Here is a 56549-nt window from a genome sequence, read left to right on the forward strand (position 1 = left end):
GGACGTCGTGGCCGGACTCGGTCAGCCGCCGCAGCAGCTCGCAGGCCTTGTAGGCGGCGATGCCGCCGCTCACGCCCAGGACGACCCTCGGCTTCGTCACCACTGTCACTCCCCGCGACTCCCCGTGCTCCGATGCGTACGACTCCATGAGACACCACAGGCCCGGCGGTCGTGCCGCCGGGCCTGGGATGACGAACGTGACGCGCTTACTGAGCCGGACCCTCGATGGCCTCGGACGTCAGCAGGCCCGCGTTGATCTCGCGCAGGGCGATCGAGAGCGGCTTCTCGTGGACGTGGGTGTCGACGAGGGGGCCCACGTACTCCAGCAGGCCCTCACCGAGCTGCGAGTAGTACGCGTTGATCTGACGCGCGCGCTTGGCCGCGTAGATCACGAGGCTGTACTTCGAGTCCGTGGCCTCGAGCAGCTCGTCGATCGGCGGGTTGATGATGCCCTCGGGCGCGGTGATGGAAGAGGACACGCTCTACCTTCCGAAGATGGATAAAAGATCAGACTACGTGCATCAACGTTAGCAGCTCGCGCGCCACGTCCTCGACGGAGGTGTTGACGAGGGTGGTGTCGAACTCCGCCTCGGCGGCCAGTTCGACCTTGGCGGCGGCCAGTCGGCGCTCGATGACCTCGGGCGACTCGGTGCCGCGGCCGGTCAGCCGGCGGACCAGCTCCTCCCAGCTCGGCGGAGCGAGGAAGACCAGCTGGGAGTCGGTCATGGACTCCTTGACCTGGCGGGCGCCCTGGAGGTCGATCTCCAGGAGGACGGGCTCGCCGGCCTCCAGGCGGTCGAGGACCGCACGGCGGGGGGTGCCGTAGCGGTTGCCCGCGAACTCGGCCCATTCGAGGAGCTCACCGTTGGCGACCAGCTTGTCGAACTCGTCGTCCGTGACGAAGAAGTACTGGACGCCGTGCTGCTCGCCCGGGCGGGGCTTCCGTGTCGTGGCCGACACCGAGAGCCAGACCTCGGGGTGGACCTTGCGCATATGAGCGACGACCGTGCTCTTGCCGACCCCGGAGGGGCCGGAGAGCACGGTCAGTCGCGGACGTGCCTCTGCTGCCATGCAGCGATTATTCCAGTGGTTCGCCCCCGCTCGCGCAGCAAGGACGCCCGGTGCCGGAAATGTACCGAAAGGTCAGGCGCCGGTGCTGCCGAACTCGCGCTCCAGGGAGGCGATCTGGTTGGAGCCGAGACCTCGGACACGGCGGCTCTCGGAGATGCCGAGCCGCTCCATGATCTGCTTGGCGCGGACCTTGCCCACGCCCGGCAGGGACTCAAGGAGCGCGGAGACCTTCATCTTGCCGATGACGTCGTTCTCCTGGCCCTGCTTGATGACCTCGTGGAGGGAGGCGCCGGAGTGCTTGAGTCGATTCTTGACCTCGGCCCGCTCCCGGCGAGCCGCGGCGGCCTTTTCGAGCGCGGCTGCGCGCTGTTCAGGGGTAAGGGGCGGAAGAGCCACGCCTACGTCACCTCGGATGTCGAACTGTCGGATACGGACCGGTGAGGAACCTAGTCGCCCCCACACCAGTGGAGCAACGATCAACGCAGTGCCCGTTGAACGCCCGCTCTGCTCCGGAGACTAGCGGCCGAGACCGCTCCAGTCAGCGAGAACAGCGGAAAAGTCCTGGTCAGCATCGACCGACCAGGACTTTCCAGGCATAACGACCGGGTTTTGAGCCAACTTTTCGTCCAGGAGTGAGACGGACCACCCCGGCGCCGCCGATCCGCTCCGACCTGCGGAATTGCCTCGGGACCCGGATCAGGCGCCGACGGCGGCCCGGATCTCGTCCGCGTACCGCTCGGCGGAGGCGCGCAGCGCGGCGGCGTCGGGACCGTGCCGCAGGACGCCCCGGCTGACGTTCGGGACGACGTTGCGGACGGCGGCGCCGAAGACGGCCGGGAGATCCGCGGGAGTGGCTCCCTGCGCGCCGATGCCCGGGGCGAGGAGGGGGCCGTTGATGTCCAGGTCGACGGAGGACAGGTCGCCCAGGGTCGCGCCGACGACCGCGCCGAAGGAACCCATCGGGGTCTCCCCCGCGTTCTCCTCCGCCAGGTGGGCGAGCATCGTCGCGCCGATCGTCCGGCCGTCCTCGCGCACGGCCCGCTGGACCTCGGCCCCCTCCGGGTTGGAGGTGAGGGCCAGGACGAAGAGTCCGGCGCCGGACTCGCGGGCCAGGTCCACGGCCGGCTTCAGGGAGCCGTAGCCGAGGTACGGGGAGACCGTGAGCGCGTCGGAGAAGAGGGGCGCGTCCTTGCGCAGGAAGGTCTCCGCGTAGGCGGCCATGGTGGAGCCGATGTCCCCGCGCTTGGCGTCCATGACGACCAGGCCGCCGGCTTCCCGCAGGTCCGCGACGGCCCGTTCCAGGACGGCGATGCCGCGCGAGCCGAAGCGCTCGAAGAAGGCGCACTGGGGCTTGAAGACGGCCACGGTGCCGGCCAGGGCCTCCACCACGGTGAAGGTGAAGCGCTCCAGACCCGCCACGTCGTCCGCGAGGCCCCAGGAGTCCAGCAGGGCGGCGTGCGGGTCGATGCCGACGCAGAGGGGGCCGCGCTCGTCCATGGCGGCGCGCAGACGGGTACCGAACGAGAGGGTCATGCGGTGGCCTTTCGGGTGTCGGCGCCGACGGCCTCGGCGAGGGTGGCGTACGGGGAGGCGGCGAGGCGCGCGGCGAGGCCCTTGTGGATCGCGCGGGCGTAGAAGGGGCCCTCGTAGATGAAGGCGCTGTAGCCCTGGATCAGCGTGGCACCGGCGAGGATGCGCTGCCAGGCGTCCTCGGCGTTCTCGATGCCGCCGACGCCGACGAGGACCATCCGGTCGCCCACGCGGGCGTACAGGCGGCGCAGGACCTCCAGGGAGCGGGCCTTCACCGGGGCGCCGGAGAGGCCGCCGGTCTCCTGGACGAGGGCCGGGTCCGACGTCAGGCCGAGGCCCTCACGGGCGATGGTGGTGTTGGTGGCGATGATGCCGTCGAGGCCGAGTTCCAGGGCCAGGTCGGCGACGGCGTCCACGTCCTCGTCGGCGAGGTCGGGGGCGATCTTGACGAGGAGCGGGACCCGGCGGTCGGTGACCGTGCGGTCGGCCGCCTCGCGCACCGCGGTGAGCAGGGGGCGCAGGGATTCGGTGGCCTGGAGGTTGCGCAGGCCGGGGGTGTTCGGGGAGGAGACGTTGACGACGAGGTAGTCGGCGTGGCGGGCCAGCCGCTCGGCGGACTTCACGTAGTCGGCGGTGGCCTCCGTCTCGGGCACGACCTTGGTCTTGCCGATGTTGACGCCGACGACGGTCCGGAAGACGGGCCGGCGGGCGGCGAGGCGGGCGGCGACGGCGGCCGAGCCGTCGTTGTTGAAGCCCATGCGGTTGATCAGGGCGCGGTCCTGGACGAGCCGGAACAGGCGCTTGCGGGGGTTGCCGGGCTGGGGCTCGCCGGTGACCGTGCCGATCTCGACGTGGTCGAAGCCGAGCATGGCCATGCCGTCGATGGCGACGGCGTTCTTGTCGAAGCCGGCGGCGAGGCCGAAGGGGCCGTGCATGCGCAGCCCCAGGGCCTCGGTGCGCAGCTCCTTGTACCGGGGGGCGAGCGCGGCGGCGGCGAAGGTGCGCAGCACCGGGGTGCGGGCGGCGAGCCGGATCCAGCGGAAGGCCAGGTGGTGGGCCTTCTCGGGGTCCATGCGCTTGAAGACGAGGTCGAAGAAGAACTTGTACATGGGGTCGCTCCAGGTCATGACGAGGGGGACACCGCAGGTCTGCCGGTGTCCCCCTCCTCGTACGGGCTGCTAGTCGCGGGCCGCGGTCAGGTGCTCCGCGTGCTCCTGGAGCGAGCGGACGCCCACGTCACCGTGGTTGAGGGCGTCGATGCCCTGGACGGCCGCGGCGAGCGCCTGGACCGTGGTGAGGCACGGGACGCCGCGCGAGACCGCCGCGGTACGGATCTCGTAGCCGTCGAGGCGGCCGCCGGTGCCGTACGGGGTGTTGACGATCAGGTCGACCTGGCCGTCGTGGATGAGCTGGACGATGGTCTTCTCACCGCCCGGGCCCTCGCCCTCGCTGAGCTTGCGCACGACGGTGGCGTTGATGCCGTTGCGCTTGAGGACCTCGGCGGTGCCGGAGGTGGCGAGCAGCTCGAAGCCGTGGGCGACGAGCTCGCGGGCCGGGAAGATCATCGAGCGCTTGTCGCGGTTGGCGACGGAGATGAACGCGCGGCCCTTGGTGGGCAGCGGGCCGTAGGCGCCGGCCTGCGACTTGGCGTAGGCCGTGCCGAAGACCGCGTCGATGCCCATGACCTCGCCGGTGGAGCGCATCTCCGGGCCGAGGACGGTGTCGACGCCGCGGCCGTGCACGTCGCGGAAGCGCGACCACGGCATCACGGCCTCCTTGACGGAGATCGGCGCGTCGAGCGGCAGGGTGCCGCCGTCGCCGTTCCTCGGCAGCAGGCCCTCGGCGCGCAGCTCGGCGATGGTGGCGCCCAGCGAGATGCGGGCGGCGGCCTTCGCGAGCGGCACGGCGGTGGCCTTCGAGGTGAAGGGCACGGTCCGGGAGGCGCGCGGGTTGGCCTCCAGGACGTACAGGATGTCGCCGGCCATGGCGAACTGGATGTTGATCAGACCGCGGACGCCGACGCCCTTGGCGATGGCCTCGGTGGAGGCGCGCAGGCGCTTGATGTCGTGGCCGCCGAGGGTGATCGGGGGCAGGGCGCAGGCCGAGTCGCCGGAGTGGATGCCGGCCTCTTCGATGTGCTCCATGACGCCGCCGAGGTAGAGCTCCTCGCCGTCGTAGAGCGCGTCGACGTCGATCTCGATGGCGTCGTCGAGGAAGCGGTCCACCAGGACCGGCCGGGTGGGGCTGATCTCGGTGGACTCCGCGATGTACGACTCCAGACGGGCCTCGTCGTACACGATCTCCATGCCGCGCCCGCCGAGCACGTACGAGGGACGCACGAGCACGGGGTAGCCGATCTCGTCGGCGATGGCCTTGGCGCCGGCGAAGGTGGTCGCGGTGCCGTGCTTGGGGGCGGGCAGGCCGGCCTCGGCGAGGACCCGGCCGAAGGCGCCGCGGTCCTCGGCGGCGTGGATGGCCTCCGGGGAGGTGCCGACGACGGGGACGCCGTTGTCCTTGAGGGCCTGCGAGAGGCCGAGCGGGGTCTGGCCGCCGAGCTGGACGACGACGCCGGCGATCGGGCCCGCGAGGGACTCGGCGTGGACGATCTCCAGGACGTCCTCCAGGGTGAGCGGCTCGAAGTAGAGCCGGTCGGAGGTGTCGTAGTCGGTGGAGACGGTCTCGGGGTTGCAGTTGACCATCACGGTCTCGTAGCCCGCGTCGCTCAGGGCGAAGGAGGCGTGGACGCAGGAGTAGTCGAACTCGATGCCCTGGCCGATGCGGTTCGGGCCGGAGCCGAGGATGATCACGGCGGGCTTCTCGCGCGGCGCGACCTCGCTCTCCTCGTCGTAGGACGAGTAGAAGTACGGGGTCTTCGCGGCGAACTCGGCGGCGCAGGTGTCGACCGTCTTGTAGACCGGGCGGACGCCGAGGGCGTGCCGGACCTCACGGACGACGTCCTCGCGCAGGCCGCGGATCTCCGCGATCTGGGCGTCGGAGAAGCCGTGGCGCTTGGCCTCGGAGAGCAGCTCGGGGCCGAGCTTCTCGGCGGCGGCCAGCTCGTCGGCGATCTCCTTGATGAGGAACAGCTGGTCGACGAACCACGGGTCGATCTTCGTGGCCTCGAAGACCTCCTCGGGCGTGGCGCCGGCCCGGATGGCCTGCATCACCGTGTTGATGCGGCCGTCGGTCGGCCGGACCGCGTCGCGCAGCAGCTCGGCCTTGTCGCCGGGCTCGCCGGTGAAGGCGAACTGGGAGCCCTTCTTCTCCAGGGAGCGCAGGGCCTTCTGGAGCGCCTCGGTGAAGTTGCGGCCGATCGCCATGGCCTCGCCGACCGACTTCATGGTCGTGGTCAGCGTGGAGTCGGCGGAGGGGAACTTCTCGAAGGCGAAGCGGGGAGCCTTGACGACGACGTAGTCGAGGGTGGGCTCGAACGACGCCGGGGTCTTCTCCGTGATGTCGTTCGGGATCTCGTCCAGCGTGTAGCCGACGGCCAGCTTGGCGGCGATCTTGGCGATCGGGAAGCCGGTGGCCTTGGAGGCGAGCGCGGAGGAGCGGGAGACGCGCGGGTTCATCTCGATGACGATGATCCGGCCGTCGGCGGGGTTGACCGCGAACTGGATGTTGCAGCCGCCGGTGTCGACGCCGACCTCGCGGATGATCGCGATGCCGATGTCACGCAGCCGCTGGTACTCGCGGTCGGTGAGGGTCATCGCCGGGGCGACGGTGATGGAGTCGCCGGTGTGGACGCCCATCGGGTCGAAGTTCTCGATGGAGCAGACGACCACGACGTTGTCGTTCTTGTCGCGCATCAGCTCCAGCTCGTACTCCTTCCAGCCGAGGATGGACTCCTCCAGGAGCACCTCGGTGGTCGGGGAGAGCGTGAGGCCCTGGCCGGCGATGCGGCGCAGCTCCTCCTCGTCGTGGGCGAAGCCGGAGCCGGCGCCGCCCATGGTGAAGGAGGGGCGGACGACGACGGGGTAGCCGCCGAGGGTCTCGACGCCCTTGAGGACGTCGTCCATGGAGTGGCAGATGACCGAGCGGGCGGATTCGCCGTAACCGATCTTGGCCTTGACGGCCTCGACGACGCCCTTGAAGAGGTCGCGGTCCTCGCCCTTGTGGATGGCCTCCACGTTGGCGCCGATGAGCTCGACGCCGTACTTCTCCAGGACGCCCTGCTCGTGCATGGAGATCGCGGTGTTGAGCGCGGTCTGGCCGCCGAGGGTCGGCAGGAGGGCGTCGGGGCGCTCCTTGGCGATGATCTTCTCGACGAACTCGGGGGTGATCGGCTCGACGTAGGTGGCGTCGGCGATCTCCGGGTCGGTCATGATCGTCGCCGGGTTGGAGTTGACCAGGATGACCCGCAGGCCCTCGGCCTTGAGGACGCGGCACGCCTGGGTGCCGGAGTAGTCGAACTCGGCGGCCTGGCCGATGACGATCGGGCCGGAGCCGATGACCAGGACGGACTGGATATCGGTGCGCTTAGGCACGCTCGGCCTCCATCAGGGATACGAAGCGGTCGAAGAGGTACGCGGCGTCGTGCGGGCCGGCGGCCGCCTCAGGGTGGTACTGGACGGAGAAGGCGGGCCGGTCGAGCAGCCGCAGGCCTTCCACGACGTTGTCGTTCAGGCACACGTGGGAGACCTCGGCGCGCCCGAAGGGGGTGTCGGAGACCGTGTCGAGGGGCGCGTCGACGGCGAAGCCGTGGTTGTGCGCGGTGACCTCGACCTTGCCGGTGGTGCGGTCCTGGACGGGCTGGTTGATGCCCCGGTGGCCGTACTTCAGCTTGTAGGTGCCGAAGCCGAGCGCGCGGCCGAGGATCTGGTTGCCGAAGCAGATGCCGAAGAGGGGGGTCTCTCGGCGCAGGACCTCCTGCATGAGGGCGACGGGGCCGTCGGCGGTCGCCGGGTCGCCGGGGCCGTTGGAGAAGAACACGCCGTCGGGCTCCACGGCGTAGACGTCCTCGGCGGTGGCGGTGGCGGGCAGCACGTGGACCTCGATGCCGCGCTCGGCCATCCGGTGCGGGGTCATGCCCTTGATGCCGAGGTCGACGGCGGCGACGGTGAACTTCTTCTCACCGATCGCGGGGACGACGTACGCCTCCTTGGTGGCGACCTCGGCGGAGAGGTCGGCGCCCTTCATCTGGGGCTGTGCCTGGACCTGGGCGAGCAGTTCCCCGTCGCCGCGCACGGCGTCGCCGGAGAAGATGCCGACGCGCATGGCGCCGCGCTCGCGCAGGTGGCGGGTGAGGGCGCGGGTGTCCACGCCGGAGATGCCGACGACGCCCTGGCGCTCCAGCTCCTCGTCGAGGGTGCGGGTGGCGCGCCAGTTGGAGGGGACGCGGGCGGGGTCGCGGACGACGTAGCCCGAGACCCAGATGCGGCCGGACTCGGGGTCCTCGTCGTTGACGCCGGTGTTGCCGACGTGCGGGGCGGTCATGACCACGACCTGGCGGTGGTACGACGGGTCGGTGAGGGTCTCCTGGTAGCCGGACATGCCGGTGGAGAACACGGCCTCGCCGAAGGTCTCCCCCACGGCCCCGTAGGCGCGGCCGCGGAAGATGCGGCCGTCCTCCAGGACGAGTACGGCGGGAACCCTGGTTCCCCTGGTGGAGGTCGTCATCGTGCGATGCCTTCCGTCGTGCTTACGGGGTTCATGGAGTTGAGGGCCTCGACCCAGGCGGTGTGCTCGGCCGCCCGGTCGGAGCGGAAACCGGAGTCGAGCAGCTTCCCGCCGTGCTCCCAGGTGACGATCAGGAGCCCGCCCTCGGCGAGGACCTTGCCGGCGATGCCCTTGTCGAGGCGGGCCTCGCGCAGGGCGGCGGCGGGGATGAGGAAGTCGGACGCCCCGGGGCGCACGACCGAGATCCCGGCGTCGGTGAGCGTGAGCTCGGCCCGGCTGCGGGTGCCCAGTCCGTGGGCCACGATCCGGTCGAGCCACTGTCCGGCGGTCGTGGAGCCGTGGTAGCGCCCGCTGAGGGTCAGTGTCGCCTCGCCGGGGCTCTCCGGCAGCGCGGGGAGCGGCGGCAGGTCCGACTGGAGGCTGCCGCGCCACTTCCATCCCTGGCGCATGAGCCAGTAGACGAAGGCGATGAAGAGCAGCAGTCCGGCGACCCAGCCGAGCCGCGCGGCCCAGTCGGTCACCTCCGCCGACTTCTGTTCGGCGGTCTCCGCAGTCTGTGCGGCGAGGGTGATGAGTGGTGTCACGCCAGCTTCCCGTCCACGAGCGTTGCCCGGCCCCGCAGGAAGGTGTGGGTGACGCGTCCCGGCAGCTCGCGGCCCTCGTAGGGGGTGTTGCGGCTGCGGGAGGCGAAGCCCGCGGGGTCCACGACACCACGGTATGCCGGATCGACCAGCGTGAGGTTCGCGGGCTCACCAGCCGAGACGGGCCGGCCGTGGCCGCGGGCCCGGCCGATGCGGGCGGGGGCGAAGGACATGCGGTCGGCGACGCCCGCCCAGTCGAGCAGACCGGTCTCCACCATCGTCCGCTGGACGACGGAGAGGGCGGTCTCCAGGCCGACCATGCCCATGGCGGCGGCGGCCCACTCGCAGTCCTTGTCCTCGTGCGGGTGCGGGGCGTGGTCGGTGGCGACGATGTCGATGGTGCCGTCGGCGAGGGCCTCGCGCAGGGCGAGCACGTCACGCTCGGTGCGCAGCGGCGGGTTGACCTTGTAGACCGGGTTGTACGTGCGGACCAGCTCGTCCGTGAGGAGGAGGTGGTGCGGGGTGACCTCGGCGGTGACGTCGATGCCGCGGGACTTGGCCCAGCGGACGATCTCGACGGAGCCGGCGGTGGAGAGGTGGCAGATGTGGACGCGGGAGCCGACGTGCTCGGCGAGGAGGACGTCGCGCGCGATGATCGACTCCTCGGCGACGGCCGGCCAGCCGCCGAGACCGAGCTCGGCGGAGACGATGCCCTCGTTCATCTGGGCGCCCTCGGTGAGGCGCGGCTCCTGGGCGTGCTGGGCGACGACGCCGCCGAAGGCCTTCACGTACTCCAGGGCGCGGCGCATGATGACCGCGTCGTCGACGCACTTGCCGTCGTCGGAGAAGACGGTGACGCCGGCGGCGGAGTCGTGCATGGCGCCGAGCTCGGCGAGCTTCTTGCCCTCCAGGCCGACGGTGACGGCGCCGATGGGCTGCACGTCGCAGTAGCCGGACTGCCGGCCGAGGCGCCAGACCTGCTCGACGACGCCGGCGGTGTCGGCGACGGGGAAGGTGTTGGCCATGGCGAAGACGGCGGTGTAGCCGCCGGAGGCCGCGGCGCGGGTGCCGGTGAGGACGGTCTCGGAGTCCTCGCGGCCGGGCTCGCGCAGGTGGGTGTGGAGGTCGACCAGGCCGGGCAGCAGGATCCGGCCGGCGGCCTCGATCACCTCGGCGCCCTCGGCGGACAGGCCGGTGCCCACGGCCTCGATGGTCTCGCCGTCGATCAGGACGTCCTGCGGCTCACCGCCCAGGATCTGCGCACCGCGGATCAGGATCTTGCTCATGGTCACTTGCTCTCCTCGGTACGGGCGGGGGTGGTGGGGGCGGGCTCGGAGCCACCGAGCAGCAGGTAGAGGACGGCCATGCGGATGGAGACGCCGTTGGCGACCTGCTCGACGACCGTGCAGCGGTCGGAGTCGGCGACCTCGGCGGTGATCTCCATGCCGCGGACCATGGGACCGGGGTGCATGACGACGGCGTGCTCGGGCATCTTCGCCATGCGGTCGCCGTCGAGGCCGTAGCGGCGCGAGTACTCGCGCTCGGTGGGGAAGAAGGCGGCGTTCATCCGCTCGCGCTGCACCCGGAGCATCATGACCGCGTCGGACTTGGGCAGCACGCTGTCGAGGTCGTAGCTGATCTCGCAGGGCCAGGTCTCGACGCCGACGGGGACGAGGGTGGGCGGGGCCACCAGGGTGACCTCGGCGCCGAGGGTGTGCAGCAGGTCGACGTTGGAGCGGGCGACGCGGCTGTGCAGGATGTCGCCGACCAGGGTGATGCGCTTGCCGGCGAGGTCCCGGCCGAGGCCCGCGTCGCGGCCGACGAGGCGGCGGCGCATGGTGAAGGCGTCCAGGAGGGCCTGGGTGGGGTGCTGGTGGGTGCCGTCGCCCGCGTTGATGACGGGGGCGTCGATCCAGCCGGAGGTGGCGAGCCGGTAGGGGGCGCCGGAGGCGCTGTGCCGGATGACGACGGCGTCGACCCCCATGGCCTCCAGGGTCTGCGCGGTGTCCTTCAGGGACTCGCCCTTGGAGACGCTGGACCCCTTGGCGGCGAAGTTGATCACGTCGGCGGAGAGGCGCTTCTCGGCGGCCTCGAAGGAGATCCGGGTCCGCGTGGAGTCCTCGAAGAAGAGGTTGCAGATCGTCCGGCCGCGCAGGGTCGGCAGCTTCTTGATCGGCCGGTCGCCCACCCGGGCCATCTCCTCGGCGGTGTCGAGGATGAGGACGGCGTCGTCGCGGGTGAGGTCGGCGGCCGAGATGAGGTGACGCATCATCGGGGGTGTCTCTCCGGTGTCGGGAGGTATGAGGGCATGCCGGGGCGCAGGGATGGGCCCCGGCCCCGTGGGGAAGCCGGTCCGGTTCAGGAGGCGGGCTGCGAACCGAGCAGCACGGTGTCGCGGCCGTCCTCCTCGGAGAGCTGCACCTTGACCGTCTCCCGCAGCGACGTGGGGAGGTTCTTGCCGACGTAGTCGGCGCGGATCGGGAGTTCGCGGTGGCCGCGGTCGACGAGGACCGCGAGCTGGACGGCGCGCGGGCGGCCGATGTCGCCGAGGGCGTCGAGCGCGGCGCGGATGGTGCGCCCCGAGAAGAGGACGTCGTCGACGAGGACGACGAGACGGCCGTCGACGCCCTCGCCGGGGATCTCGGTGCGGCCGATGGCGCGGGCGGGCTTCATCCGCAGGTCGTCCCGGTACATGGTGATGTCGAGGGAGCCGACCGGGATCTTGGTGCCGGTGATCGATTCGAGCTTGTCGGCGAGCCGCCGGGCGAGGAAGACGCCGCGGGTGGGAATGCCGAGGAGCACCACGTCGTCGGCGCCCTTGGCGCGCTCGACGATCTCGTGGGCGATACGGGTCAGGACCCGCGCGATGTCGGGGGCCTCGAGAACGGGCCGTGCCGCACCGGTCTGCTGCTGTGCGTCCATGTGAAACGGACCTCCTTCTCCGCCTCACGGGACGGACCTTAAAGGACGTCGGAATTGCGCCGTCCACTCTACCAGGGCCGAACGGTCCCCCTGTCCACGCCCCAGGCGCCACACCGGGCACCGTCCCTCGCGGGGGGTCGGTACGGACCATTCGGCTTGACGGGAAAGAGTAACGCTGCGTAACCTCACAGTGAGTTACCAGCCGCGCGGCGCAGCCGCATGTCGTCACAGCGTCCGGGAGCGTTATGTCCAGCGAATACGCAAAGCAGCTCGGGGCCAAACTCCGCGCCATCCGCACCCAGCAGGGTCTTTCGCTCCACGGGGTGGAGGAGAAGTCCCAGGGCCGCTGGAAGGCCGTCGTGGTCGGCTCGTACGAGCGTGGCGACCGCGCGGTGACCGTGCAGCGTCTGGCGGAGCTGGCGGACTTCTACGGGGTGCCGGTGCAGGAGCTGCTGCCGGGCACGACCCCCGGCGGTGCCGCCGAGCCCCCGCCGAAGCTGGTCCTGGACCTGGAGCGGCTCGCGCACGTCCCCGCGGAGAAGGCCGGCCCGCTCCAGCGCTACGCGGCGACGATCCAGTCGCAGCGCGGCGACTACAACGGCAAGGTGCTGTCGATCCGCCAGGACGACCTGCGCACCCTGGCCGTCATCTACGACCAGTCCCCCTCGGTCCTCACCGACCAGCTGATCAGCTGGGGCGTGCTGGACGCGGACGCGCGCCGCGCGGTCGCCCACGAGGACAACTGACCGCGGCGAGGCCGCGGCCGTCCAGCAGAAACGTGCCGCCGGGCCCGTGGGCGTCGATCGACGTCCACGGGCCCGGCGCTTTTCGTCCGTCCGTTCCCGTCCCCTCACCCGGACGGCGGTACGCGAAGGGGCCCGCAGCACAGGATGCTGCGGGCCCCTTCGCGTACGTTCCGGAGACGACCTAGGCGTCGTCCCGGCGCAGGCGCGGCTTCAAGTCCTTGAAACGCGCGAGGAGGCCGTTGACGAAGGTCGGCGACTCGTCCGTGGAGAACTCCTTGGCGAGCTGCACCGCCTCGTCGATCGCGACCGCGTCCGGCGTGCCGTCCTCCCAGAGGAGCTCGTACGCGCCGAGGCGCACGATGTTCCGGTCGGCGACCGGCATCCGGTCGAGGTCCCAGTCCACCGCGTAGGTCGCGATCAGCTCGTCGATCCGGTCGATGTGCTGGGCGTATCCCTCGACCAGCTGCATGGTGAAGTCGTTCACCGGCGGCTGGCGGTCGTCGGCCCGGTGGTGCCGGACCTGGTCCGCGAGGACTTCCTGCACGGAGGCGCCGCGCTGGTCGGCCTCGAACAGGATCTGGAAGGCCCGCCTGCGGGCCTTGCTCCGGGCGGCCACGGTTAGCTGTTCACCCGGCCGAGGTAGTCACTGGTGCGGGTGTCGACCTTGATCTTCTCACCGGTGGTGATGAAGAGGGGGACCTGGATCTGGTGACCGGTCTCCAGGGTGGCGGGCTTGGTGCCACCGGTGGAGCGGTCGCCCTGGACGCCCGGCTCGGTCTCGGCGACGGTCAGCTCGACCGCGGCCGGCAGCTCGACGTAGAGCACCTCGCCCTCGTGCTGGGCGACCTGGGCGGTGAAGCCCTCGATCAGGAAGTTGGCGGCGTCGCCGACGGCCTTGCGGTCGACCATCAGCTGGTCGTAGGTCTCCATGTCCATGAAGACGAAGTACTCGCCGTCCATGTAGGAGAACTGCATCTCGCGGCGGTCGATGGTGGCCGTGTCGACCTTCACGCCCGCGTTGAAGGTCTTGTCGACGACCTTGCCGGACAGCACGTTCTTGAGCTTGGTGCGCACGAAGGCCGGGCCCTTGCCGGGCTTGACGTGCTGGAACTCGACGACGGACCAGAGCTGGCCGCCTTCGAGCTTGAGCACCATGCCGTTCTTGAGGTCGTTCGTGGAAGCCACGGTTGCGGAATCTCCTGGACTGACGTGGACCCCGGAGGCGTACGCGCCCTACAGCGCGAGCAGCTCCTTGGTCGTGATGGTGAGTAGCTCGGGTCCGCCGTCCGCCTCCTGGCGCACGACGAGCGTGTCATCGATCCGGACTCCGCCCCGGCCCGGGAGGTGGACCCCCGGTTCGACGGTGACCGGCACACAAGCGTCCAGTTTACCCATGGCCGACGGGGACAATTGCGGGTCCTCGTCGATTTCGAGCCCCACACCGTGCCCGGTGAGGGGAACGGCGGTCTCGGCATGGCCCGCCGCGTCCAGGATCTGCCGGGCGGCGCGGTCCACGTCGCGGTATCCGGCGCCGGGGGCGAGGGACTCCCGGCCCGCCCGCTGAGCGGCGAAGACCAGCTCGTACAGCTCGATCTGCCAGTCCGCGGGGGTGGTCCCGATGACGAAGGTGCGGCCGATCTCGCAGCGGTAGCCGCGGTAGTCGGCGCCGAGGCAGACGGAGAGGAAGTCGCCCTCCTCGACGCGCCGGTCGGTGGGCCGGTGGCCCCGGCGGCCGGAGTGCGGGCCCGCCGCGACGGAGGTGGGGAAGGCGGCCCCGTCGGCGCCGTGGTCGACGAGCCGCCGCTCCAGCTCCAGGGCGAGGTGGCGCTCGGTCCTGCCGACCAGGATCGATTCGAGGAGTTCGCCGAGGGCCTGGTCGGCGATCTCGGCGGCGATCCTGAGGCAGGCGATCTCGTCCTCGTCCTTGACGATCCTGAGCTGTTCGACGGCGCAGGCGAGGTCGGTCAGCGGCAGACGCGGGGTGACGGAGCCCATCGCCCGGTGGCGGGCGACGGTGAGGTCGTGCTCCTCGACGGCGAGCGCGTCGGCTCCGGCCCGGCGGGCGAGGTCCACGGCGAGGACCGCCGGGTCGCCGCCACCGGCGGGGAGGACCTGCTGGCGCAGGTGTTCGTCGAGGCGTCCGTCCGCCGGTTCGGCGCCGGGCGCGGTGGGGCGGAGCAGGACGTCCGTGCCGGGCTCCGGCCCGACGAGGAGCACGGCTCCGGGGGGCGCGGCGCCCGTGAGATAGCGGACGTTGGCGGGGCGGGAGACCAGGGCCGCCGGGCTGCCCGCGGCCGCGCTCCGGTCGCGCAGCCGTACACGGCGGTCCGCATACACCTCTGACATGTTTTCGAGCGTACGAGCCCCGGCGCGCTCCGGCCTGTTCTGCGCGGCCGACCGGGGCGGGGCCGCCCCGGACCCACCCCGGGGCGGACGCCGGTCACCAGGCGGGCGGGCTCGCTATCGCACGGGCGAGGACCTCGTCGAGGACGCGGGCCGTGGTCTCCACGTCGTACGTGGAGTTGTCGATGATCGGCAGGCCCGAGCCGTACCAGCCGGCCATCCGGCCGTGGATGGCGGCGACCTCCTCGTCCGAGAGGCGCCGGTTGCCGCTGCGCTCGGCGTTGCGCTCCAGGACGATCTCCAGGCCGGGCAGGAGGACCACGGGCAGCAGTCCGGGGCCGACGTGCCGCTTCCAGCCGCCGAGGCCGACGACGGGGCGGTCGGGGAAGACGGCGTCGTCGAGGATGCAGGAGATGCCGTTGGCGAGGAAGTTCCGGGCGGCGAAACCGCAGGTGCGGCGGGCGAGCCGGTACTGCGCCTCGGAGTTCTCGTTCCATCCGGACTGCGGGTCGGCGAATCCGGAGCAGACCCATTCGCGGACGTCGTCCAGGCTGATGTGCGCGGTCGGCACCCGCCGTCGCTGGGCCCAGTGGCGGGCCACGGTCGTCTTGCCCGCGCCCGCCGGGCCGATCAGCAGGACGGCGAGGGTCGCGGTACCGGTACCGCCCCCGGGTTCGGCGGGCGGCGCGAGGGGCGCGACGGGCGGCAGCGGGACGTGGCCGGTGGGCTCGGCCCGGTGCGGCGACGCGGAGGGAGGCGCGGCCGGCGGCTGCGGTACGGCCCCGGGGACGCCCCAGACCGGTGCGCCCTGAGGCGCCGGCGGCGCGGCCGGGTGAGGCGCCCCGGGGGCACCGGCCTGGACGGCGCGGTGCACGCCGAGGCGGGAGCCGGGACGGGCGGGGGCCGAGGGCGGCGGCGGGGGGACGGGAGGCCGGCCGTCCAAGGACCCACCGGGCCCGTTCACGGGGTCGGGTGCCCGGCCCGACCGCTCGGGCGGTGGCAGCGGGCCCCCCACTGCGTGCTGCATCCGGTGGCACTCCGTCCCGTACGACTGCTGTTCTTCGGTGTCCCGGCGTTCGCGCGGGGACGGCGGAACGTTACCGCCCCGGCCCCCCGCGAGGGGAACGGCCGGGTCCCGCCCGGAGTGCCCGGCTCCGCGCCCGGTCCCACGAGCGCCGTGCCGGACACGGTCGGTCCCGCACCCTCCGCGGCGCGGGGTTCGCGTCCCCCCACCTCTTTGCCCGGACCCGCCCCCTCCATCCCTCAGGCGGACAGTTCCTCGGCGAGGGCCCGCAGCGCGAGCCGGTAGGAGCCGACCCCGAAGCCCGCGACGGTGCCGGTGGCGACGGCCGCGACGACCGAGGTGTGGCGGAACTCCTCGCGGGCGTACGGGTTGGAGATGTGGACCTCGATCAGGGGCGCGGTGCGCTGGGCGGCGGCGTCGCGCATGCCGTACGAGTAGTGCGTGAACGCCCCCGGGTTGAGGACGACCGGGATCGAGCCGTCCGCCGCCTCGTGGAGCCAGCGGATCATCTCGCCCTCGTCGTTCGTCTCCCGGACCTCGACGTCGAAGCCCAGCTCCGCGCCGAGGTTCCGGCAGGACTCGACCAGCCCCTTGTAGGAGGTGGCGCCGTAGATGTCCGGCTCCCGCGAGCCGAGCCGGCCCAGGTTCGGGCCGTTCAGGACGAGGACGCGCCGGCGTCCCGGCTCGCTCACGCGGACACCTCGCCGTACGCCGCGACGAGGACGGCCGGGTCGGGTCCTTCGAGGACGGACGGCTTGCCGAGCCCGTCGAGCACGATGAAGCGCAGCAGGTCCCCGCGGGACTTCTTGTCCACCTTCATGGTCTCCAGGAGCTTGGGCCACTGGTCGCCGCGGTAGGTGAGCGGCAGGCCGACGGACTCCAGGACGCTGCGGTGCCGGTCGGCGGTGGCGTCGTCCAGGCGTCCGGCGAGCCGGCCGAGCTCGGCGGCGAAGACCATGCCCACGGAGACGGCGGCGCCGTGGCGCCACTTGTACCGTTCGTTCTTCTCGATGGCGTGGGCGAGGGTGTGGCCGTAGTTGAGGATCTCGCGGCGGCCGGACTCCTTGAGGTCGCCCGAGACGACCTCCGCCTTGACCTTGACGGAGCGGACGATCAGCTCCGCCGTGTGCGGTCCCGCGGGGGTCCGGGCGGCCTGCGGGTCCTGCTCGATCAGGTCCAGGATCACCGGGTCGGCGATGAAACCGGCCTTGATGATCTCGGCGAGCCCGCTGACGTAGTCGTGGACCGGCAGCGAGTCGAGGGCGGCCAGGTCGCACAGCACACCGGCCGGCGGGTGGAAGGAGCCGACGAGGTTCTTGCCCTCGGCGGTGTTGATGCCGGTCTTGCCGCCGACCGCCGCGTCGACCATGCCGAGGACCGTGGTCGGTACGGCGACCCAGCGCACGCCCCGCAGCCAGGTCGCGGCGACGAAGCCGGCCAGGTCGGTGGTGGCGCCGCCGCCGACGCCCACGATGACGTCGGTGCGGGTGAAGCCGGTCTGGCCGAGCGCCTTCCAGCAGTAGGCGGCGACCTCGGCGGTCTTCGCCTCCTCGGCGTTGGGCACCTGGATGGCGACGGCCTCGTACCCCTGGTCGGCGAGGTCCTGGCGGAGCGCCTCGCCGGTCTCGGCCAGGGCCTCCGGGTGGATCACGGCGACCCGCCTGGCCCGGTCCCCGATGAGGGTGGGGAGCTCGCCGAGCAGCTGCCGGCCGACCAGCACCTCGTACGGGTCGGTGCCCGCGCTGCCCGCGACGTGGATGCGGGTGACGTCCTGCTCCGTGGTCATGCGTCCTTCTTCAGTTCCAGTGCCGAGAGGACCGCGTCCGCGACCTCCTCGGGGGTCCGCTCGTCGGTGGCGACGACGACCCGGGCGACTTCGGTGTACAGGTGGCGGCGGGCCTCCATCAGCTCGCGCCACTGTCGGCGCGGGTTGACGGCGAGCAGCGGCCGGGCGGTGTTGAGCCCCACCCGGCGTACGGCCTCCTCGACGTCCATGGAGAGGTACGCGACGGGCAGCCCGGCCAGCAGGGCCCGGGTCCCGGCGTCCAGGACCGCGCCACCGCCGAGGGCGAGGACGCCCTCGTGCTCGGCGAGCGCCGCGGCGACGGCGGCCCGCTCCAGGGCGCGGAAGTGTTCCTCGCCGTCCTCGACGAAGATGTCGGAGATCTCCCGGCCCTCGGCGGCGACGATGTCGGCGTCGGTGTCCCGGTAGGGCGCGCCGAGCCGTTCGGCGAGGAGCGCGCCCACCGTGGACTTGCCGGAGCCCATGGGCCCGACGAGGACGACCAGCGGCCCGCCGGTCACCGGATGTGCAGGTGGTCGAGGTACGACCGGACGTTGCGGCGGGTCTCGGGGACCGAGTCGCCGCCGAACTTCTCCAGCACGGCGTCGGCGAGGACCAGGGCGACCATGGCCTCGGCGACGATGCCCGCGGCCGGGACGGCGCAGACGTCGGAGCGCTGGTGGTGGGCGGCGGCGGCCTCGCCGGTGGCGACGTCGACGGTGGCGAGGGCGCGGGGGACGGTCGCGATGGGCTTCATCGCGGCGCGCACGCGCAGCAGCTCGCCGGTGGACAGGCCGCCCTCGGTGCCGCCGGAGCGGCCGGAGGTGCGCCGGATGCCCTCGTCGGTCCGCACGATCTCGTCGTGGGCCTTCGATCCGGGTACGCGGGCGAGGTCGAAGCCGTCGCCGACCTCGACGCCCTTGATGGCCTGGATGCCCATGAGCGCGGCGGCGAGCCGGGCGTCGAGGCGGCGGTCCCAGTGGACGTGGGAACCGAGGCCGACGGGGACGCCGTAGGCCAGGACCTCGACGACGCCGCCGAGGGTGTCGCCGTCCTTGTGGGCCTGGTCGATCTCCGCGACCATCGCCTTGCTCGCGTCGGCGTCGAGGCAGCGGACCGGGTCGGCGTCGAGCTTCTCGACGTCGGCGGGGGTCGGGTACACGCCGTAGGGGGCCTTGGCGGCGGCCAGCTCCACGACGTGGCTGACGATCTCGATGCCGGCGGCCTCCTTGAGGAAGGAGCGGGCGACGGCGCCGAGGGCGACGCGGGCGGCGGTCTCCCGGGCGCTGGCGCGCTCCAGGATCGGCCGGGCCTCGTCGAAGCCGTACTTCTGCATGCCGGCGAGGTCGGCGTGGCCGGGGCGGGGGCGGGTGAGCGGCGCGTTGCGGCCGGTCTCCTTGAGCTCCGACGGGTCGACCGGGTCGGCCGACATGACCTTCTCCCACTTGGGCCACTCGGTGTTGCCGACCATGACGGCGATCGGGGAGCCGAGGGAGAGGCCGTGCCGGACGCCGCCGAGGAAGGTGATCTCGTCCTGCTCGAACTTCATCCGGGCGCCGCGCCCATATCCGAGGCGCCGCCGCGCGAGGTGGTCGGCCACCAGCTCAGTGGTGACCGGGACACCGGCGGGAAGACCCTCAAGGGTCGCGACCAGCGCGGGTCCGTGGGATTCCCCAGCGGTCAGCCAACGCAACCTGCTCAACGATGCTCCTCATGCTCGCGCCTGGGCACTGCGACGGCGCGGCCGGGTGCGCGGCCCTGGCCCGCCACCTCAGATCCTCCCACGTCCGGGGCGTCCCCTTGGTCCCGGTCCAGCTGTCGGACGCGCGTCTCAGCTTCCGGTTCGGCCGGGGCGGGGTCGACCGAGCCGGCCGAACGGGCCCTGCGGGACCGCACGGCTCCGTAGGCGAGGGCCCCGCAGCCGAGGGCGAGGACGGTCCAGCGCGCCCAGGCCGGAACGTCGCTGAAGAACCCCACGTACAGAAAACGCGCCAGATCGAGGCCCGCGTCCCACTTCGACGCCAGCACCATGTCCTCGCCCATGTCCCCTGTGTCCCCCCAAGTCCTTCGCTTTCGTGCCGCCGCCCGTCAGCGGGCGGCCAGTGCCCGCTCCCCCGCCGCGCGCATCGCGGCGAGCGGCGCGCGCGGGACGCCCGTCATCTGTTCGACCTGGAGGACCGCCTGGTGGACCAGGAGGTCGAGGCCGCCGACCACCTTGCCGCCGCGCTCGGTCCAAGCGGCGGCCAGCGGTGTCGGCCACGGGTCGTACAGGACGTCGAAAAGGGTGCCCACCCGGTCGGGCACCTCCCCGGCGAGGGCGTTGGTGGTGCCGGCCGGGGTGGTCGCGACGACCAGCGGCGCGGTGAAGGCCTCGGCCGCGCGTTCCCAGTCGGCCGTACGGACCTCCACGCCGAGGCGCTCGCCCCAGCCGCGCATCTCCTCGGCGCGGGCCTCGCTCCGTACGTAGGCCGTGACGGGGCCCGCGCAGACGCGGGCCAGCGCGGCGAGGGCGGAGGAGGCGGTGGCGCCGGCGCCGAGGACGGCCGCCGACTCCACCTTCTCGACGCCCCGCTCGCGCAGGGCGGCGATCATGCCGGGGATGTCTGTGTTGTCACCGACCGTGCGCCCGTCCGCACGGAACACCACCGTGTTGACCGCCTCCACGGAGGCCGCCGTGTCGCTGATCCCGTCCAGGAGCGGGATGATCGCCCGCTTGAGCGGCATGGTCAGCGAGAGGCCGGCCCAGGTGTCGTCGAGCTCGGCGACGAAGCCGGGCAGTGCCGCCTCGTCCACCTCGAAGCGGTCGTAGGACCAGTCCCCCAGGCCGAGCGCCTCGTACGCGGCCCGGTGGAGGACCGGGGAGAGCGAGTGGGCGATCGGCGAACCGAGGACGGCCGCGCGGCGGCGCGTCTCACTGGTTCGTGCTGGCATTGAACTTGTCCTTCAGGATCAGGAATTCGGCGTGCGTCTTGGCGAACTCGGTCTTGTTCATGCCGTCCGTGGCCACGAAGTAGATCCAGCCGTCCTTCGTGGGGTCGAGCATGGCGGCGAGTGCCTCGTTGCCCGGGTTGCCGATGGGGCCGGGCGGCAGACCCTTGTGCTTGTAGGTGTTGTACGGGTCGGTGTTGGTGTTGGCTTCCTTCTCCGAGATCTTGATCTCGGACTGGCCCTTGAGGTAGTTCAGCGTGGAGTCGAACTGGAGGAGCTGGTAGGTCTCCCGGTTGTCGGGCTGGAGGCGGTTGTAGACGACCTCGGCCATCTTGCGGAAGTCGTCGTGCGTCTTGCCCTCGGCCTGCACGAGGCTCGCGACGGTCACCAGGTCCCACGGACTCTTCATGCCGAGCTCCCGGGACTTCGTCTCCAGGTCGAGCTTGGCGTACTCCTGGTTGGCGCGGCTCACCATCTTGCGGAGCGCGTCCTCGGGCTTGCTGCTCTTCGCGACCGGGTAGCTGGCCGGGAAGAGGAAGCCTTCCAGGGGGTCCTTGACGTTCTGGTGCCCCTTGGCCCAGTCGGGCAGGCCGAGCGAGTCCGCCTTGGTGAGGGCGATCTCCCTGGTGGTGCCCGGTTCGAGGTCGAGGCGCTGGTCCAGCCGCTCGTACACCCAGGCGTTGCGCTTGCCCTCGGGAATGATCAGGTTGGCCTGGCTGGCCGCGTTGAGCATGAGGTCGACCGCGCTCTCGGCGGACATCTCCTTCTTCAGCGTGTAGACGCCGGCCTGGATGGTGAGGCCTTTGGGGTGGCGCTGCTGCGCCGAGACGAAGGCGTCGACGCTCTTGACCACACCCTCCTTCTTGAGGATGTTGCCGATGTCGTAGCCGCCGGCGCCCTTGGGGATCTCGACCTGGACCTCGCCGGTGCCCGAGCCCGTGTAATCGGGGGCCTCGCCGAACTGGCCCTGCCAGAACTGGTAGCCGAAGTAGCCGATGCCGCCGACGCCGCCGACGAGGACCGCCGCGACGACCAGGCAGGCGAAGCCGTTCTTGCCCTTGCGCTTCTTGGCCTTGTTGCGGCGCTCACGGTCGTCGCCGCGCGAGCCGCGACCGCCACGGCCCGCGCTTTCGGTCGCGTGGGCCTCGTCGGGGTCGTCGTCCTCGCCGGTGAAGAAGGGGTGACGTTCCTCCTCCGGTCCGGAGTGACGATCGTCCTCCGCCTCCCGGCCGTGCTCCCGCGTCGGCGGTTCCTGCCGCCGACCGGGGGGCTGCGGGGGCGGGTAGGCCTCGGGGGTGCCGTAGAGGTCGGGGTCCTGGCCGCCGTACGGGTCGGCCGGGGGCGCGGTGTACGGCATGGCGGCCTGGCCGGTCTCCCAGGTGCCGTCGTACTGGCGTCCGGGGTCCCCGGGCGTGTCGTAACCGCCGCCCGGGTATCCCGGCTGCTCGTACTGCCGCTGGTCGTCGTAACCCTGCGGCGCGTACTGTTCGTGCTGCGCCTGCTGGTGCAAGTGGTGCTGCTGCTGATGCGCGTGGGACTGCTGCTCGTCCACCGGCTGGTGCTGGTGTTGCTGCTGGTACGGGTCCGGCGCGTAGCCCTGCCCGCCGTCCGGCTGCGCGTACGGATCCTGGTACCCCTGCTGCGGGTAGCCCTGGTCCCCGTGGCCGTACTGCGTCGACTGCTGCGGGTGCGGGTGGTACTGCTGCTGGCCCTCCCACCCCTGGTCCCCGTACAAGGGGTCCGTGGGGTGCCACGGTTCGGAGCCGGGGCTCCGGCCATACTCAGTCATCGATCCCCAAAACAGCCGCGAGGCTTCCGGACGATCCGCCTCTACGTAGTGCGGCAGCTGTTCGAACACCGCCGCATCGCGCGGAACGTTACCGTATCGCGATCAGATGACCACTTCGACGCCCTCACCGGGCGGATTACCTGATACCCGTTCGGACTCAAGAGCGTTCTGCAGGATGATCACAGCGGCGGCCTGGTCGATGACGGAGCGCCCCTTCTTCGCCTTCACTCCGGAGGCGCGCAGTCCGTGGGTCGCGCTCACCGTCGTCATCCGCTCGTCCACCAGCCGGACCGGCACCGGGGCGATGCCCTTGGCCATCTCGCGGGCGAAGGCACGGACCTTGGCCGCGGCCGGGCCCTCCCGCCCGCTGAGCGAGCGGGGCAGGCCCACGACGACCTCGATCGGTTCGTACTCCTCGACGAGCCGGCGGAGCCGCCGGTGGGCGGCCGGGACGTCACGTCCCGGCACGGTCTCCACCGGCGTGGCCAGGACCCCGTCGGGGTCGCACGAGGCGACCCCGATCCGGGCGTCCCCGACGTCGACGGCGAGTCGTCGTCCTCGTCGCATCAGGCCGTTTCCACCACGAGGCGCTCGACGGCGGCGATGGCCTCGCCGACGGCCTCCGGGTTCTGGCCGCCGCCCTGGGCGACGTCCGGCTTGCCGCCGCCACCGCCGCCGAGGGTCTTGGCGGCCGTGCGGACCAGCTCGCCGGCCTTGAGACCGCGCTCGCGGGCGGCCTCGTTGGTGGCGATGACCGTGAGCGGCTTGCCGTTCGCCGTGGTGAAGAGGGCCACGACGGCCGGCCGGTCGGAGGAGATGCGGCCGCGGACGTCCAGGACCAGCTTGCGCAGGTCGTCGGCGCCGGTGCCGTCCGGCACCTGGCCGGTGACCAGGGCGACGCCGCGGATGTCCTTGGCGGACTCGACCAGGCCGGCGGCGGCCTGGAGGACCTTCTCCGCGCGGAACTTCTCGATCTCCTTCTCGGCGTCCTTCAGCTTGCCGAGCATGGTGGAGATCTTCTCCGGCAGCTCCTCGGGGCGGCCCTTGACCAGCTCCTGGAGCTGGGCGACGACCGTGTGCTCCTTGGCGAGGAAGTTGTACGCGTCGACGCCGACGAGGGCCTCGATGCGGCGCACGCCGGAGCCGATGGAGGACTCGCCGAGGAGCTTCACCAGGCCCAGCTGGGCGGTGTTGTGGACGTGCGTACCGCCGCACAGCTCCTTGGAGAAGTCCCCGATGGTGACGACGCGGACCTTCTCGCCGTACTTCTCGCCGAACTCGGCGATGGCGCCCTGGCGCTTGGCCTCGTCGATCGGCATGACCTCGGCGTGCACGTCCAGCTCGCGGGCGAGCACCTCGTTGATCTTCTGCTCGACGTCCATGAGGACCGTGCCGGGGACGGCGTTCGGGGAACCGAAGTCGAAGCGGAAGCGGCCGGGCTGGTTCTCGGAACCGGCCTGGGCGGCCGTCGGGCCGAGGGCGTCGCGCAGCGCCTGGTGGGTCAGGTGGGTGGCCGAGTGGGCGCGGGCGATGGCCCGGCGGCGGCGCACGTCGATGGCGGCGTAGGCGGTGGCGCCCACGGTCACCTCGCCGACCTGCACCGAACCCTTGTGCACGGAGACGCCGGGGACCGGCTGCTGCACGTCGCGGACCTCGATGACGGCGCCGGAGTGCAGCTTGATGCGGCCCTGGTCGGCGATCTGGCCGCCGCCCTCGGCGTAGAACGGGGTGCGGTCGAGGACGACCTCGACCTCGTCGCCCTCGCTGGCGGCCGGCGACGGGACACCGTTGACCAGCAGGCCGACGACGGTGGTCTCGCCCTCGGTGTTGGTGTAGCCGGTGAACTCGGTGGCGCCGGCGGTGTCGGCGATCTCGCGGTACGAGGTGACGTCGGCGTGACCGGTCTTCTTGGCCTGGGCGTCGGCCTTGGCGCGTTCCCGCTGCTCCTTCATCAGGCGCCGGAAGCCGTCCTCGTCCACGGACAGGCCCTGCTCGGCGGCCATCTCCAGGGTGAGGTCGATCGGGAAGCCCCAGGTGTCGTGGAGCAGGAACGCCTTGTCGCCGGAGAGGACGCTGCCGCCGGCGGCCTTGGTCTCGGTGACGGCGGTGTCGAGGATGTTGGTGCCGCCCTTGAGGGCCTTGAGGAACGCGGCCTCCTCGGCGAGGGCGACGGCCTCGATGCGCTTGCGGTCGGTGACCAGCTCCGGGTACTGCTCGCCCATCGTGGTGATCACGGTGTCGACGAGGTCGCCGACGACCGGGCCGGTGGCGCCGAGCAGGCGCATGTTGCGGACGGCGCGGCGCATGATGCGGCGCAGCACGTAGCCGCGGCCCTCGTTGCCGGGGGTGACGCCGTCGCCGATGAGCATCACGGAGGTGCGCATGTGGTCGGCGACCACGCGCAGCGAGACGTCGCTGTCCTGGGCCTTGCCATAGGTGACGCCGGTGAGCTCGGTGGCCTTGTCGATGACGACCTTGAGGGTGTCGGTCTCGTACATGTTCTGCACGCCCTGGAGGATCATCGCCAGGCGCTCCAGGCCGAGGCCCGTGTCGATGTTCTTGGACGGCAGGTCGCCGAGGATCTCGAAGTCCTCCTTGCCGATGCCCCGGCCCCGCTCGTACTGCATGAAGACGAGGTTCCAGATCTCGACGTACCGCTCGTCGTTGACGGCCGGGCCGCCCTCGACGCCGAACTCCGGGCCGCGGTCGTAGTTGATCTCGGAGCAGGGGCCACAGGGGCCGGGAACGCCCATGGACCAGAAGTTGTCCTTCTTGCCCAGGCGCTGGATCCGCTCGGCGGGGACGCCGACGACGTCACGCCAGATCTGCTCGGCCTCGTCGTCGTCCTGGTAGACGGTGATCCAGAGCCTCTCCGGCTCCAGCCCGTAGCCGCCGTGCTCGACCGGGGTGGTCAGCAGCTCCCAGGCGAGCTTGATGGCGCCTTCCTTGAAGTAGTCGCCGAAGGAGAAGTTGCCGCACATCTGGAAGAAGGTGCCGTGCCGGGTGGTCTTCCCGACCTCCTCGATGTCCGGCGTGCGCACGCACTTCTGCACGCTGGAGGCGCGCGTGAAGGGCGGCTTGACCTCGCCCAGGAAGTAGGGCTTGAAGGGCACCATGCCGGCGGGGACGAGCAGCAGAGTCGGGTCGTCCGCGATGAGCGACGCCGAAGGGACGACGGTGTGCCCGCGCTCCTCGAAGAAGCTCAGCCAGCGGCGGCGGATTTCAGCCGACTCCATCAGTGGTCCTCATTCCGGTTGTTCGAATGCGTGGGCAGTACGGGATACGTGTACGTGGTGTGCGGGGGCCGGGTCGCGCCGAGGGCGGCCCGGCGGCGCCCCTCCGGCAGCTCCCCGTCCTCGGGCGGCGGCGCGTCCAGGCCGAGCGCCTCGCCCAGCTCCGCCTCGCGCTGGACCATGCCGGCCCGCACGTCGAGGGCGAATTCCTTGAGCCGGTGGCCGGTCTCGATCGCCTTGTCCGCGGCCTGTGCGGCGAGGCTCTCGGGCGTCAGCTGCCGGAGCTTGCGGTTGACCTTGGTGGTGGCCCAGACGCCGGCGGCTGCGCCGGCCGTGAACCAGAACGTGCGGCGGAACATCGCGGCTCAGCCCTTCTGCTTCCTGCGGCGTACCAGGGGCACGGTACGGCCGACGATCACGGTACGCCGCGTGGTCGCCCGCGGCGCTTCCTCCCGGCCGCCGCGCTCCCGGCCGAGGGCCTTGCGCACGCCGTAGCCGAAGGCGGCCACCTTGACGAGCGGGCCGCCGAAGGTGGAGGCGACGGTGGAGGAGAGCGCGGAGGCGTTGGAGGTGACCTCCTGGACGTCCGAGGCGATGGCGTCGACCCGGTCGAGCTGGGTCTGCGCGGACCGCACGGTCGCCGAGGCGTCGGCGAGCAGGGGAACCGCCTGTTCGGTCACGTCCGCCACGAGCTTGGTGGTCGCCCGGAGCGTCTGCGCCAGCCTCACCAGCACCACGGCGAGGAAGGAGACGAGGATCGCCCAGAACACGGCCACCAGGATCCCGGCAACCTCTCCACCGGTCACGCCGCACCGCTCTCTGCTGTCGTTGGCCTTGCGAAAAGTCGTTCTCCGACCCTATCGCGCCCGGGCTGTTCCGCCGTACCGCATTACCGCGCACGGACCCGCCCGCGGGAGCCGGTTGTACGGAGCGCGCGTGGGTGAGTACGCTCCGTGTCCCATGCGACGGAGCAATCTCCCGGCGGAGCTGAACCGGTTCGTCGGACGGGCCGCCGAGCGGAGCGCACTGGAGGCGCTCCTGGAGGAATCGCGGCTGGTCACAGTGGTGGGCGTGGGTGGGGTCGGCAAGTCCCGGCTGGCGCTGCGGGTCGCCGCGGCCGCGCAGAAACGCTACGGCGACGGCGTACGGCTCACGGAGCTGGCCCCCCTGCGCGACCCGGAGCTCGTGGCGCACGCCCTGGTCGAGGCGCTCGGCCTGACCGACCACACGCCCCGGGCCCCCCGCGAGGTGCTGGCCGAACACCTCGCGGGGACCCGGCTCCTGCTGGTCGTGGACGGTTTCGAGCACGTGGTGGAGAGCTGTGCCCCGCTGCTGCGGGAGCTCCTCGGGCACGCGCCGGGCCTCACCGTCCTGGCGACCGGACGGCGGGCGCTGCGGGTGGCGGGCGAGGCGGTGTTCACCCTGGCGCCGATGGACGAGGCGGACGCGGTGGCGCTGCTCGCCGAGCGGGCGGCGGAGGCCGGCGCGCCGGCCCCGGGCCCGGCGGTTCGTCCCGCCCGGCCCGGCGTGCCGGGGCCCCTGCCGGAACCGGCGGGGGCCGGGGCGGCGGACCGGTGGGCCGTGGATCCCGGGGTACGGGAGCTGTGCCGGCGCCTGGACGGGATCCCGCTCGCCCTGGAACTGGCGGCGAGCCGGCTCCCCCTGCTCTCGGTCGACCAGCTGCTGCACCGCCTCGACGACCGGTTCCGGCTGCTGACGGACGGCGGGCGGGGAGCCCTGCCCCGCCATCAGACGCTGCGCACCGCCATCGGCTGGAGCCACGAGCTGTGTACGCCGGAGGAGCGGCTGTTGTGGGCGCGGCTCTCGGTCTTCGCCGGGCCCTTCGACCTGGAGGCGGTGGAGTACGTCTGCGGCGGCCCGGAACTGCCGCAGGACCGGATCCTCGATCTGCTCGGCGGGCTGCTGGCCCAGTCGCTGGTGGCACGGGAGGACACCCCGGCCGGACCGGGCTACCGGATGCTGGACACGGTCGCGGCGTACGGGGCGGAGTGGCTGGCCGCGCTCGGCGACACCGAGCGGATGCGGCGGCGGCACCGTGACTGGTACATGGGCCTCGCGACCTGGTGCGAGCTGGAGTGGTTCAGCCCGCGCCAGGCGGAGGTGGCCGCCCGGACGGACGCGGCCCTGCCGAACCTGCGGGCCGCCCTCGACCTGTGCCTGGAGCAGCCGGACGACGCGCACCTGGCCCAGCACCTGGCGGGGACGCTCTGGTTCGCGTGGGTGGGCTGCGGGCGCCTCTCGGAGGGGCGCCACTGGCTGGAGCGGGCGCTGGCCCTGGACTCCGGGTACGAGGACGCGCGCCTGAAGGCGCTGTGGGTGCTGGGCTACGTCTCCGTCCTCCAGGGCGACGGCACGGCGGCCGTGGCGGCGCTCCACTCCTGCCGGGAGCGGGCGCGGGAGGCGGGAAACCCGCTGGCCGAGGCGTACGCGACGCACCGGATGGGCTGCCTGGCGCTGCTCTCGGACGACATGCCCCGGGCGGAGGAGCTGATCGGGCGGGCCCTGGAGGCGTACCGGGAACTGGGCGAACTCAACAGCAACGTGCTGATGGGCCGGGTCGAACTGGCGATGGCGCGGGCGTTCCAGGGGGATCTGGAGGGCGCGGCGGCGATCTGCCGGGAGGTGCGGGAGGTCTGCGAGGAGCGCGGCGAGCGCTGGACCCGGGCCTACGCGCTGTACGTGCTGGCGTTCTCGGCGTGGACCCGGGGGGAGCTCGCGGAGGCGCGGGAGCTGCTGCGCGAGTGCGTGGCCATCAACCACGCCTTCCACGACCTGGTGGGGCTCGTGCTGGCGATCGAGCTGCTGGCGCTGGTCACGGTCGGCGAGGGCGATCCGGCCGAGGCGGCGGTGCTCCAGGGGTCCGCGGTGCCCGTGTGGGACACGGTGGGGATCAGGCTGTTCGGCTCGGCCTCCTTCGACGGGCCGCGCGAGCTGTGCGCGCGCCGGGCGGCCGAGGAACTGGGCCCCGAGCGGTACGAGGCGGCGCTGCGGGAGGGCGGGGCACTGCCGCTCGACGCGGCGGTGGAGCGTGCCCTCGCCTTCCGCGGTGACCCGGCCGCGGACGGGACGGGGGTTCCCCGGCCGTTCCGCACGACGCGCCCGTCGGGGGGCCGGGGAACGCGGAAGCCCGCCGGCTCCCCCACCGGAAAGGGCGGGGAAGCGGCGGGCTGAACACCGCGGAGGTGGTACGACGTCCGGGTCAGCGGGCGTAGTACTCGACGACCAGCTGCTCGTCGCAGATGACCGGGATCTCCTTGCGGTTCGGGTCGCGGTCCAGGCGGAAGGCCAGGGCCTTCAGGTTGACCTGGAGGTAGCGCGGGGTCTCGCCGTCGGCGGCGAAGCCACCCTCACGGGCCACCTGGAACAGCGGCTTCTCGCGGGAGCGCTCGCGCACCATCACGACGTCGTCCGGACGGACGCGGAAGGACGGCTTGTCGACCTTCTGGCCGTTGACCTGGATGTGGCCGTGGACGACCATCTGGCGGGCCTGGTAGATGGTGCGGGCGATGCCCGAACGCAGGACCAGGGCGTCGAGGCGACGCTCGAGCTCGACGACCAGCGCCTCGCCCGTCTTGCCCTCGGCCTTCTTGGCACGGTCGTAGGCGCGCGCCATCTGGCGCTCGCTGATGTCGTACTGGGCGCGCAGACGCTGCTTCTCGAGCAGACGGACCTTGTAGTCCGAGTTCTGCTTGCGGCCACGGCCGTGCTCGCCCGGCGGGTAGGGGCGGGCCTCGAAGTACTTGACGGCCTTGGGGGTCAGCGCGATGCCGAGGGCACGCGACTTCTTGACCTTGGGACGGGACTGGTTCGGCATGAACCAACCTCTCTATCTGAACGAATACGGCTTCACCAGGGTTGAGGAGGTCGCATCCGCAGCCGGGGAAACCCGTCGGGTCCCGTGAGGGGCCGACCGGGCAGCCGCTCCCTGGTCTGGGCACATACGTGCAGCACGCGAACGACCCACCGCCTGGTCCGGGGAACCCGGGAGGTGGTGGGTGGCACGCGACACCTTCGAAGGTGCGCGACGCTCCTGGAGAACAGGTCCGAGGACCGGGACTCCCGCTGTTGGTCCCGCTCTGGTGGTGCCGACCGGGGCCGGACACGGAACACAGCAATCCAGAGAAGTGTACCGGCTCCGGCGGGGGCCGGCGCACCGGGGCCACTCGCCCCGGAATCCGTCAGCCGCCCTCACCCCTGAGGCGCTCGCGGACCTTCTCCACCACGTCCGCGTAGCGGGCCTCGGCCCCGTAGCGGGTGGGCTCGTAGTAGCGCTTGCCGTGAATCGCGTCGGGGGCGTACTGCTGGGCCGCGATCGCGCCGGGCACGTCGTGCGGGTACACGTAGCCCTGGGCGTGGCCGAGTTTGGCGGCGCCCTTGTAGTGGCCGTCGCGCAGGTGCGGCGGCACCGGACCGGCAAGGCCCTTCTGCACGTCGGCGCGGGCGGCGAAGATCGCGTTGGTCACCGCGTTGGACTTGGGGGCGAGGGCCAGCGCGACGGTGGCGTGGCCGAGGGTGAGCGCCGCCTCCGGGAAGCCGATCATCGCGACGGCCTGGGCGGCGGCCACGGCGAGCGGGAGCGCGGTCGGGTCGGCGAGCCCGATGTCCTCGCTCGCCGAGATCATCAGCCGCCGGGCGATGAAGCGGGGGTCCTCCCCCGCCTCGATCATGCGGGCCAGGTAGTGGAGGGCGGCGTCGACGTCGGAGCCGCGGATCGACTTGATGAGCGCGCTCGCCACGTCGTAGTGCTGGTCGCCGTCGCGGTCGTACGTCACGGCGGCCCGGTCGACGGTCTCCTCCACCGTCCCGAGGGTGATCTCGGGCTCCCCCTTGTCGAGGGCCGCGCCCGCGGCGGCCTCCAGGGCGGTCAGGGCGCGCCGGGCGTCCCCGCCGGCGACCCGCAGCAGATGGGCCTCGGCGTCCTCCGCCAGGGTCACCGCGCCGCCCAGGCCCCGTTCGTCGCGCAGTGCCCGGGCGAGCAGTCCGCGCAGGTCCTCGTCGGTGAGCGGCTCCAGGGTGAGCAGGAGGGAACGGGACAGGAGCGGGGAGATCACCGAGAAGTACGGGTTCTCGGTGGTGGCGGCGATGAGGGTGACCCAGCGGTTCTCCACGGCGGGCAGGAGGGAGTCCTGCTGGGCCTTGGAGAAGCGGTGGATCTCGTCCAGGAAGAGGACGGTCTCCTTGCCGTAGCCGCCGACCGCCCGGCGGGCCCCGTCGATGACGGCCCGGACCTCCTTGACGCCCGCGGTGATCGCGGACAGCTCCACGAAGCGCTTGTCGGTGGCCTTCGACACCACGTACGCCAGGGTGGTCTTGCCGATGCCCGGCGGGCCCCAGAGGATCACCGAGGAGGCTCCGGCGGGGCCACCGCTCTCGCCGACGAGGCGGCGCAGCGGTGAGCCGGGCTTGAGCAGGTGGCGCTGGCCCACCACCTCGTCGAGGGTGCGGGGGCGCATCCGGACGGCCAGCGGACTGCCGGCGGGGTCCTTCTCCTGGCGTTCTTCGGCGGCTGCGGTAAAGAGGTCGGGCTCCACGTTCATGAAGCCTAGGTCACCGCACCGACAACGCCGTCCGCACGGCCGGAACCGCCGGCGCCGTCCGCGCGGCCCGGGGTGGTCAGCTCGTCCAGAAGTCCCACCAGCGGGTCAGGACCAGCATGCCGATGATGCCGATGTGCAGGACCGGCAGGATCCAGGTGAACTCGTCGAGGAAACCGCGCAGGGCGGCGGAGGCGGGCAGGACGCCGTTGCGGACGTTGTGCGAGGTCACGTACCAGAACATGACGATGGTGGCGATCCAGGCGAGGCAGCACCAGAGGCAGAGCGAGTTGATCTCGTACAGGGACTGCTGCATGAGCCAGGTGCAGAAGCCGACGCCGAACAGGGTGCCGGCGTTCAGTCCGAGCCAGTACCAGCGGCGGAAGCGGGCGCCGGCGAGGAGGGCCACGCCGATGGCGACGACCATGCCGTAGGTGACGAGCCCGAGCATGGGGTTGGGGAAGCCGAAGACCGAGGCCTGCTCGCTCGTCATGATGTTGCCGCAGGAGACGATCGGGTTGAGGCTGCAGCCCGGGACGAAGTTCGGGTCCTCCAGGAGCTTGAACTTGTCGAGGGTGATCACCCAGGCGGCGAGGAGGCCGGCCGCGCCGGTGACCACCAGCAGCCAGGCGAGGGGCCTGCTCGCCCCGATCGTGCCGGACGTCCGGATCGCGCGGTCGCCGTCCCGGCCGGACGGGACGCCGCCGTCCACCGTTGCCTTCGTCATGTCGCCTTTTCCCTCGCTCGGCCGGCCTTGTGGGCACGGCCATTCTGCAACAGGCCGGACGCCCTCGGCCGTTCGCGGGGGATAAGGAACGGGCCCGGACCACCGCGCGGTGGTCCGGGCCCGGCCGGGTGCGGGGCGATCAGGCCAGCTTGGCGCGGACCGCGTCCACGAGCGCGTCCACGGCGACGGCCTCCTGCTCACCGGACTCCATGTCCTTGAGCTGGACGACGCCCTCCGCCAGGTCCCGCTCGCCGGCGACGACGGCGAAGCGGGCGCCGGAGCGGTTGGCGTCCTTCATGGCGCCCTTGAGGCCCTTGCCCCCGAAGGAGAAGTCGGCGGCGATCCCGGCCCGGCGCAGCTCGGTGATCTTGCCGAAGAGGAGGCGGCGCGCCTCCTCGCCGAGGGCCACGGCGAAGACGGAGGTGGCGGCGGGGATGTCGAGCTCCACGCCCTCCGCCTCCAGGGCGAGGACCGTGCGGTCCACGCCGAGCGCCCAGCCCACGGACGGCAGCGCGGGGCCGCCGATCATCTCCGAGAGGCCGTCGTAGCGGCCGCCGCCGCCGACCGCCGACTGGGAGCCGAGGCCGTCGTGGACGAACTCGAAGGTGGTCCGGGTGTAGTAGTCGAGGCCGCGGACGAGCTTGGCGTCGTCCTCGAAGACCACGCCGGCGGCGGTGATCAGGGCGCGGACCTCCTCGTGGTACGCCTTGCAGGCGTCGCACAGGTGGTCGCGCAGGAGCGGGGCGCCGGTGAGCTGCTTCTGCACGGCCTCGCGCTTGTCGTCGAGGACGCGCAGCGGGTTGATCTCGGCGCGGCGCAGGGTCTCCTCGTCGAGGTCGAGGCCGCGCAGGAAGGTCTGCAGGGCCTCGCGGTAGACCGGGCGGCACTCCTTGTCGCCGAGCGAGTTCAGCAGGATGCGGAAGTTCCGTAGGCCGAGCGAGCGGTACGCCTCGTCGGCGAGGATGATCAGTTCGGCGTCGAGCGCCGGGTCCTCGGCGCCGATCGCCTCGGCGCCGACCTGCGAGAAGTGGCGGTAACGGCCCTTCTGCGGACGCTCGTAACGGTAGTACGAGCCGGAGTACCAGAGCTTGACGGGGAGGTTGCCCTGCTTGTGCAGGTTCGCCTCCAGGGCGGCACGCAGCACGGAGGCGGTGCCCTCGGGGCGCAGGGCGAGGCGGTCGCCGCCCTTGGTCTCGAAGGCGTACATCTCCTTGGTCACGATGTCGGTGGACTCGCCGACGCCGCGGGCGAAGAGGTTCACGTCCTCGAAGCCGGGGGTCTCGACGTAGCCGTAGCCGGCCTTCCGCACGGGGGCGGCGATGGCCTCGCGCACCGCCAGATAGGTCGCGGAGACGGGCGGGATGAGGTCGTACGTGCCCTTGGGGGCCTTGAAGGTGCTCACGTGAATCGTCACATTCCTCGTCGGGGAGCGTCGGTGCTCCCGAGGCCGGCCGCCACCTGCCTCAGATAGGGGTTGGTGGCGCGCTCCTGGCCGATGGTCGTCTGAGGACCGTGTCCCGACAGGACCACGGTCGAGTTGTCGAGCGGGAGGCACACGCGGGCCAGCGACTCGAGCATCTCGTCCATGTCACCGCCGGGCAGGTCGGTGCGTCCGATGGAGCCGGCGAACAGCAGATCCCCGGAGAAGAACACGGACGGCACGTCCGCGCTCTCGGGCATCCGGAAGGTCACCGACCCCTTGGTATGACCGGGCGCGTGGGCGACGGAGAACTCCAGGCCGGCGAGGTTCAGCGCGGCACCGTCGGAGAGCTCCCGCACGTCGTCGGGCTCCCCCACGGTCAGCTCGCCCATGAGGGGCATCCCGATGGAGCGGCCGAGGGCCTTCTCCGGGTCGCTCATCATGTACCGGTCGGACGGGTGGATCCACGCGGGGACGTCATGGGCGCCGCACACCGGGACGACGGACGCGACGTGGTCGATGTGTCCGTGGGTGAGGACGACGGCGACGGGCTTGAGCCGATGCTTCCTGAGCGTCTCCTCGACACCCTGGGCGGCCTGATGGCCGGGGTCGATGATCACGCACTCCTCGCCCGCGGCGGGGGCGACCAGGTAGCAGTTGGTCCCCCAGGCCCCGGCGGGGAAGCCGGCAATCAGCACGTTCGTCCTTAGAAGTCGTCCGGCACAGCGGCGCGGAAGGGGTGGAAACCTCGGAATACGGCGGGTCAGAGCCTACCGGCGGTGCCGGTTCCACAGCCAACCCGTATACGGTACGGGCACGCCCGGCCAGGACGGGAACAGACGAGCGGACAAGGAGCGGGACCGGTGGTCAGCAGCGATCAGCGTCGGCGGCAGCTCGCCAGGGAGAAGTACGTGCGGCAGCAGCAGCGGCGGGAGGAGGCGCGGCGCAGGGCCAGGCGCCGCAACACCGTCGTGGCGGGCGTCGTGGCCGTGGTCCTCGCGGCGGGTGCCGCGGTGTACGCCTCGGTGCGCCTGACGGACGGTGACGCCAAGCCCTCGGACGGGAACACGGGCGCGGCGCCGGAGCTGACCATCGACCGGAACGCCTCGTACACGATGGCGCTGGACACCGACCGGGGCCGCGTGACGGTCACCATGGACGCGGCGAAGACCCCGCACACGGTGAACTCCTTCCACCACCTCGCGGGGAAGAAGTACTTCGACGGGACGAAGTGCCACCGGCTGACGACGGACGGCATCTTCGTGCTCCAGTGCGGCGACCCCAAGGGTGACGGCACCGGAGACCCCGGGTACACGCTCCCGGATGAGAACCTGGCCTCGCTGGGCAAGGCCGGCGCGAACGGCAAGGTCGTCTACCGGGCCGGGACGGCGGCCATGGCCAACACGGGGCAGCCCGGCACGGGCGGCTCGCAGTTCTTCCTCGTCTACAAGGACTCCCCGCTGCCCCCGGGCTACACCCCCTTCGGCACGATCGACGCGGCCGGTCTGAAGGTCGTCCGGGACGTGGCCGCCGGCGGTGTCGAGGGCGGCGGCGCGGACGGCGCCCCGAAGAAGGGCGTCACCATCGAGAAGGCGACCGTCACCAGGAAGTAGCCGGGCGGAGTGCGGCGGACGCGGAGCCCGGAGCCGTATGCCCTGCCCGGCGGCCGAATTCGGTCGCGCTGAGTGCGGACAGCCGGGCCGCCGTTCGCCTAGATTGGGCGGTGTGCAGCGCGGGCCGTCGCCGGCGGCGCTGCGGAAGGCGGGCGAGGCCCGCCGGGAAACTGTGGACGATGCCGGGGGGCACGACCCCGCGACGGCATCATGGTGAGGAGGCGCTGTGAGCAGCGACCCGTGGGGCCGCGTCGACGAGACGGGCACCGTGTACGTGCGGACGGCCGAGGGCGAGAAGGTCGTCGGATCGTGGCAGGCGGGCAGCCCTGAGGAGGCCCTGGCCTACTTCGAGCGCAAGTACGAGGGCTTGGTGGTCGAGATCGGCCTCCTCGAGAAGCGCGTGAGGACCACCGACCTCTCCGCGAAGGACGCCACCGCGGCGATCGAGCACATCCGCCAGCAGGTCGACGAGCACCACGCCGTCGGTGACCTGGCCGCGCTCGGCGCCCGGCTGGACAAGCTCGCCGAGACGGTGGAGTCGCGCCGCGAGGAGCGCAAGGCGCAGAAGGCCAAGCAGGCCGACGAGGCCCGCGCGGCCAAGGAGGCGCTGGTCGCGGAGGCCGAGGAGCTGGCCAAGAGCGAGCAGTGGCGGTCGGCGGGCGAGCGGCTGCGGGCCCTGGTGGACACCTGGAAGGGCCTGCCCCGGCTCGACCGGAAGTCCGACGACGAGCTGTGGCACCGCTTCTCGCACGCCCGCTCGGCGTTCTCCAAGCGCCGCAAGGCCCACTTCGCCGCGCTGGACTCGCAGCGCGAGGAGGCCCGCAAGGTCAAGGAGCGGCTGGCGGCGGAGGCCGAGTCGCTGGCCGGCTCCACCGACTGGGGCGCCACGGCGGCCCGTTACCGCGAGCTGATGGCGGAGTGGAAGGCGGCCGGCCGGGCCCAGCGCGAGCACGAGGACGAGCTGTGGAACCGCTTCCGCGGCGCCCAGGACGTCTTCTTCGCGGCGCGCGGTGAGGTCTTCGCCGAGCGGGACGCGGAGCAGACCGAGAACCTCAAGCTGAAGGAGGAGCTCGCCGCCGAGGCCGAGAAGCTGGTGCCGGTGACGGACCTGAAGGCGGCCCGCGCGGCCTTCCGTTCCCTCAACGAGCGCTGGGAGGCCATCGGCCACGTGCCGCGCGACGCCCGGCCGAAGGTCGAGGGCCGGATGCACGCGGTGGAGCGGGCGATCCAGGAGGCCGAGGAGGCCGAGTGGCGCCGGACGAACCCGGAGGCACGCGCGCGTGCCGAGGGTCTGACCGGTCAGCTGCAGGACGCGGTCGACAAGCTGCGCAAGCAGATCGAGGCGGCCCGTGCGGCGGGCAACGACGCGAAGGCCGACAAGCTCTCCAAGGAGCTGGAGGGCCGCCAGGCCCTGCTGGACCAGGCGCTCAAGGGCCTGCAGGAGTTCGGCGGCTGACGCCTGCCGTCGCGTCCGTACGAGGAAGGCCCCCGGCTCCGTGCCGGGGGCCTTCCTCGTGTTCGCGGTGCGGGCCTCGTGTCAGGGCCTGCGGGCGCTGGTCACGCGGTAGACGTCGTACACGCCCTCGACGCCCCGGACGGCCTTCAGGACGTGGCCGAGGTGCTTGGGGTCGCCCATCTCGAAGGTGAAGCGGGAGGTGGCCACCCGGTCGCGGGAGGTCTGGACGGCCGCCGAGAGGATGTTGACGTGCTGGTCCGACAGGACCCGCGTGACGTCGGACAGGAGCCGGGAGCGGTCGAGGGCCTCGACCTGGATGGCGACCAGGAAGACCGAGGACTGGGTGGGCGCCCATTCGACGTCCAGGATCCGCTCGGGCTCGCGGGAGAGCGAGTCGACGTTGACGCAGTCGCTGCGGTGGACGCTGACGCCGCTGCCGCGGGTGACGAAGCCGATGATCGGATCGCCGGGGACCGGGGTGCAGCAGCGGGCGAGCTTCACCCACACGTCCTCGACGCCCTTGACGACCACGCCGGGGTCGGCGCTGGAGCGGCGCTTGGAGCGGCCGCGGCTCGGCGGGGCGGTCTCGGCGATGTCCTCGGTGGCGGCCTCCTCGCCGCCGAGCGCCTGCACCAGCTTCTGCACGATGGACTGGGCGGTGACGTGCCCCTCGCCGATCGCCGCGTACAGCGAGGAGATGTCGCTGTAGCGCATCTCGTGGGCGAGGGTGACGAGGGAGTCGCCGGTGAGGATCCGCTGGATCGGCAGGTTCTGCTTGCGCATGGCGCGCGCGATGGCGTCCTTGCCCTGCTCGATGGCCTCGTCGCGGCGCTCCTTGGAGAACCAGGCGCGGATCTTGTTGCGGGCGCGGGGCGACTTGACGAAGCCCAGCCAGTCGCGGGAGGGGCCCGCGCCGGCCGCCTTGGAGGTGAAGACCTCCACCAGGTCACCGTTGTCGAGGGTCGATTCGAGGGGGACGAGCCGCCCGTTGACCCGCGCGCCTATGGTGCGGTGGCCGACCTCGGTGTGGACGGCGTAGGCGAAGTCGACGGGGGTGGCGCCGGCGGGCAGCGCTATGACGTCGCCCTTGGGGGTGAAGACGAAGACCTCGTTGCGCGAGAGGTCGAAGCGGAGCGACTCCAGGAACTCGGAGGGGTCCTCCGTCTCCTTCTGCCAGTCGAGCAGCTGCCGCAGCCACGCCATGTCGTTGACGTGGTCGTCCTTGCCGGCCTTGCGGGGGGCGTCGGTGCGCACCTTGGAGGCGCCGGCGACGGCCTCCTGCTTGTACTTCCAGTGGGCGGCGATGCCGTACTCGGCGCGCCGGTGCATGTCGAAGGTGCGGATCTGGAGTTCGACCGGCTTGCCGTTGGGTCCGATGACCGTCGTGTGCAGCGACTGGTACATGTTGAACTTCGGCATCGCGATGTAGTCCTTGAACCGGCCGGGGACCGGGTTCCATCGCGCGTGGACGGTGCCGAGGGCCGCGTAGCAGTCGCGGACGGTGTCCACGAGGACGCGGATGCCGACCAGGTCGTAGATCTCCGCGAAGTCCCGGCCGCGGACGATCATCTTCTGGTAGACGCTGTAGTAGTGCTTGGGGCGGCCGGTGACGGTGGCCTTGATGCGGGCGGCCCGGAGGTCGGCCTGCACCTCGTCGGTCACTATGGCGAGGTACTCGTCGCGCTTCGGGGCGCGCTCGGCGACGAGCCGGACGATCTCATCGTACATCTTGGGGTAGAGGATCGCGAAGGCGAGGTCCTCCAGCTCCCATTTGATGGTGTTCATGCCCAGCCGGTGCGCCAGCGGGGCGTAGATCTCCAGGGTCTCGCGGGCCTTCTTCTCCTGCTTCTCCCGCTTGAGGTAGCGCATGGTGCGCATGTTGTGCAGGCGGTCGGCGAGCTTGATGACCAGGACGCGCGGGTCCTTGGCCATGGCGACGACCATCTTGCGGACGGTCTCGGCCTGCGCGGCCTCGCCGAACTTGACCTTGTCGAGTTTGGTGACGCCGTCGACGAGGAGGGCGACCTGGTCGCCGAAGTCGCGGCGGAGGGTGTCGAGACCGTACTCGGTGTCCTCGACGGTGTCGTGGAGGAGACCGGCCATGAGGGTCGCCGGGTCCATGCCGAGCTCGGCGAGGATGGTGGTGACGGCGAGCGGGTGGGTGATGTACGGGTCGCCGCTCTTGCGCTTCTGGCCGCGGTGCCAGCGCTCGGCCACCTGGTAGGCGCGCTCGATCTGGCGGAGCGTCGCGGTCTCGATCTTCGGGTCGTTGGAGCGGACGATCCGCAGCAGCGGTTCGAGGACCGGGTTGTACGGGGAGGAACGCTGGACGCCCAGCCGGGCGAGGCGGGCGCGGACCCGGTTCGAGGAGCCGCCGGAGCGGCCGGCCGGGGCCGGGGCGGGCCGCGCGGGCGGGGTCGGTGCCGGGGCGGGCGCAGCAGGCGCGGGCCTGTTCTCCGCGGGACGGTCCTCGGGCGCGCCGGTCCCCGGCGCGGCCCGGTCGGCCTTCGGGTCGGGCTGCGCGGCGGAGAGTGGCTGGGCCTCGTCTGGCAAGAGCGCTCCTCTGAGGGGGTCCCCCCGGACCGCGTCTGGGGGAGGCTTCCGGGTCCCCCGGTCAGGCCCGGAAAGGCCATGGTATCGAGCCGGGCCCCGGCGTGCCCACGCGCCCGGGTTTCGGACGGCTCGCCGGCGGGCAGGGCCCGCGGCCGGCTCTCGCGGGGCGCCCCACGTTCCGGGGCCCCCGGGGATCCGTCCGGAAGAACGACAGGGGCGCCCCGGGGATTCCCGGGGCGCCCCTGTCGGGGTGTACCCGATGTCAGACCGTGATCAGCGCCGTGAGCGGAGCCCCGTTCAGGACCGGCTCCAGCCGCGCGCGGCCCGGCAGGAAGCCCAGCTCCATGAGGACCGCGACGCCCGCGACCTCGGCGCCGGCGCGGCGGATGAGGTCGAGGGAGGCCTCGGCTGTGCCGCCGGTGGCGAGGACGTCGTCGATGACCATGACGCGGTCGCCCTCGGCCAGGTCCTCGGCGTGCACCTCGATCTCGGCGGTGCCGTACTCCAGCTCGTACGCCTGCCGGAGCGTCGCCCCGGGGAGCTTGCCGGCCTTGCGGACCGGGATGAAGCCCAGCCCGGCGCGGACGGCGACGGGCGCAGCGAGGATGAAGCCGCGGGCCTCCAGCCCGACGACCTTCGTCGCGCCCTGCGCGGCGCAGAGGCCGGCGAGGGTCTCGGTGAGCGCGCCGAACGCCTCCGGGTCCGCGAGCAGCGGGGTGATGTCCTTGAACAGCACCCCCGGCTTCGGGTAGTCGGGGACGTCCCTGATGCGGCTGAGCAGCAGGGCGGTGACGTCCTGGGTGCCGGCCGTCATCCGCGGTGCTCCTGGGCGCCGCGGTGCCCGGCGCGCTGGCCGCCCACCACGGCCGTCTCGGCGTCGGCTCCGTCGAAGCCGTCGTCCTTGGCGGCGGCGGTGGCCCGCTTGGCCTGGACGCGCTTCCTGAGGGCCTTGATCGCCGGCTCGCGCTCCTTGAGGTCGGCGACGAGCGGGGTGGCGATGAAGATCGACGAGTAGGCGCCGGCGGCCAGACCGACGAACAGCGACAGCGAGATGTCGTTGAGCATGCCCGCGCCGAGGACACCGCCACCGATGAAGAGCAGGCCGGCGACCGGCAGCAGCGCCACCACGGTGGTGTTGATCGAGCGGACCAGGGTGCCGTTGATGGAACGGTTGGCGAGCTCGCTGTAGGTGAAGCGGGTCTGCTTCGTGATGTCCTTCGTCTGTTCCTTGAGGGAGTCGAAGACGACGACGGTGTCGTACAGCGAGTAACCGAGGATCGTCAGCAGACCGATGACCGTACCGACGGTGACCTCGAAGCCGACCAGCGAGTAGATGCCGACCGTGATGGTGAGGTCGTGGATCAGGGCGATGAGCGCCGCGACCGCCATTCTCCATTCGAAGGCGATGGCCAGGTAGATCACCACGAGGATCATGAAGACCCCGAGGCCCGTCCAGGCCTTGTTGGCGATCTGCTCACCCCAGCTCGGGCCGACGAGTTCGGCCGCGATCTTCTCCTCGGGGACGCTCAGGTCCTTGGCGAGCTCCGAGCGGACCTTGTCGGACTGCTCGGTGTCCAGGCCGCCGACCTGGATGCGCAGGGAGCCGTTGCCGAGCTGCTGGACGATCGCGTCGTGGCCGGAGGCCTCCTCCGCGTACTCCTGGGCCTGGCTGACGGAGACGGCCGTCTTCGGGGTGGTGAAGACGGCACCGCCCTGGAACTCGATGCCCATGTTGAGGCCGCGGACGGCCAGGGCGACGATGGCGGTGATGGTGATCAGGATGGACAGGCCATACCAGATCTTGCGGTTGCCGATGAAGTCGTAGCCGACCTCACCACGGTGGAGTCGGGCGCCGAGATCTCCGAGCTTCGACATCTCACGCCTCCTTCGGTTCGACAGGGCCGGCGGGGGCGGTGGTACGGCGGGAGCGGCGCAGCGGCGGCTTGGCGCCGAGGCGCTTCGGGTCCAGGCCGGACCACGGGTGGCCGTTGCCGAAGAACTTGGTGCGGGCCAGCAGCGTCATGACCGGCTTGGTGAAGAGGAACACCACGACGATGTCGAGCAGGGTGGTCAGGCCGAGCGTGAACGCGAAGCCCTGGACCTTGCCGACGGTGACGATGAAGAGGACGGCCGCGGCCAGGAACGACACGAAGTCGGAGACCAGGATCGTACGGCGGGCGCGCGGCCAGGCGCGCTCGACGGCCGGGCGGAGCGTGCGGCCCTCGCGGAGCTCGTCACGGACGCGTTCGAAGTAGACGATGAACGAGTCGGCGGTGATGCCGATGGCGACGATGGCGCCGCAGACGGCCGGCAGGTTCAGCGCGAAGCCGATGGCCGGGCCGAGCAGGGCCATGATCACGTAGGTGAGGAGGGCCGAGACGCCGAGGCTGAGGATGGCCACCAGCGACAGGCCGCGGTAGTAGACGACCAGGTAGAGCACGACGAGGCCGAGGCCGATGGCGCCGGCGATCAGGCCGGCTTCCAGCTGGTCGCCGCCGAGGGCGGCGGTGACGGTGTCGACGCTCTGGGTGTCGAAGGTGAGGGGCAGGGCGCCGTAGGACAGGATGTTGCCGAGGTCCTGGGCGGACTGCTGGTTGAAGTTGCCGGAGATCTCCGCGCTGGCGCTGAGCGTCTGGCGGACGGAGGGCGCGGAGACGACCTGGCCGTCGAGGACGATCGCGAAGCGGTTCTGCGGGTCGGTCTGCTGCGAGAGCTTGCTGGTGATCGACTGGAACTTCTTCGAGCCCGCGCCCGTGAAGTCCATGGTCACGATCCACATGCCGCGCTGCTGGTCGAAGGCGCCCTGGGCGTCGTCGACGTCACGGCCCTCGACCTCGGCCGGGCCGAGGAGGTACTTCGACCAGATGCCGGGGTCGTCCTCACCGCAGGCGACGGTCGGCTCGCTGGGCTTGACGCCCTTGCCGGCGGCGGAGCGCTGCTTGGGGTCGAGGCAGTTCAGGGAGGTGAACTTCTTCTGGAGCGCCGCGGTGGCGGCGTCCGGCGCCGGCGGCGCGGTGGGCGTCGGCGTGGCCTTGGGGCTCGCGGACCCGGAGGGCGAGGCGCTGCCGGTGGGCGTCGGGCTCGGGGCCTTGAGGGCCTCGGACAGGACGCGGCCCTGGGTGGTGGCGGTGGCCTTCGGGGTGCCGGTCGCCGTCGGGCCGGACGACTTCTCGCCGGCGGTGGCGCCGGAGGAGGAGGCGCTCGGCTTCGGCGACGGGGAGCCGGTCGTGCCCGTGCTGGGCGCCTGCTGCGGCGGCACGGCGGGCGCGACGGCGAGGACGGGCCGGAAGTAGAGCTGGGCGGTGGTGCCGACCTGCTCCCGGGCCTGCTTCTCGTTCGTCCCGCGGGGGATGTTGACGATGATGTTCTCGCGGCCCTGCGTCTGGACCTCGGCCTCGGAGACGCCGAGACCGTTGACACGACGCTCGATGATGCCGACCGCGGTGTTCATGTTGGTCTCGTTGACCGCGGACTCCTGCCCGGGGTCGGCCTTCGCCTTGAGCGTGATCGACGTACCGCCGGCGAGGTCGATGCCGAGGCGCGGGGTGGTGTGCCCCGACCAGAACATGCCGCCGGTGAGCGCGACCATGGCGATCAAGATGAATGCCAGGGCGCGGCCCGGCCGGCTCTGGGCCCCCGCCGGCCTTCGGCCCTTCTTCGGTGCTGCCACCTGTCGTTTCTCCCTGTCCAACCGCCTCGCGTGTGGGTGTGCGCGAGGCGGCCACGAAGTGTGTGTGGGGACCTTCCCCCGCAGACGTGAACCGGTCCGGGGACCGCGCGGACGCCGGTGGGCGTGGCACGTGATCCCCGGTCGCGGTTACTTGGTGTCTGCCTCGCCCTCGGCCTTGCCGTCCGTGTCGCCCTGCCCCGCCTCGGCGGTGTCCGCCTTCTTGGTCAGGTCGGTCCTGGGCCGGGCGTCCTCGGCCCCGTCGTTCTGCACCGGGTCGGTGGACCCGGTCAGCGAGGAGGCGTCGTCGGGGACGACGGCGTCGGTGTCCGACTCCTCGTCGTCGCCGTGGACGATGCGGTTGTACTCGGAGTCCTCCAGGACCGCGCCGATCGCGTTCTTCGCGTAGACGGCGTGGACGCCGGGAGCGACCTCCAGGAGAACGGTCTCGTCGCCGATCTCCTTGACGGTGGCGTACATCCCCCCGATCGTCCGTACGCCGGTGCCGGGCTGCATCTGGTTGCGCATCTCCACCGCCTGCTGCTGCTTCTTCTTCGCAGAGCGCGTCATCAGGAACATGGCCCCGATGAGGACGATGAAGGGGAGGAAGGTCAGGAGGTTCACGGGACGGGATTCCTTCGCACGGTCGCGGCGATGAGCCCGCGGCCTGTTTTTCGGGGGTGGGGTACGCCGACCAGAAAGGGCGGCATCGGCGGAGTCTAGGCGAGTCCGCATCGATGGAACAACGCCCAGCATGGCACCGCGGTTCCTGGTCCGGCGAGACTCCGCGCCGTCACGTTCCCGTCACCGCGCCCTCGCGGCGGCCTCAGCTCCCGAACAGCCCCTGTTGTCCCGTCGCCCCCGGCTTCGCGGGGCCTCCGGGCGGCGCGGCCTGCGGCGGAACCAGTCCGAGGTGGGCCCAGGCGGCGGGGGTGGCGACGCGGCCCCGGGGCGTGCGGGCCAGCAGCCCTTCCCGTACGAGGAAGGGTTCGGCGACCTCCTCGACGGTCTCGCGCTCCTCCCCCACCGCGACGGCGAGGGTCGACAGGCCGACCGGTCCGCCGCCGAAGAGCTTCAGGAGGGCTTCCAGGACGGCCCTGTCGAGGCGGTCGAGGCCGCGGCTGTCGACCTCGTAGACGCGGAGGGCGGCCGCGGCGATCTCGCGGGTGATCCGGCCGTCCGCCCTGACCTGGGCGTAGTCGCGGACCCTGCGCAGCAGACGGTTGGCGATACGGGGGGTGCCACGGGAGCGGCCGGCGATCTCGGCGGCTCCGTCGGGGTCGATCTCGACGTCGAGGAGACCGGCGGAGCGGTGGATCACCCGCTGGAGTTCGGCCGGGTCGTAGAACTCCATGTGGGCGGTGAAGCCGAAGCGGTCGCGCAGCGGGGGCGGCAGGAGGCCGGCCCGGGTGGTGGCGCCGACCAGGGTGAAGGGCGGGAGTTCCAGCGGGATGGCGGTGGCTCCGGGGCCCTTGCCGACGATGACGTCGACACGGAAGTCCTCCATCGCCATGTAGAGCATCTCCTCGGCGGGCCGGGACATCCGGTGGATCTCGTCGAGGAAGAGGATCTCGCCCTCCTGGAGGGAGGAGAGGATCGCGGCGAGGTCGCCGGCGTGCTGGATGGCGGGGCCGGAGGTGATGCGGATGGGCGCGTTCATCTCCGCCGCGATGATCATCGACAGGGTGGTCTTGCCGAGGCCGGGGGCGCCGGAGAGCAGGACGTGGTCGGCGGTGGCACCACGCTGGCGGGCGGCCTTGAGCACCAGGTCGAGCTGCTGGCGGACCTTCTCCTGGCCGACGAACTCGGCGAGGTCCTTGGGGCGCAGGGCCGCCTCGACGGCCTGGTCGTCCCCCTCGGCGGCGGCGCCGACGATCCGCTCCTCTGCGGCGGGTGCCGTCTCGTCGTCCCAGTTCACGGTGGAGTCTGCCTTCTTGTTCGTACGGTGCGGGCGGCGGGGCCCGGCGGGGTCAGCGGGCGCGGTTCAGGGTCTGCAGGGCGGCGCGGAGCAGCTGCGGTACGGGCACGGAGCCGGTCTCGGCGAGGGCGGCCTCGGCCTGCGGGGTGACGGCGCCGACCGCCTCCTCGGCCTCGCGGCCGGCGTAGCCCAGGCCGATGAGGGCGGAGTGGAGCTGCTCGGTCCACGGGGCGGGTCCGGTGGCGGCGGCGCGCTGGGCGCCGACGAGGCCGCTGGTGCCCAGGGGCCGGCCGAGCTTGTCCTTCAGTTCGAGGAGGAGTTTCTGCGCGCCCTTCTTGCCGATGCCGGGGACGGCGGTGAGCGCCTTCTCGTCGCCGGTGGAGACGGCGAGGCGCAGCGCGTCGGGGCTGTGCACGCCGAGCATGGCCTGGGCGAGCCGGGGGCCGACGCCGCTGGCGGTCTGGAGGATCTCGAAGACCTGCCGCTCGTCGTCGTCGGCGAAGCCGTAGAGGGTGAGGGAGTCCTCCCGTACGACGAGGGTGGTGGCGAGCCGGGCCTGCTCGCCGACGCGGAGCCCCGCGAGGGTGGTGGGGGTGCACTGGACGGCCATGCCGACCCCGCCGACCTCGATGACGGCGGTGGTGGGGGCGAGGGCGGCGACCGGGCCGCTGACGAAGGCGATCATGACGTGCGGCCTTTCGATGCGTGCAGGGCGACGGCCTGCTGGAGGCGGTTCTGGGCGGGCGCCCGCCAGATGTGACAGATGGCGAGGGCGAGGGCGTCGGCGGCGTCGGCGGGCTTCGGCGGGGCCGCGAGGCGCAGCAGCCGGGTCACCATGGCGCCGACCTGGTCCTTGTCGGCCCGGCCGCTGCCGGTGACGGCGGCCTTGACCTCGCTCGGGGTGTGCAGGGCGACGGGGATGCCGCGCCGGGAGGCGCAGAGCATGGCGACCGCGCTGGCCTGGGCGGTGCCCATCACCGTACGGACGTTGTGCTGGCTGAACACCCGCTCGACGGCGACGAGTTCGGGTGAGTAGCGGTCGAGCCACTCCTCGATGCCGCGCTCGATGCCGACGAGGCGCAGGCCGATGTCCGCGTCGGCGGCGGTGCGGACGACGCCGACACCGAGCATGGTGAGCGGCCGTCCGGCCGCGCCTTCGACCACGCCGACGCCGCACCGGGTCAGTCCCGGGTCCACCCCCAGCACCCGCATGGCGCCCCTCCCTCGACCGCTCTCGCTCATCTGTTTGTGCAGGCTATCGGCTGCCTGTGACAACGCAGCGGGCCGACGGGGGGTGTGTCCCCCGCCGGCCCGCTGCCGAAGGCTCGCGATCAGGCGTCGACCTTCGCCATGACCTCGTCGCTGACGTCGAAGTTCGCGAAGACGTTCTGCACGTCGTCGCTGTCCTCCAGGGCGTCGATCAGCTTGAACATCTTGCGCGCGCCCTCCTCGTCGAGCTCGACCTGCATGGTCGGGACGAAGCTGGAGTCGGCCGAGTCGTAGTCGATGCCGGCCTCCTGGAGCGCGGAGCGGACCGCGACCAGGTCGGTGGCCTCACTGATGATCTCGAAGCTCTCGCCGAGGTCGTTGACCTCCTCGGCGCCCGCCTCGAGCACGACCTCCAGGACGTCGTCCTCGGTCAGCTCACCCTTGGGCAGGACGACGACGCCCTTGCGGTTGAACAGGTACGAGACCGAGCCCGGGTCCGCCATGGAGCCGCCGTTGCGGGTCATGGCGACGCGGACGTCGGAGGCGGCGCGGTTGCGGTTGTCGGTGAGGCACTCGATGAGCACCGCGACCCCGTTCGGGCCGTAACCCTCGTACATGATCGTGGCGTAGTCGACGCCGCCGGCCTCCAGGCCGCCGCCGCGCTTGACCGCGGAGTCGATGTTCTTGTTCGGGACCGACGACTTCTTGGCCTTCTGAATGGCGTCGAAAAGGGTCGGGTTGCCGTCCGGGTCGGCGCCGCCGGTGCGGGCGGCGACCTCGATGTTCTTGATCAGCTTCGCGAAGAGCTTGCCGCGCTTGGCGTCGATCACGGCCTTCTTGTGCTTCGTCGTAGCCCATTTAGAGTGGCCGGACATCTGCCTGTCTCCTTCGCGTAACCCATTCCTGAACGAACCCGAGAGATCCTACCGGGATCACGTCACCGTTCGGCGCGCACCATGTCCACGAACAGGGAGTGGACGCGGTGGTCGCCGGTGAGCTCCGGGTGGAAGGAGGTCGCGAGGGCGCGGCCCTGCCGGACGGCGACGATGTGGCCGTCGTGCTCGGCGAGGACCTCCACCTCGGCTCCGACGGACTCGACCCACGGCGCGCGGATGAAGACGCCCTCGACGGGACCATCGATCCCGTCGACGGTGACTCCGGCCTCGAAGGACTCGTTCTGCCGCCCGAAGGCGTTGCGGCGGACGATCATGTCGATGCCGCCGAAGGTCTCCTGGCCCGAGCGCGGGTCGAGGATCTTGTCGGCGAGCATGATCAGGCCGGCGCAGGTGCCGTAGACCGGGAGGCCCGCGGCGATGCGCTCGCGCAGGGGCTCCATCAGACCGAACAGCGCGGCGAGCTTGGAGATGGTGGTGGATTCGCCGCCGGGTATGACGAGGCCGTCGACCTCGGCGAGCTCTTCGGGGCGCCTCACCGGCCTGGCCACGGCATCGGCCGCGGCCAGGGCGATCAGGTGCTCCCGTACGTCGCCCTGGAGCGCCAGGACACCGATCACGGGAGTGTTCATCGGTGCTTACCAGCCCCGGTTGGCGTAGCGCTCGGACTCGGGCAGCGTGTCGCAGTTGATGCCGACCATGGCCTCGCCCAGGTTGCGGGAGGCGTCCGCGATGACCTTCGGGTCGTCGTAGAAGGTGGTGGCCTTCACGATGGCGGCGGCGCGCTTGGCCGGGTCGCCCGACTTGAAGATGCCGGAGCCGACGAAGACGCCCTCGGCGCCGAGCTGGCGCATGAGCGCGGCGTCGGCCGGGGTGGCGACGCCACCGGCGGAGAAGAGGACGACGGGCAGCTTGCCGAGCTCGGCGACCTCCTTGACGAGCTCGTACGGGGCGCGCAGCTCCTTGGCGGCGGCGAACAGCTCGTTGTTGTCGAAGCCGCGCAGCTTGGCGATCTCGTTCTTGATCTGGCGCAGGTGGCGGACGGCCTCGACGACGTTGCCGGTGCCGGCCTCGCCCTTGGAGCGGATCATGGCCGCGCCCTCGGCGATGCGGCGCAGGGCCTCGCCCAGGTTGGTGGCGCCACAGACGAAGGGGGTGGTGAAGGCCCACTTGTCGGAGTGGTTGACCTCGTCGGCCGGGGTGAGGACCTCGGACTCGTCGATGTAGTCGACACCGAGGGACTGCAGGACCTGGGCCTCGACGAAGTGGCCGATGCGGGACTTCGCCATGACCGGGATGGAGACCGCGCCGATGATCTCTTCGATCATGTTCGGGTCGGACATGCGGGCGACGCCGCCGTCCTTGCGGATGTCCGCGGGGACGCGCTCCAGGGCCATGACGGCCACGGCGCCGGCGTCCTCGGCGATCTTCGCCTGCTCGGCGTTGACCACGTCCATGATCACGCCGCCCTTGAGCTGCTCGGCCATGCCGCGCTTGACGCGCGCGGTGCCGGTCTCGGGAGACTGAGGGGTGGTGGAAGGCGTGGTGGACACGGGTACCTCACTCGTGACAACGGGGGTGACGACACCACCGAGGAAACAGGCCACCGGTGGTCCCCAGCAAGGGCCAATGTGGACCCGGTGGATCGTTTTCGCAGGCCCAGGGGGTCAGGCCGGACGATCGGCAAGGGCCACCGGGGGCTCGTCGTCCATTTCGAAGGCGAGTGGGAACGGAGCGTGACCGGCCAGCCGGAACCAGCGCACGGTGCGGTGGCGGCGCAGGGCGCGGGCGGCGCGGACGGCGTCGTTGTGGAAGCGGCGGGCCATGGGCACCCGGCGGACGGCGGCGGCCAGCTCGTTCGCCGTCTCGTCGCCGCCGGGCGCCGCGCGGACGACCTCGACCTGCTCGGGCTCGCCGAAGACGGCCCGCAGGGCCTGGCTGAGTTCGCTCTCGGCGACCTCGCGCTGATCCTCCTGGGCCTGCCGGGCGGCGTGCGCGGCCTCGTACAGCACGAGGGAGGCGGCCGGGTCGAGGACGCCGGAGGTGGCCAGTTCCTGGGTGACCGAGGCGCGGCGGAGCAGCTGGGCGTCGAGGGCGGCCCGGGCGGCGTCGATACGGGTGTGCAGCCGGTCGAGCCGCCCGGCGGTCCAGCTCAGGTAGACACCGACGACGATCAGCGCGACGACGGTCCAGATCAGGGTTTCGGTCACGGGCGCACAGGCTACCGGGGCGGCGGCAGGACCCCCTCCCAGTGGTCGTGGTCGTGGGCGAAGAGGACACGGGCGGGCCGCCCGGCGGCGAGTTCGGCGAGCCGGTCGAGCCAGGGGCGGTACGGGGTGCCGAACTCGTGCGCGAAGTCGTACGCCTGCCCGGCGAGGACGGTCACGCGGTCGCCGTGGTCGAGCAACAGCGACTGGTGGCCCTCGGTGTGGCCGGGGGTGGGCACGATCCGGACGCCGGGCGCGATCTCGTGCTCGCCGTCCAGCTCCTCGTACCGGACGCCGGTCAGGAGCGTGTCGATGGTGTACCCGCCGGCGCGGGCGGTGGCGAGTTCGGTGCGCTGGACCAGGACGGGTGTCGTGGGGAAGAGCTGGTTGCCGCCGATGTGGTCGAAGTGGAGGTGGCAGTTGACCACGAGGTCGACGTCCTCCGGTCCGACGGGCAGCGGCCGGCGGACCGGCCGGTAGTGGGCGTCCGCCTCGGGCGAGCCCTCGCCCATGCCCGTGTCGAAGAGGAGGCCGCCGCCCGGGTGGCGGACGAGATAGGCGAGGGAGGGCTCAACGCGCGCGTGGGGCCCTCCCCATTCGTCGGCGGGCCGGGTGAAGTGACCGAGGTCGAGCCGGGTGATCGAAAGCATGGGGCGAGCCTGCCCCGCGGGGCGCCGGAGCATCCGGGGGCGCGGAGTCCAGCCGGGGGGCATCGTCACGGACCGGGGGCGGGCGTGCGGCCCGGGGGCGGGGGCCGGTGTCGTACCGGGCCCGCCACGGGCCACCGCCCCGCGGCCGGTGCCGTCACAGGCCCAGCCGCGCCCGCAGTCCGCCCGCCCGTTCGTCGGTGTCCACCGCAGCGGCGCCGTCCGTCACCGTCTCGTAGACGGCGAGGATGTCCGCGCCCACCGTGGCCCAGTCGAAGCGGCGCACGTGGGAGGAGCCGCGCAGGCTCAGTTCGGTCCGGCGGGCCTCGTCGCCCAGGAGGCGGACGGCCGCGTCGGCGAGCGCGTCCGCGTCCTCGTTGGCGAACAGTTCGCCCGCCGCCCCCTGGTCGAGGACCTGCGTGAAGGCGTCCAGGTCGGAGGCGAGGACCGGCGCCCCGGCCGACATCGCCTCGACGAGGATGATGCCGAAGCTCTCCCCGCCGGTGTTGGGCGCCACGTACACGTCCACGCTGCGCAGCAGCCGCGCCTTGTCCTCGTCGCTGACCATGCCGAGGAACTCCACCCGGGAGCGCATCTCGGCGGGCAGCGAGGCGACGGCCTCCTCCTCGTCACCGCGTCCCGCCACCAGCAGCCGGGCCTCCGGGCACGCGGCGAGGATGCGCGGCAGGGCCCGCATGAGAACCGGCAGGCCCTTGCGGGGTTCGTCGATGCGGCCGATGAATCCGAGCGTGCCGCCCTGCCACTCCTTCTTCGGCTCGGCGCGGGCGAAGAAGTCCACGTCGACGCCGTTCGGGATGAGGACCGCGTCGCCGCCGAGGTGCTCGACGAGCGTCCGGCGGGCGTACTCGCTGACGGCGATCCGGGCGCTGATCTTCTCCAGGGCGGGCTGGAGGATCGGGTAGGCGGCGATCATCGCCCGCGAGCGCGGGTTGGACGTGTGGAAGGTGGCGACGATCGGCCCCTGCGCCGCCCAGCAGGTGAGCAGGCCGAGCGAGGGCGAGGTCGGCTCGTGGATGTGGACGACGTCGAAGGTGCCGTCGTGGAGCCAGCGCCGTACCCGCGCCGCCGAGAGGAAGCCGAAGTTGAGCCGGGCCACGGAGCCGTTGTACGGCACGGGGACGGCCCGGCCGGCGGAGACGACGTACGGCGGCAGCGGGGTGTCGTCGTCGGCGGGGGCGAGGACGGAGACCTCGTGGCCGAGCCGGATGAGGTGCTCGGCGAGGTCGCGGATGTGGAACTGGACGCCGCCGGGGACGTCCCAGGAGTACGGGCAGACGATGCCGATCTTCACGGTCTGCGGCCCTTCCCGCGCTCGTCCAGGTCCGCGGGCCACAGTCGTTGCAGCATGTGCCAGTCCTCCGGGTGATCCGCGATGCCTTCGGCGAAGGCGTCGGCCAGCGCCTGTGTCATCACGGACGTCTTCTCGGCCCGGGTGCCTGACTCGGGGACCTCGATGGGCGCGTGGATGCGCCCCTTCATGACCGGGGTGTCGTCGTACCAGAGCGTCGCCGGCAGGAGCAGCGCGCCGGTCTGCTGGGCGAGCATGGCGGGGCCGCCGGGCATACGGGCGCGCTCTCCGAAGAAGGTCACCTCGCTGCCGGAGGACGACAGGTCACGGTCGGCCACCAGGCAGACCAGACCGCCGGCCCGCAGGCGCCGGGCGAGGGTGCCGAAGGCGGCGCCGCCGGTGTGCGGTACGACCTCCATGCCGAGGGACTCGCGGTAGGCGACGAAGCGGTCGTAGAGCGACTCGGGCCGCAGCCGCTCGGCGACGGTGGTGAAGGGCACGCCGAGCGCGCGGGTGGCCCACACGCCGGCGAGGTCCCAGTTGGCCAGGTGCGGCAGGGCGAGGACGACACCGCGCCCGGAGGCGAGTGTCTCCGTCATGAGGTGGATGTCCTTGATGGAGACGCTGCTCGCTACGCGCTCGGTGCTCCAGGTCGGCAGCCGGAAGGACTCCATCCAGTAGCGCATGTACGAGCGCATGCCGGCCTTCGACAGCGCGGCGAGGCGCTCGGGGGTGGCGTCCGGCACCACGCGCGCGAGGTTGGCCTCCAGGCGGAGCACACTCGCACCGCGCCGCTTCCAGGCGGTGTCGGCGATCCGCCGGCCGAGGCCCGCGGCCACCGGTTCGGGCAGCTTCTTCACGGTGGACCAGCCCAGCCCGTACAGGCCGTCGGTCAACCGGTCCTTCAGCACGCTCATGACGCCGTCCCACCCCCCGGGGCCGCGGCGTCCGCCTCGGCCGCTTCGCGCCGTACCGTCACGACCCGCTGTCCGAGGGTCACCGCGCTGCCGACGGCCACGATCCACAGCGCGATCGGGAGCAGCACGTCGACGCCGGGCACGCCGAAGGCGTGCAGCCCGGCGAGACCGGCGGCGACCAGCGAGATCACGAGCCGCTCGGCACGCTCGACCAGGCCGTTGACCGCGACCGGAAGGCCGATGGACTCGCCGCGCGCCTTGGTGTACGAGACCACCTGACCGCTGGCCAGGCAGAAGATCGACACGGCGCACAGCACGTTGTCGTCACCGCGGCCCGCGTACCAGAGCGCGAAGCCGCCGAAGATCGCCCCGTCCGCGACGCGGTCGAGCGTCGAGTCGAGGAAGGCGCCCCAGCGGCTGGAGATCCCCGCCTGCCGGGCCATGTTGCCGTCGACCAGGTCGGAGAAGACGAAGAGCGTGATGACGATCGTGCCCCAGAAGAATTCGCCCCTGGGGAAGAAGACCAGCGCGCCGGCCATCACTCCCGCGGTGCCGATGAGCGTCACGGCGTCCGGGCTGACGCCCCGGCGGAGCAGAAACGCGGCGAACGGTGTGAGGACACGCGTAAAAAACGCACGCGCGTACTTGTTCAGCATGGCCTTCCCGAGGTTCGGTGGGCCGCGCGGCCCCAATGACCACCGGCTCACCCATCGTAGCCACGCGGTCGGCGCCGCACCGGAGCGCACCCGCCCCGCCGCGTCGGCGTCCCCCGGGAGCACGCGCGTGGAGGCCGGTCCCGGGGCACGCGCGCCGGGACGGATGGACGCCTCCCGGTGTCGGTGCCAAGCTCGAAGGACCACCGCGGGCACCGCCGGAGCCGCTCCGCGTGACGCCACTCCCCCTGCGCCCGCGCCCCACCTCACCGTGCGTCGCACGCAGTCGGGAGGAACACCATGGGCGACAAGGCGAACACCCCCGCCGGAGCCGCCGGAGGGGCTCCGGCGGCCGACCGGCCCGCCGCGGTACGGAACGTGGTGCTGGTCGGCCACAGCGGATCGGGCAAGACGACCCTGGTCGAGGCGCTGGCGCAGGCGGCCGGGGCGGTCGGCCGGGCGGGCCGGGTCGAGGACGGGGCGACGGTCTCCGACTACGACGACATCGAGCACCGGCAGCAGCGTTCCGTACAGCTCTCGCTGGTGCCGGTCGCGTGGGACGGGTTCAAGGTCAATCTCCTGGACACCCCGGGGTACGCCGATTTCGTCGGGGAGCTGCGGGCCGGTCTGCGCGCGGCGGACGCGGCCCTCTTCGTCGTCTCGGCCGCCCAGGAGGCCGACGCGATCGCCGCCTCCACCCGGATGGTGTGGGAGGAGTGCGCCGCCGTCGGCATGCCGCGGGCCGTCGTCGTCACCCACCTGGACACGGCCCGTACGGACTTCACCGAGCTCACCGCCGTCTGCGCGGATCTCTTCGGGCGCGACGACCCCGACGCGGTGCTGCCGCTGTACCTGCCGGTGCGCGGCACGGAGGGGGCCGACGGTCACGCGCCGGTGACCGGCCTCGTCGGCCTGCTCACCGAGCGGATCCTCGACTACTCCACGGGCACCCGCCGCGAGGAGGTCCCGGACGGAGCGCAGCGGGAGCTCATCGCCGAGGCCCGGGGGCGGCTCATCGAGGGAATCATCGCGGAGAGCGAGGACGAGACCCTCATGGACCGCTATCTCGGCGGTGAGGAGATCGACGTCGGGACACTGATCGACGATCTGGAGAAGGCCGTGGCCCGGGGCACGTTCCACCCGGTGCTGGCGGCCGCGCCGGCCGCCGGCGGCGGCGCGCAGGGCCTGGGTACCGTGGAGCTCCTGGAGCTGATCACCCGCGGCTTCCCCTCCCCCCTGGAGCACGAGCCGGTGGCCGTGACCACGCCCGACGGACAGCCGCGGCCCCCGCTCGCCTGCGATCCGGACGGGCCGCTCGTGGCCGAGGTCGTCAAGACGGCCGCCGACCCGTACGTGGGCCGGCTCTCCCTGGTGCGGGTCTTCTCCGGCACCCTGCGTCCGGACCTGACGGTGCACGTCTCGGGCCACGGGCTCGCCGACCGGGGACACGAGGACCACGACGTGGACGAACGCGTCGGTGGGCTGACCTCGCCGTTCGGGAAGCAGCAGCGGCCGGTCCCGTACTGCGTCGCCGGTGACCTGGCCTGCGTCGCCCGGCTCGGGCGGGCCGAGACCGGCGACACGATCTCCGCCAGGGAGGACCCGCTCCTGATGGAGCCCTGGAGCATGCCGGAGCCGCTGCTGCCGCTGGCCGTCGAGGCGCACGGCAAGGCCGACGAGGACCGTCTCTCCCAGGGCCTGGCCCGGCTGGTCGCCGAGGACCCGACCCTGCGGCTCGAGCACAACCAGGACACCCGGCAGGTGGTGCTGTGGTGCCTGGGCGAGGCCCACCAGGACGTGGTCCTGGAGCGGCTGCGCGGCCGCTACGGGGTGCGCGTGGACGCCGTGCCGTACAAGGTGCCGCTGCGGGAGACCTTCGGCGGGCCGGCGGCGGGCCGGGGCCGGCACGTGAAGCAGTCCGGCGGTCACGGCCAGTTCGCCGTCTGCGAGATCGAGGTGGAACCGCTGCCGCCGGGCAGCGGCGTCGAGTTCGTCGACAAGGTGGCGGGCGGGGCGGTGCCGCGCCCGTTCGTGGCCTCCGTGGAGAAGGGCGTACGGGCACAGGCCGCGCGCGGCGTGTCGGCGGGGTGCCCGCTGGTGGACGTCCGGGTCACCCTGCGGGACGGCAAGGCGCACTCGGTGGACTCCTCGGACGCCGCCTTCCAGACGGCCGGGGCGCTCGCGCTCCGCGAGGCCGCCACGGGGGCCACCGTCCACCTCCTCGAACCGGTGGCCGAGGTCCGTGTGATGGTGCCCGACGAGTACGTGGGCCCGGTGATGAGCGACCTGTCCGGGCGGCGCGGGCGGGTCGTCGGAACCGAACAGGCGGGCCCGGGCCGCACGGTGGTGCGGGCGGAGGTGCCCGAGATCGAGATCGGCCGGTACGCGATCGATCTGCGGTCCCTCTCGCACGGCACCGGCCGGTTCGACCGCGCCTACGCCCGGCACGAGCCGATGCCCTCCCAGCTGGCCGAGAAGGTGCGCCGACAGGCCGGTGGCAACAGCTCCCTGACGGGCTGACAGGCGGCGCCGTCCGCCCCGCCGCGACGGGGCGGACGGCATTCGGTCGCCGTTTTCCACAGGCGGTGACGCATCCGCCGGTCCCCGGTTACGCTGTGGTGCCCAGCTCGGAAGGTGTGCGGGGCGCGGCAGTGGGGAACAGCCCGCACAGGGCAGTCGCGGCGATGGGGGCGGAAGTGGCGATCGACGGTTTCGGACCCGGGGCTCAGATCCCTCTCCAGGGGTCGGAGGGACGGACGGGCGCGACCCATGCCCTCGCCTCCGCCGCGTACCGGGACAGCCCGCTCAAGACGATCCAGGAAGCCGACAACGAGCTCTACAAGACGGTCGTCAAGCCGGGCAAGTGGGAGAAGCTCTTCCGTCCCGACCTCGGCGAGGCCTTCTCCCGGGCCGTTCAGGTCCGCATGCTGGGCGGCGCCCGCAAGGCGCTCATCCAGTCCTTCGGCGCCGAGCCGCAGCCGGTCGTCGAGCACTGCCTGGCGGCCACCCATCTCCGTCGGCAGCGTGACGCCAAGCTGACGCTGATCACGTTCTTCTGCGGCATCCTGTTCCTGCCCGGCCTGCTGCTCTGGCTCGGCGTCGTCCAGCTGCGCAGGATCGCCGCGGGGTCGGAGAACAGGCGCACCGGAGCGCTGGGCACGGCCGTGCTCTGGGCGGCCGGCCTCTTCGGCGTGCTCGTCCTGGTCAAGCTGCCCTTCGACGGCTTCCTGACCAACTATCTGCGCGCCATGCTCGTGGCGCCGGTCGTGGGCTGGTTCCTGGCCCGCCGGATCTGCGAGCGGACGGCCGTGGACCTGCGGGAGCGCTGGACCGCCCTGCTCAGCGGCGGTGGCATCGGCCCGCACATCCCGAAGTCCGTCCCGACCGATCCGAACGAGAAGGGCGCCGAGGAACTCCGGAGGAATCTGGAGAAGCTCTCCGCCGAGCAGCAGTCGAACATCGTCTTCTACGCGGGGACCAAGGGCATCCTCGGCCTGGGCACCCGCTGGGGCAGCTGGACGCTCGCGGAGGAGCTGGTGCCCAAGGAGGGCAAGGAGATCCACCCCTTCCGCGCCTGGGACGTGGTGCGCAAGATCCACGAGCAGCTGACGCTCCTGGAGCGCGGTTCGCTGAAGACGGGCTTCCCGAAGCCGACGGTCAAGCACTGGATCGTCTCCCCGGTGGGCGAGGGCGCCGACGAGGTCGCCCGTCCCGAGGGCGACGACATCGTCCACTACCAGGTGAAGCCGCACGAGATACAGCGCATCTGCAACGACCAGCAGTTCGGCGCCGGCAACCGTCACTACCTGGGCGTGCAGTTCACCCTGTGGGACGGGAATCTGGTCCTGACGATGATGGTGACGGTGACCTCGCTCCTCCACACCCTGCGGATCGAGGTCACCGGCCACGCCCTCGGACCGGTCCACGGCCTGTTCACCACGAAGCCGAAGGCGAAGACGAAGGAGGTCTCCAAGACCGTCAGGTTCTGGGAGACGAAGGAGATCCAGCAGCCGCTGATGGAGGCCGACGAGGTCGTCCGGCTCGCGGTCCGCGCCCCGCTGACCTGGTATCCGCCGGTCCTCGACTTCCTCGGCGGGAAGATGGTCCTGCCCGAGCCCTTCGGCCTGCGGCACGTCTGGGCCGGCCCGCTGTGGAAGAACCGCTTCATGGCCGACGACGCCATCCGCATGGCCACGCCGGTGCTGCGGGCGGTCCACGCCGCGACGATCAAGGTGC

The 56549-nt window shown here is 72.0% G+C and carries 54 protein-coding genes (2 of these 54 only partly in view); 6 read left to right on the forward strand and 48 right to left on the reverse strand.

Annotated features, from left to right (window positions below):
* The 12 genes from coaBC to pyrR all read right to left on the reverse strand — a co-directional run.
* Positions 1 to 148 carry the 5' portion of a bifunctional phosphopantothenoylcysteine decarboxylase/phosphopantothenate--cysteine ligase CoaBC gene (coaBC, locus tag ACFY60_RS17035; RefSeq protein ID WP_388612945.1) on the reverse strand. It extends 1112 nt beyond the left edge of the window, so only the first 148 of its 1260 coding nucleotides appear in the window; it begins with the start codon at positions 146 to 148; its stop codon lies beyond the left edge, outside the window.
* A 58-nt stretch (positions 149 to 206) separates the two neighbouring features.
* Positions 207 to 479 (reverse strand): DNA-directed RNA polymerase subunit omega, encoded by a 273-nt coding sequence (gene rpoZ / locus ACFY60_RS17040; protein WP_005319902.1) that lies wholly within the window; start codon positions 477 to 479, stop codon positions 207 to 209.
* A gap of 28 nt (positions 480 to 507) precedes the next feature.
* The gene (gene gmk, locus ACFY60_RS17045; protein ID WP_388612943.1) at positions 508 to 1071 is read right to left on the reverse strand and encodes a guanylate kinase; all 564 of its coding nucleotides are present in this window, start codon (positions 1069 to 1071) and stop codon (positions 508 to 510) included.
* Between the two features lie 72 nt (positions 1072 to 1143).
* A complete protein-coding gene (locus ACFY60_RS17050) occupies positions 1144 to 1467 on the reverse strand; it encodes an integration host factor (RefSeq protein ID WP_026246651.1) in 324 nt (107 codons plus the stop codon).
* Positions 1468 to 1767: 300 nt separating this feature from the next.
* Entirely contained in the window at positions 1768 to 2604 is an 837-nt protein-coding gene (gene pyrF, locus ACFY60_RS17055; protein WP_388612942.1) for an orotidine-5'-phosphate decarboxylase, read from the reverse strand.
* Complete coding sequence (locus ACFY60_RS17060; RefSeq protein ID WP_388613024.1) at positions 2601 to 3710, reverse strand: quinone-dependent dihydroorotate dehydrogenase; 1110 nt, start codon at positions 3708 to 3710, stop codon at positions 2601 to 2603. Before ACFY60_RS17060 ends, pyrF begins: the two co-directional genes overlap by 4 nt.
* A 69-nt stretch (positions 3711 to 3779) precedes the next feature.
* Positions 3780 to 7088, reverse strand: a complete 3309-nt coding sequence (carB, locus tag ACFY60_RS17065; protein ID WP_388612940.1) for a carbamoyl-phosphate synthase large subunit — start codon at positions 7086 to 7088, stop codon at positions 3780 to 3782.
* The gene (gene carA, locus ACFY60_RS17070) at positions 7081 to 8220 is read right to left on the reverse strand and encodes a glutamine-hydrolyzing carbamoyl-phosphate synthase small subunit (protein WP_388612938.1); all 1140 of its coding nucleotides are present in this window, start codon (positions 8218 to 8220) and stop codon (positions 7081 to 7083) included. Before carA ends, carB begins: the two co-directional genes overlap by 8 nt.
* Positions 8217 to 8804, reverse strand: coding sequence for a hypothetical protein (locus ACFY60_RS17075; protein WP_388612936.1), 588 nt, complete (start codon positions 8802 to 8804; stop codon positions 8217 to 8219). Before ACFY60_RS17075 ends, carA begins: the two co-directional genes overlap by 4 nt.
* Positions 8801 to 10087 carry a dihydroorotase gene (locus ACFY60_RS17080; protein WP_388612934.1) on the reverse strand — a complete coding sequence of 429 codons (1287 nt, stop codon included), beginning with the start codon at positions 10085 to 10087 and terminating at the stop codon, positions 8801 to 8803. The genes ACFY60_RS17075 and ACFY60_RS17080 overlap by 4 nt, the downstream gene beginning before the upstream one ends.
* A gap of 2 nt (positions 10088 to 10089) precedes the next feature.
* Positions 10090 to 11073, reverse strand: a complete 984-nt coding sequence (locus ACFY60_RS17085) for an aspartate carbamoyltransferase catalytic subunit (protein WP_388612932.1) — start codon at positions 11071 to 11073, stop codon at positions 10090 to 10092.
* Positions 11074 to 11159: 86 nt separating this feature from the next.
* Positions 11160 to 11723, reverse strand: coding sequence for a bifunctional pyr operon transcriptional regulator/uracil phosphoribosyltransferase PyrR (gene pyrR, locus ACFY60_RS17090; RefSeq protein ID WP_388612930.1), 564 nt, complete (start codon positions 11721 to 11723; stop codon positions 11160 to 11162).
* Between the two features lie 245 nt (positions 11724 to 11968).
* On the opposite strand from pyrR, the gene bldD reads away from it, so the two are divergent.
* The gene (bldD, locus tag ACFY60_RS17095) at positions 11969 to 12469 is read left to right on the forward strand and encodes a transcriptional regulator BldD (protein WP_309050665.1); all 501 of its coding nucleotides are present in this window, start codon (positions 11969 to 11971) and stop codon (positions 12467 to 12469) included.
* A 181-nt stretch (positions 12470 to 12650) separates the two neighbouring features.
* Here bldD and nusB read toward each other — a convergent pair whose 3' ends face one another.
* The 15 genes from nusB to ACFY60_RS17170 form a co-directional block, all read right to left on the reverse strand.
* Positions 12651 to 13085, reverse strand: a complete 435-nt coding sequence (gene nusB / locus ACFY60_RS17100; protein ID WP_388612927.1) for a transcription antitermination factor NusB — start codon at positions 13083 to 13085, stop codon at positions 12651 to 12653.
* Positions 13086 to 13087: 2 nt separating this feature from the next.
* On the reverse strand, positions 13088 to 13654 hold the full coding sequence (gene efp / locus ACFY60_RS17105; protein WP_345282178.1) for an elongation factor P: 567 nt from the start codon (positions 13652 to 13654) through the stop codon (positions 13088 to 13090).
* A 48-nt stretch (positions 13655 to 13702) separates the two neighbouring features.
* A complete protein-coding gene (locus ACFY60_RS17110) occupies positions 13703 to 14806 on the reverse strand; it encodes a M24 family metallopeptidase (protein WP_388613022.1) in 1104 nt (367 codons plus the stop codon).
* Between the two features lie 103 nt (positions 14807 to 14909).
* Positions 14910 to 15839, reverse strand: a complete 930-nt coding sequence (locus ACFY60_RS17115; protein ID WP_388612925.1) for an AAA family ATPase — start codon at positions 15837 to 15839, stop codon at positions 14910 to 14912.
* Between the two features lie 236 nt (positions 15840 to 16075).
* Positions 16076 to 16528: a type II 3-dehydroquinate dehydratase gene (gene aroQ / locus ACFY60_RS17120; protein ID WP_309054294.1), complete on the reverse strand. Its 453-nt coding sequence runs from the start codon at positions 16526 to 16528 to the stop codon at positions 16076 to 16078.
* Positions 16525 to 17622: a 3-dehydroquinate synthase gene (gene aroB / locus ACFY60_RS17125; RefSeq protein WP_388612923.1), complete on the reverse strand. Its 1098-nt coding sequence runs from the start codon at positions 17620 to 17622 to the stop codon at positions 16525 to 16527. Before aroB ends, aroQ begins: the two co-directional genes overlap by 4 nt.
* On the reverse strand, positions 17619 to 18140 hold the full coding sequence (locus ACFY60_RS17130; RefSeq protein ID WP_345282188.1) for a shikimate kinase: 522 nt from the start codon (positions 18138 to 18140) through the stop codon (positions 17619 to 17621). Before ACFY60_RS17130 ends, aroB begins: the two co-directional genes overlap by 4 nt.
* Positions 18137 to 19321, reverse strand: a complete 1185-nt coding sequence (aroC, locus tag ACFY60_RS17135) for a chorismate synthase (protein ID WP_388612921.1) — start codon at positions 19319 to 19321, stop codon at positions 18137 to 18139. The genes ACFY60_RS17130 and aroC overlap by 4 nt, the downstream gene beginning before the upstream one ends.
* On the reverse strand, positions 19318 to 19662 hold the full coding sequence (locus ACFY60_RS17140) for a hypothetical protein (RefSeq protein ID WP_388612920.1): 345 nt from the start codon (positions 19660 to 19662) through the stop codon (positions 19318 to 19320). Before ACFY60_RS17140 ends, aroC begins: the two co-directional genes overlap by 4 nt.
* A 45-nt stretch (positions 19663 to 19707) precedes the next feature.
* Complete coding sequence (locus tag ACFY60_RS17145) at positions 19708 to 20550, reverse strand: shikimate dehydrogenase (protein WP_388612918.1); 843 nt, start codon at positions 20548 to 20550, stop codon at positions 19708 to 19710.
* Positions 20531 to 22336 carry an endolytic transglycosylase MltG gene (mltG, locus tag ACFY60_RS17150; protein WP_388612916.1) on the reverse strand — a complete coding sequence of 602 codons (1806 nt, stop codon included), beginning with the start codon at positions 22334 to 22336 and terminating at the stop codon, positions 20531 to 20533. The genes ACFY60_RS17145 and mltG overlap by 20 nt, the downstream gene beginning before the upstream one ends.
* A 102-nt stretch (positions 22337 to 22438) precedes the next feature.
* Positions 22439 to 22903 carry a Holliday junction resolvase RuvX gene (gene ruvX, locus ACFY60_RS17155; RefSeq protein ID WP_309052922.1) on the reverse strand — a complete coding sequence of 155 codons (465 nt, stop codon included), beginning with the start codon at positions 22901 to 22903 and terminating at the stop codon, positions 22439 to 22441.
* Complete coding sequence (gene alaS / locus ACFY60_RS17160) at positions 22903 to 25572, reverse strand: alanine--tRNA ligase (protein ID WP_388612914.1); 2670 nt, start codon at positions 25570 to 25572, stop codon at positions 22903 to 22905. Before alaS ends, ruvX begins: the two co-directional genes overlap by 1 nt.
* The gene (locus ACFY60_RS17165; protein ID WP_388612912.1) at positions 25572 to 25928 is read right to left on the reverse strand and encodes a DUF6167 family protein; all 357 of its coding nucleotides are present in this window, start codon (positions 25926 to 25928) and stop codon (positions 25572 to 25574) included. The genes alaS and ACFY60_RS17165 overlap by 1 nt, the downstream gene beginning before the upstream one ends.
* Before the next feature lie 6 nt (positions 25929 to 25934).
* Positions 25935 to 26375, reverse strand: a complete 441-nt coding sequence (locus ACFY60_RS17170) for a DUF948 domain-containing protein (RefSeq protein ID WP_388612910.1) — start codon at positions 26373 to 26375, stop codon at positions 25935 to 25937.
* 154 nt (positions 26376 to 26529) lie between these two features.
* On the opposite strand from ACFY60_RS17170, the gene ACFY60_RS17175 reads away from it, so the two are divergent.
* A complete protein-coding gene (locus ACFY60_RS17175; RefSeq protein WP_388612908.1) occupies positions 26530 to 28761 on the forward strand; it encodes an ATP-binding protein in 2232 nt (743 codons plus the stop codon).
* 28 nt (positions 28762 to 28789) lie between these two features.
* Here the strand turns inward: ACFY60_RS17175 and rpsD are convergent, their stop codons facing one another.
* The 5 genes from rpsD to ACFY60_RS17200 all read right to left on the reverse strand — a co-directional run bounded on the left by rpsD (position 28790) and on the right by ACFY60_RS17200 (position 33969).
* Complete coding sequence (gene rpsD / locus ACFY60_RS17180) at positions 28790 to 29404, reverse strand: 30S ribosomal protein S4 (RefSeq protein WP_137990520.1); 615 nt, start codon at positions 29402 to 29404, stop codon at positions 28790 to 28792.
* 364 nt (positions 29405 to 29768) lie between these two features.
* The gene (locus ACFY60_RS17185) at positions 29769 to 31121 is read right to left on the reverse strand and encodes a replication-associated recombination protein A (RefSeq protein WP_309051142.1); all 1353 of its coding nucleotides are present in this window, start codon (positions 31119 to 31121) and stop codon (positions 29769 to 29771) included.
* A gap of 82 nt (positions 31122 to 31203) precedes the next feature.
* Complete coding sequence (locus tag ACFY60_RS17190) at positions 31204 to 31851, reverse strand: vitamin K epoxide reductase family protein (RefSeq protein WP_388612906.1); 648 nt, start codon at positions 31849 to 31851, stop codon at positions 31204 to 31206.
* Positions 31852 to 31990: 139 nt separating this feature from the next.
* Positions 31991 to 33253, reverse strand: coding sequence for a histidine--tRNA ligase (gene hisS / locus ACFY60_RS17195; protein WP_388612904.1), 1263 nt, complete (start codon positions 33251 to 33253; stop codon positions 31991 to 31993).
* An 8-nt stretch (positions 33254 to 33261) separates the two neighbouring features.
* On the reverse strand, positions 33262 to 33969 hold the full coding sequence (locus ACFY60_RS17200; RefSeq protein WP_309051138.1) for an MBL fold metallo-hydrolase: 708 nt from the start codon (positions 33967 to 33969) through the stop codon (positions 33262 to 33264).
* 165 nt (positions 33970 to 34134) lie between these two features.
* Between ACFY60_RS17200 and ACFY60_RS17205 the strand changes: the two genes are divergently transcribed.
* Positions 34135 to 34884: a peptidylprolyl isomerase gene (locus tag ACFY60_RS17205; protein WP_388612902.1), complete on the forward strand. Its 750-nt coding sequence runs from the start codon at positions 34135 to 34137 to the stop codon at positions 34882 to 34884.
* Positions 34885 to 35110: 226 nt separating this feature from the next.
* Positions 35111 to 36340, forward strand: a complete 1230-nt coding sequence (locus ACFY60_RS17210) for a DUF349 domain-containing protein (RefSeq protein ID WP_388612900.1) — start codon at positions 35111 to 35113, stop codon at positions 36338 to 36340.
* A gap of 81 nt (positions 36341 to 36421) precedes the next feature.
* Here the strand turns inward: ACFY60_RS17210 and ACFY60_RS17215 are convergent, their stop codons facing one another.
* The 16 genes from ACFY60_RS17215 to pgsA form a co-directional block, all read right to left on the reverse strand.
* Positions 36422 to 38893 carry a bifunctional (p)ppGpp synthetase/guanosine-3',5'-bis(diphosphate) 3'-pyrophosphohydrolase gene (locus tag ACFY60_RS17215; RefSeq protein ID WP_309054961.1) on the reverse strand — a complete coding sequence of 824 codons (2472 nt, stop codon included), beginning with the start codon at positions 38891 to 38893 and terminating at the stop codon, positions 36422 to 36424.
* A gap of 262 nt (positions 38894 to 39155) precedes the next feature.
* Positions 39156 to 39707: an adenine phosphoribosyltransferase gene (locus ACFY60_RS17220; protein ID WP_388612897.1), complete on the reverse strand. Its 552-nt coding sequence runs from the start codon at positions 39705 to 39707 to the stop codon at positions 39156 to 39158.
* Positions 39704 to 40768, reverse strand: coding sequence for a protein translocase subunit SecF (gene secF / locus ACFY60_RS17225; protein ID WP_388612896.1), 1065 nt, complete (start codon positions 40766 to 40768; stop codon positions 39704 to 39706). The genes ACFY60_RS17220 and secF overlap by 4 nt, the downstream gene beginning before the upstream one ends.
* A 1-nt stretch (position 40769) precedes the next feature.
* Complete coding sequence (gene secD / locus ACFY60_RS17230; protein WP_388612895.1) at positions 40770 to 42563, reverse strand: protein translocase subunit SecD; 1794 nt, start codon at positions 42561 to 42563, stop codon at positions 40770 to 40772.
* A 147-nt stretch (positions 42564 to 42710) separates the two neighbouring features.
* The gene (gene yajC, locus ACFY60_RS17235; RefSeq protein WP_388612893.1) at positions 42711 to 43184 is read right to left on the reverse strand and encodes a preprotein translocase subunit YajC; all 474 of its coding nucleotides are present in this window, start codon (positions 43182 to 43184) and stop codon (positions 42711 to 42713) included.
* Between the two features lie 202 nt (positions 43185 to 43386).
* On the reverse strand, positions 43387 to 44478 hold the full coding sequence (ruvB, locus tag ACFY60_RS17240; protein WP_388612892.1) for a Holliday junction branch migration DNA helicase RuvB: 1092 nt from the start codon (positions 44476 to 44478) through the stop codon (positions 43387 to 43389).
* Between the two features lie 52 nt (positions 44479 to 44530).
* Positions 44531 to 45163 carry a Holliday junction branch migration protein RuvA gene (gene ruvA, locus ACFY60_RS17245; protein WP_388612890.1) on the reverse strand — a complete coding sequence of 211 codons (633 nt, stop codon included), beginning with the start codon at positions 45161 to 45163 and terminating at the stop codon, positions 44531 to 44533.
* Positions 45160 to 45690, reverse strand: coding sequence for a crossover junction endodeoxyribonuclease RuvC (ruvC, locus tag ACFY60_RS17250; RefSeq protein WP_309053811.1), 531 nt, complete (start codon positions 45688 to 45690; stop codon positions 45160 to 45162). The genes ruvA and ruvC overlap by 4 nt, the downstream gene beginning before the upstream one ends.
* A gap of 119 nt (positions 45691 to 45809) precedes the next feature.
* Positions 45810 to 46562 (reverse strand): YebC/PmpR family DNA-binding transcriptional regulator, encoded by a 753-nt coding sequence (locus ACFY60_RS17255; RefSeq protein ID WP_309053812.1) that lies wholly within the window; start codon positions 46560 to 46562, stop codon positions 45810 to 45812.
* 62 nt (positions 46563 to 46624) lie between these two features.
* Positions 46625 to 47212 (reverse strand): pyridoxal 5'-phosphate synthase glutaminase subunit PdxT, encoded by a 588-nt coding sequence (gene pdxT / locus ACFY60_RS17260; RefSeq protein WP_388612888.1) that lies wholly within the window; start codon positions 47210 to 47212, stop codon positions 46625 to 46627.
* Between the two features lie 6 nt (positions 47213 to 47218).
* Entirely contained in the window at positions 47219 to 48133 is a 915-nt protein-coding gene (gene pdxS / locus ACFY60_RS17265; RefSeq protein WP_309053814.1) for a pyridoxal 5'-phosphate synthase lyase subunit PdxS, read from the reverse strand.
* Between the two features lie 114 nt (positions 48134 to 48247).
* Complete coding sequence (locus tag ACFY60_RS17270; RefSeq protein ID WP_388612886.1) at positions 48248 to 48790, reverse strand: hypothetical protein; 543 nt, start codon at positions 48788 to 48790, stop codon at positions 48248 to 48250.
* 11 nt (positions 48791 to 48801) lie between these two features.
* On the reverse strand, positions 48802 to 49437 hold the full coding sequence (locus ACFY60_RS17275) for an N-acyl homoserine lactonase family protein (RefSeq protein ID WP_388612884.1): 636 nt from the start codon (positions 49435 to 49437) through the stop codon (positions 48802 to 48804).
* A gap of 154 nt (positions 49438 to 49591) precedes the next feature.
* Positions 49592 to 50746, reverse strand: a complete 1155-nt coding sequence (locus ACFY60_RS17280) for a glycosyltransferase family 4 protein (RefSeq protein ID WP_388612882.1) — start codon at positions 50744 to 50746, stop codon at positions 49592 to 49594.
* Complete coding sequence (locus ACFY60_RS17285) at positions 50743 to 51660, reverse strand: phosphatidylinositol mannoside acyltransferase (protein ID WP_388612880.1); 918 nt, start codon at positions 51658 to 51660, stop codon at positions 50743 to 50745. Before ACFY60_RS17285 ends, ACFY60_RS17280 begins: the two co-directional genes overlap by 4 nt.
* Complete coding sequence (pgsA, locus tag ACFY60_RS17290; RefSeq protein ID WP_388612878.1) at positions 51657 to 52316, reverse strand: phosphatidylinositol phosphate synthase; 660 nt, start codon at positions 52314 to 52316, stop codon at positions 51657 to 51659. Before pgsA ends, ACFY60_RS17285 begins: the two co-directional genes overlap by 4 nt.
* Positions 52317 to 52613: 297 nt before the next feature.
* Here pgsA and ACFY60_RS17295 point away from each other — a divergent pair, with 297 nt between their 5' ends.
* Positions 52614 to 54833 (forward strand): elongation factor G-like protein EF-G2, encoded by a 2220-nt coding sequence (locus ACFY60_RS17295; RefSeq protein WP_388612876.1) that lies wholly within the window; start codon positions 52614 to 52616, stop codon positions 54831 to 54833.
* Positions 54834 to 54997: 164 nt separating this feature from the next.
* On the forward strand, positions 54998 to 56549 hold the 5' portion of the coding sequence (locus ACFY60_RS17300) for a hypothetical protein (protein WP_388612874.1). 107 nt of this gene lie beyond the right edge of the window; the window shows 1552 of its 1659 coding nt (coding positions 1-1552); the start codon lies at positions 54998 to 55000; its stop codon lies beyond the right edge, outside the window.

The organism is Streptomyces sp. NPDC012827 (genome assembly GCF_042900905.1).
GTDB classification, from domain to species: domain Bacteria; phylum Actinomycetota; class Actinomycetes; order Streptomycetales; family Streptomycetaceae; genus Streptomyces; species Streptomyces gulbargensis.

What these genes read in the sequence shown, in the direction of transcription:
- gmk (WP_388612943.1), bottom strand. Translation starts at nt 1,071, where the DNA reads ATGGCAGCAGAGGCACGTCCGCGACTGACCGTGCTCTCCGGCCCCTCC.
- pyrF (WP_388612942.1), bottom strand. Translation starts at nt 2,604, where the DNA reads ATGACCCTCTCGTTCGGTACCCGTCTGCGCGCCGCCATGGACGAGCGC.
- ACFY60_RS17060 (WP_388613024.1), bottom strand. Translation starts at nt 3,710, where the DNA reads ATGTACAAGTTCTTCTTCGACCTCGTCTTCAAGCGCATGGACCCCGAG.
- carA (WP_388612938.1), bottom strand. Translation starts at nt 8,220, where the DNA reads ATGACGACCTCCACCAGGGGAACCAGGGTTCCCGCCGTACTCGTCCTG.
- ACFY60_RS17080 (WP_388612934.1), bottom strand. Translation starts at nt 10,087, where the DNA reads ATGAGCAAGATCCTGATCCGCGGTGCGCAGATCCTGGGCGGTGAGCCG.
- ACFY60_RS17085 (WP_388612932.1), bottom strand. Translation starts at nt 11,073, where the DNA reads ATGATGCGTCACCTCATCTCGGCCGCCGACCTCACCCGCGACGACGCC.
- pyrR (WP_388612930.1), bottom strand. Translation starts at nt 11,723, where the DNA reads ATGGACGCACAGCAGCAGACCGGTGCGGCACGGCCCGTTCTCGAGGCC.
- bldD (WP_309050665.1), top strand. Translation starts at nt 11,969, where the DNA reads ATGTCCAGCGAATACGCAAAGCAGCTCGGGGCCAAACTCCGCGCCATC.
- ACFY60_RS17115 (WP_388612925.1), bottom strand. Translation starts at nt 15,839, where the DNA reads ATGCAGCACGCAGTGGGGGGCCCGCTGCCACCGCCCGAGCGGTCGGGC.
- aroB (WP_388612923.1), bottom strand. Translation starts at nt 17,622, where the DNA reads ATGACCACGGAGCAGGACGTCACCCGCATCCACGTCGCGGGCAGCGCG.
- ACFY60_RS17140 (WP_388612920.1), bottom strand. Translation starts at nt 19,662, where the DNA reads ATGGGCGAGGACATGGTGCTGGCGTCGAAGTGGGACGCGGGCCTCGAT.
- ACFY60_RS17145 (WP_388612918.1), bottom strand. Translation starts at nt 20,550, where the DNA reads ATGCCAGCACGAACCAGTGAGACGCGCCGCCGCGCGGCCGTCCTCGGT.
- mltG (WP_388612916.1), bottom strand. Translation starts at nt 22,336, where the DNA reads ATGACTGAGTATGGCCGGAGCCCCGGCTCCGAACCGTGGCACCCCACG.
- ruvX (WP_309052922.1), bottom strand. Translation starts at nt 22,903, where the DNA reads ATGCGACGAGGACGACGACTCGCCGTCGACGTCGGGGACGCCCGGATC.
- alaS (WP_388612914.1), bottom strand. Translation starts at nt 25,572, where the DNA reads ATGGAGTCGGCTGAAATCCGCCGCCGCTGGCTGAGCTTCTTCGAGGAG.
- ACFY60_RS17165 (WP_388612912.1), bottom strand. Translation starts at nt 25,928, where the DNA reads ATGTTCCGCCGCACGTTCTGGTTCACGGCCGGCGCAGCCGCCGGCGTC.
- ACFY60_RS17175 (WP_388612908.1), top strand. Translation starts at nt 26,530, where the DNA reads ATGCGACGGAGCAATCTCCCGGCGGAGCTGAACCGGTTCGTCGGACGG.
- rpsD (WP_137990520.1), bottom strand. Translation starts at nt 29,404, where the DNA reads ATGCCGAACCAGTCCCGTCCCAAGGTCAAGAAGTCGCGTGCCCTCGGC.
- ACFY60_RS17190 (WP_388612906.1), bottom strand. Translation starts at nt 31,851, where the DNA reads ATGACGAAGGCAACGGTGGACGGCGGCGTCCCGTCCGGCCGGGACGGC.
- ACFY60_RS17220 (WP_388612897.1), bottom strand. Translation starts at nt 39,707, where the DNA reads ATGACGGCCGGCACCCAGGACGTCACCGCCCTGCTGCTCAGCCGCATC.
- secF (WP_388612896.1), bottom strand. Translation starts at nt 40,768, where the DNA reads ATGTCGAAGCTCGGAGATCTCGGCGCCCGACTCCACCGTGGTGAGGTC.
- ruvA (WP_388612890.1), bottom strand. Translation starts at nt 45,163, where the DNA reads ATGATCGCCTTCGTCAGCGGCCCGGTCGCCGCCCTCGCCCCCACCACC.
- ruvC (WP_309053811.1), bottom strand. Translation starts at nt 45,690, where the DNA reads ATGCGGGTGCTGGGGGTGGACCCGGGACTGACCCGGTGCGGCGTCGGC.
- ACFY60_RS17255 (WP_309053812.1), bottom strand. Translation starts at nt 46,562, where the DNA reads ATGTCCGGCCACTCTAAATGGGCTACGACGAAGCACAAGAAGGCCGTG.
- pdxT (WP_388612888.1), bottom strand. Translation starts at nt 47,212, where the DNA reads ATGAACACTCCCGTGATCGGTGTCCTGGCGCTCCAGGGCGACGTACGG.
- ACFY60_RS17275 (WP_388612884.1), bottom strand. Translation starts at nt 49,437, where the DNA reads ATGCTTTCGATCACCCGGCTCGACCTCGGTCACTTCACCCGGCCCGCC.
- ACFY60_RS17285 (WP_388612880.1), bottom strand. Translation starts at nt 51,660, where the DNA reads ATGAGCGTGCTGAAGGACCGGTTGACCGACGGCCTGTACGGGCTGGGC.
- pgsA (WP_388612878.1), bottom strand. Translation starts at nt 52,316, where the DNA reads ATGCTGAACAAGTACGCGCGTGCGTTTTTTACGCGTGTCCTCACACCG.
- ACFY60_RS17295 (WP_388612876.1), top strand. Translation starts at nt 52,614, where the DNA reads ATGGGCGACAAGGCGAACACCCCCGCCGGAGCCGCCGGAGGGGCTCCG.